The organism is Pseudoalteromonas sp. BSi20652 (assembly GCF_000239855.1).
Classification (GTDB): domain Bacteria; phylum Pseudomonadota; class Gammaproteobacteria; order Enterobacterales; family Alteromonadaceae; genus Pseudoalteromonas.
Genome location: NZ_BADT01000005.1, coordinates 1 through 52,386, shown reverse-complemented (window position 1 = coordinate 52,386; position 52,386 = coordinate 1). Strand labels below are relative to the sequence as shown.

General features: G+C 40.7%; 43 protein-coding genes, 1 tRNA gene and 2 pseudogenes. 15 read left to right on the top strand and 31 right to left on the bottom strand.

The window, feature by feature from the left end:
• Window positions 1–62: 62 nt before the first annotated feature.
• From fusA to P20652_RS17160, 12 genes are all read right to left on the bottom strand, one after another.
• A complete protein-coding gene (gene fusA, locus P20652_RS16285) occupies window positions 63–2,177 on the bottom strand; it encodes an elongation factor G (protein WP_008165519.1) in 2,115 nt (704 codons plus the stop codon).
• A gap of 27 nt (window positions 2,178–2,204) precedes the next feature.
• Entirely contained in the window at window positions 2,205–2,675 is a 471-nt protein-coding gene (gene rpsG, locus P20652_RS16290; protein WP_010555004.1) for a 30S ribosomal protein S7, read from the bottom strand.
• Window positions 2,676–2,772: 97 nt separating this feature from the next.
• Entirely contained in the window at window positions 2,773–3,147 is a 375-nt protein-coding gene (gene rpsL / locus P20652_RS16295) for a 30S ribosomal protein S12 (RefSeq protein ID WP_008165517.1), read from the bottom strand.
• Between the two features lie 194 nt (window positions 3,148–3,341).
• The gene (gene rpoC, locus P20652_RS16300; protein WP_008165516.1) at window positions 3,342–7,517 is read right to left on the bottom strand and encodes a DNA-directed RNA polymerase subunit beta'; all 4,176 of its coding nucleotides are present in this window, start codon (window positions 7,515–7,517) and stop codon (window positions 3,342–3,344) included.
• A gap of 104 nt (window positions 7,518–7,621) precedes the next feature.
• Window positions 7,622–11,647: a DNA-directed RNA polymerase subunit beta gene (gene rpoB, locus P20652_RS16305; protein WP_008165514.1), complete on the bottom strand. Its 4,026-nt coding sequence runs from the start codon at window positions 11,645–11,647 to the stop codon at window positions 7,622–7,624.
• Between the two features lie 272 nt (window positions 11,648–11,919).
• Entirely contained in the window at window positions 11,920–12,282 is a 363-nt protein-coding gene (gene rplL, locus P20652_RS16310; protein ID WP_008165511.1) for a 50S ribosomal protein L7/L12, read from the bottom strand.
• Between the two features lie 76 nt (window positions 12,283–12,358).
• The gene (gene rplJ / locus P20652_RS16315; RefSeq protein ID WP_008165509.1) at window positions 12,359–12,853 is read right to left on the bottom strand and encodes a 50S ribosomal protein L10; all 495 of its coding nucleotides are present in this window, start codon (window positions 12,851–12,853) and stop codon (window positions 12,359–12,361) included.
• 322 nt (window positions 12,854–13,175) lie between these two features.
• Window positions 13,176–13,880 carry a 50S ribosomal protein L1 gene (gene rplA, locus P20652_RS16320; protein ID WP_008165507.1) on the bottom strand — a complete coding sequence of 235 codons (705 nt, stop codon included), beginning with the start codon at window positions 13,878–13,880 and terminating at the stop codon, window positions 13,176–13,178.
• Window positions 13,881–13,883: 3 nt separating this feature from the next.
• Window positions 13,884–14,312, bottom strand: a complete 429-nt coding sequence (gene rplK / locus P20652_RS16325) for a 50S ribosomal protein L11 (RefSeq protein ID WP_002958879.1) — start codon at window positions 14,310–14,312, stop codon at window positions 13,884–13,886.
• Between the two features lie 213 nt (window positions 14,313–14,525).
• Window positions 14,526–15,089: a transcription termination/antitermination protein NusG gene (nusG, locus tag P20652_RS16330; RefSeq protein ID WP_008165504.1), complete on the bottom strand. Its 564-nt coding sequence runs from the start codon at window positions 15,087–15,089 to the stop codon at window positions 14,526–14,528.
• 4 nt (window positions 15,090–15,093) lie between these two features.
• Window positions 15,094–15,471: a preprotein translocase subunit SecE gene (gene secE / locus P20652_RS16335; RefSeq protein WP_008165502.1), complete on the bottom strand. Its 378-nt coding sequence runs from the start codon at window positions 15,469–15,471 to the stop codon at window positions 15,094–15,096.
• A gap of 132 nt (window positions 15,472–15,603) precedes the next feature.
• Window positions 15,604–15,680: transfer RNA gene (locus tag P20652_RS17160), tRNA-Trp, on the bottom strand.
• A gap of 164 nt (window positions 15,681–15,844) precedes the next feature.
• On the opposite strand from P20652_RS17160, the gene P20652_RS16340 reads away from it, so the two are divergent.
• Together P20652_RS16340 and P20652_RS16345 are read left to right on the top strand one after the other, a co-directional pair.
• Entirely contained in the window at window positions 15,845–19,825 is a 3,981-nt protein-coding gene (locus tag P20652_RS16340; RefSeq protein WP_008165501.1) for a two-component regulator propeller domain-containing protein, read from the top strand.
• Between the two features lie 136 nt (window positions 19,826–19,961).
• Window positions 19,962–21,092 carry a CsgG/HfaB family protein gene (locus P20652_RS16345; RefSeq protein WP_008165498.1) on the top strand — a complete coding sequence of 377 codons (1,131 nt, stop codon included), beginning with the start codon at window positions 19,962–19,964 and terminating at the stop codon, window positions 21,090–21,092.
• A 48-nt stretch (window positions 21,093–21,140) separates the two neighbouring features.
• On the opposite strand, the gene P20652_RS16350 is transcribed toward P20652_RS16345, so the two are convergent.
• Both P20652_RS16350 and deoC read right to left on the bottom strand, forming a co-directional pair.
• Window positions 21,141–21,989 carry an SPFH domain-containing protein gene (locus tag P20652_RS16350; protein WP_007580116.1) on the bottom strand — a complete coding sequence of 283 codons (849 nt, stop codon included), beginning with the start codon at window positions 21,987–21,989 and terminating at the stop codon, window positions 21,141–21,143.
• 10 nt (window positions 21,990–21,999) lie between these two features.
• Window positions 22,000–22,746, bottom strand: coding sequence for a deoxyribose-phosphate aldolase (gene deoC / locus P20652_RS16355; protein WP_008165495.1), 747 nt, complete (start codon window positions 22,744–22,746; stop codon window positions 22,000–22,002).
• Between the two features lie 447 nt (window positions 22,747–23,193).
• Between deoC and cysG the strand changes: the two genes are divergently transcribed.
• Together cysG and cysQ are read left to right on the top strand one after the other, a co-directional pair.
• Entirely contained in the window at window positions 23,194–24,621 is a 1,428-nt protein-coding gene (cysG, locus tag P20652_RS16360; protein ID WP_008165494.1) for a siroheme synthase CysG, read from the top strand.
• 188 nt (window positions 24,622–24,809) lie between these two features.
• Window positions 24,810–25,580: a 3'(2'),5'-bisphosphate nucleotidase CysQ gene (cysQ, locus tag P20652_RS16365; RefSeq protein WP_008165492.1), complete on the top strand. Its 771-nt coding sequence runs from the start codon at window positions 24,810–24,812 to the stop codon at window positions 25,578–25,580.
• A 113-nt stretch (window positions 25,581–25,693) separates the two neighbouring features.
• On the opposite strand, the gene P20652_RS16370 is transcribed toward cysQ, so the two are convergent.
• From P20652_RS16370 to P20652_RS17155, 5 genes are all read right to left on the bottom strand, one after another.
• Window positions 25,694–25,990, bottom strand: a complete 297-nt coding sequence (locus P20652_RS16370) for a hypothetical protein (protein WP_008165490.1) — start codon at window positions 25,988–25,990, stop codon at window positions 25,694–25,696.
• A 158-nt stretch (window positions 25,991–26,148) separates the two neighbouring features.
• A complete protein-coding gene (locus P20652_RS16375; RefSeq protein ID WP_008165488.1) occupies window positions 26,149–26,511 on the bottom strand; it encodes a hypothetical protein in 363 nt (120 codons plus the stop codon).
• A gap of 119 nt (window positions 26,512–26,630) precedes the next feature.
• Window positions 26,631–27,428 (bottom strand): alpha/beta fold hydrolase, encoded by a 798-nt coding sequence (locus P20652_RS16380; protein WP_033016898.1) that lies wholly within the window; start codon window positions 27,426–27,428, stop codon window positions 26,631–26,633.
• A 169-nt stretch (window positions 27,429–27,597) separates the two neighbouring features.
• Window positions 27,598–27,960, bottom strand: coding sequence for a hypothetical protein (locus P20652_RS16385; RefSeq protein WP_008165485.1), 363 nt, complete (start codon window positions 27,958–27,960; stop codon window positions 27,598–27,600).
• 308 nt (window positions 27,961–28,268) lie between these two features.
• Window positions 28,269–28,526 carry a hypothetical protein gene (locus tag P20652_RS17155; RefSeq protein WP_033016896.1) on the bottom strand — a complete coding sequence of 86 codons (258 nt, stop codon included), beginning with the start codon at window positions 28,524–28,526 and terminating at the stop codon, window positions 28,269–28,271.
• A 714-nt stretch (window positions 28,527–29,240) separates the two neighbouring features.
• On the opposite strand from P20652_RS17155, the pseudogene P20652_RS21405 reads away from it, so the two are divergent.
• Window positions 29,241–29,401, top strand: a pseudogene (locus tag P20652_RS21405) (HAAAP family serine/threonine permease); the annotation flags it as partial.
• Window positions 29,402–29,561: 160 nt separating this feature from the next.
• The gene (locus tag P20652_RS16390) at window positions 29,562–30,905 is read left to right on the top strand and encodes a M24 family metallopeptidase (RefSeq protein ID WP_008165481.1); all 1,344 of its coding nucleotides are present in this window, start codon (window positions 29,562–29,564) and stop codon (window positions 30,903–30,905) included.
• A 73-nt stretch (window positions 30,906–30,978) separates the two neighbouring features.
• On the opposite strand, the gene speD is transcribed toward P20652_RS16390, so the two are convergent.
• The 8 genes from speD to P20652_RS16430 form a co-directional block, all read right to left on the bottom strand.
• Window positions 30,979–31,791 (bottom strand): adenosylmethionine decarboxylase, encoded by an 813-nt coding sequence (gene speD / locus P20652_RS16395; protein WP_007376266.1) that lies wholly within the window; start codon window positions 31,789–31,791, stop codon window positions 30,979–30,981.
• An 88-nt stretch (window positions 31,792–31,879) separates the two neighbouring features.
• The gene (locus tag P20652_RS16400) at window positions 31,880–32,293 is read right to left on the bottom strand and encodes an OsmC family protein (protein WP_008165480.1); all 414 of its coding nucleotides are present in this window, start codon (window positions 32,291–32,293) and stop codon (window positions 31,880–31,882) included.
• An 89-nt stretch (window positions 32,294–32,382) separates the two neighbouring features.
• Window positions 32,383–32,730 carry a DUF3802 family protein gene (locus P20652_RS16405; RefSeq protein WP_008165479.1) on the bottom strand — a complete coding sequence of 116 codons (348 nt, stop codon included), beginning with the start codon at window positions 32,728–32,730 and terminating at the stop codon, window positions 32,383–32,385.
• A gap of 327 nt (window positions 32,731–33,057) precedes the next feature.
• Window positions 33,058–34,527, bottom strand: a complete 1,470-nt coding sequence (gene astD, locus P20652_RS16410) for a succinylglutamate-semialdehyde dehydrogenase (RefSeq protein WP_008165478.1) — start codon at window positions 34,525–34,527, stop codon at window positions 33,058–33,060.
• Window positions 34,528–34,542: 15 nt separating this feature from the next.
• On the bottom strand, window positions 34,543–35,559 hold the full coding sequence (gene astA / locus P20652_RS16415; RefSeq protein ID WP_008165476.1) for an arginine N-succinyltransferase: 1,017 nt from the start codon (window positions 35,557–35,559) through the stop codon (window positions 34,543–34,545).
• A gap of 85 nt (window positions 35,560–35,644) precedes the next feature.
• Window positions 35,645–36,850, bottom strand: coding sequence for an aspartate aminotransferase family protein (locus P20652_RS16420; protein WP_008165474.1), 1,206 nt, complete (start codon window positions 36,848–36,850; stop codon window positions 35,645–35,647).
• Between the two features lie 379 nt (window positions 36,851–37,229).
• On the bottom strand, window positions 37,230–38,390 hold the full coding sequence (locus P20652_RS16425) for an HDOD domain-containing protein (RefSeq protein ID WP_008165472.1): 1,161 nt from the start codon (window positions 38,388–38,390) through the stop codon (window positions 37,230–37,232).
• Between the two features lie 47 nt (window positions 38,391–38,437).
• Window positions 38,438–39,019: an aminodeoxychorismate/anthranilate synthase component II gene (locus P20652_RS16430; protein WP_033016893.1), complete on the bottom strand. Its 582-nt coding sequence runs from the start codon at window positions 39,017–39,019 to the stop codon at window positions 38,438–38,440.
• A 429-nt stretch (window positions 39,020–39,448) separates the two neighbouring features.
• Here P20652_RS16430 and P20652_RS16435 point away from each other — a divergent pair, with 429 nt between their 5' ends.
• A complete protein-coding gene (locus P20652_RS16435) occupies window positions 39,449–39,697 on the top strand; it encodes a YdcH family protein (RefSeq protein WP_008165467.1) in 249 nt (82 codons plus the stop codon).
• A 216-nt stretch (window positions 39,698–39,913) separates the two neighbouring features.
• Here P20652_RS16435 and P20652_RS20640 read toward each other — a convergent pair whose 3' ends face one another.
• Window positions 39,914–40,261, bottom strand: coding sequence for a hypothetical protein (locus P20652_RS20640; RefSeq protein WP_008165466.1), 348 nt, complete (start codon window positions 40,259–40,261; stop codon window positions 39,914–39,916).
• The gene (locus P20652_RS20635; RefSeq protein ID WP_008165464.1) at window positions 40,261–40,392 is read right to left on the bottom strand and encodes a hypothetical protein; all 132 of its coding nucleotides are present in this window, start codon (window positions 40,390–40,392) and stop codon (window positions 40,261–40,263) included. The genes P20652_RS20640 and P20652_RS20635 overlap by 1 nt, the downstream gene beginning before the upstream one ends.
• A gap of 266 nt (window positions 40,393–40,658) precedes the next feature.
• Between P20652_RS20635 and galE the strand changes: the two genes are divergently transcribed.
• The 7 genes and pseudogenes from galE (at window position 40,659) to glpD (ending at window position 49,672) form a co-directional block, all read left to right on the top strand.
• The gene (galE, locus tag P20652_RS16440; RefSeq protein WP_008165462.1) at window positions 40,659–41,672 is read left to right on the top strand and encodes a UDP-glucose 4-epimerase GalE; all 1,014 of its coding nucleotides are present in this window, start codon (window positions 40,659–40,661) and stop codon (window positions 41,670–41,672) included.
• A gap of 1 nt (window position 41,673) precedes the next feature.
• Window positions 41,674–42,738, top strand: a complete 1,065-nt coding sequence (locus P20652_RS16445) for a UDP-glucose--hexose-1-phosphate uridylyltransferase (RefSeq protein WP_008165459.1) — start codon at window positions 41,674–41,676, stop codon at window positions 42,736–42,738.
• The gene (galK, locus tag P20652_RS16450) at window positions 42,728–43,876 is read left to right on the top strand and encodes a galactokinase (RefSeq protein WP_008165457.1); all 1,149 of its coding nucleotides are present in this window, start codon (window positions 42,728–42,730) and stop codon (window positions 43,874–43,876) included. Before P20652_RS16445 ends, galK begins: the two co-directional genes overlap by 11 nt.
• A 19-nt stretch (window positions 43,877–43,895) precedes the next feature.
• A pseudogene (locus P20652_RS21400) lies at window positions 43,896–44,684 on the top strand (Gfo/Idh/MocA family protein); the annotation flags it as partial.
• A 243-nt stretch (window positions 44,685–44,927) separates the two neighbouring features.
• Window positions 44,928–46,256, top strand: a complete 1,329-nt coding sequence (locus P20652_RS21395; protein WP_033016899.1) for a dienelactone hydrolase family protein — start codon at window positions 44,928–44,930, stop codon at window positions 46,254–46,256.
• A 194-nt stretch (window positions 46,257–46,450) separates the two neighbouring features.
• Complete coding sequence (gene glpK / locus P20652_RS16455) at window positions 46,451–47,950, top strand: glycerol kinase GlpK (protein WP_033016891.1); 1,500 nt, start codon at window positions 46,451–46,453, stop codon at window positions 47,948–47,950.
• A 213-nt stretch (window positions 47,951–48,163) separates the two neighbouring features.
• Window positions 48,164–49,672, top strand: a complete 1,509-nt coding sequence (glpD, locus tag P20652_RS16460; RefSeq protein ID WP_008165451.1) for a glycerol-3-phosphate dehydrogenase — start codon at window positions 48,164–48,166, stop codon at window positions 49,670–49,672.
• A gap of 85 nt (window positions 49,673–49,757) precedes the next feature.
• Here the strand turns inward: glpD and P20652_RS16465 are convergent, their stop codons facing one another.
• Together P20652_RS16465 and P20652_RS16470 are read right to left on the bottom strand one after the other, a co-directional pair.
• Window positions 49,758–50,696, bottom strand: a complete 939-nt coding sequence (locus P20652_RS16465; protein WP_008165449.1) for a 2-dehydro-3-deoxygalactonokinase — start codon at window positions 50,694–50,696, stop codon at window positions 49,758–49,760.
• Between the two features lie 3 nt (window positions 50,697–50,699).
• Complete coding sequence (locus P20652_RS16470; RefSeq protein ID WP_008165447.1) at window positions 50,700–51,458, bottom strand: SDR family NAD(P)-dependent oxidoreductase; 759 nt, start codon at window positions 51,456–51,458, stop codon at window positions 50,700–50,702.
• Between the two features lie 198 nt (window positions 51,459–51,656).
• On the opposite strand from P20652_RS16470, the gene P20652_RS16475 reads away from it, so the two are divergent.
• Window positions 51,657–52,358, top strand: a complete 702-nt coding sequence (locus P20652_RS16475) for a FadR/GntR family transcriptional regulator (RefSeq protein ID WP_008165445.1) — start codon at window positions 51,657–51,659, stop codon at window positions 52,356–52,358.
• Window positions 52,359–52,386: the final 28 nt, after the last annotated feature.

The following is a 52,386-nucleotide window of genomic DNA, read 5'->3' as shown; positions in this document are numbered from 1 at the left end:
CTTAAAAAATTCCTAATAAAGAAATTAAAGCCTGACTCACTATTGAGCCAGACAAGCTAAAATTATATAACAGCGCGAGCTGAAATTATTGTATCTGCGACATTTTTAGAGGCTTCAGCGTACTTCACAAACTCCATAGAGTATGAGGCACGGCCCTGTGTTGCAGATCGTAAAGCAGTTGCATAACCAAACATTTCAGAAAGAGGAACTTGCGCATTAATTTGCTTAAGTCCACCTAATGCATCTTCCATGCCTTCGATTATGCCGCGACGACGGTTTAGGTCGCCAACTACATCACCCATATTTGAATCAGGAGTGAGTACTTCAACCTTCATTACTGGCTCTAGTAGTACAGGGTTAGCTTTAAGCGCCCCATCTCTCATTGCCAGTGAACCTGCTATTTTAAATGCCATTTCATTCGAATCTACATCATGGAATGAACCATCATATAAAGTCGCTTTAACGCCAAGTAATGGGTAGCCTGCCAGTACACCTTGAGACATTTGCTCTTGGATACCTTTGTCTACCGCAGGGACGAACTCTTTAGGAACAGAACCACCTACGGTTTCGTTAACGAACTCGTAAATTGGTGACTCATCATCCGTAATATCCATCGGTTCAAGTTTAATCCAAACGTGACCATATTGACCACGACCACCTGACTGACGTATAAACTTCCCTTCAACCTTAACAGTTGAACGAATAGCTTCTCGGTATGAGACCTGCGGCTTACCAACGTTACATTCAACACTGAATTCACGTTTCATACGGTCGACGATGATATCTAGGTGAAGTTCACCCATGCCAGAAATTATAACCTGGCCTGATTCTTCGTCAGTTTGTACGCGAAAAGAAGGGTCTTCAGCAGCTAGTTTACCCAGCGCAATACCCATCTTATCTTGGTCAGCTATAGTGCGAGGCTCAACCGCAATAGAGATTACTGGTTCTGGGAATTCCATACGCTCAAGCGTAATAATAGAATTCGGATCACACAGTGTTTCACCTGTTGTTACGTCTTTAAGACCAATAGCTGCCGCGATGTCGCCTGCGAAAACTTCTTTGATCTCTTCACGAGAGTTTGAATGCATCTGTACGATACGGCCAAGTCGCTCACGCTTACTTTTTACTGGATTATATACCGTGTCACCCTGTTTAACAGTACCAGAGTAAACACGGAAAAAAGTCAAGGTCCCAACAAACGGGTCTGTTGCAATCTTAAAAGCGAGTGCAGCAAACGGCGCTTTATCATTAGCTGGACGTTCTTCCTCAGTACCATTTTCTAAGATACCTTGGATTTGTTTCACTTGTTCTGGTGACGGCATATATTCAACAACGCCATCAAGCACAGCTTGAACGCCTTTGTTTTTAAATGCGCTACCACAAGTAACTGGAACAATCTCATTAGCTAATGTTCGTTGACGTAAAGCATTTTTAATTTCTGCTTCACTTAACTCTTCACCTTCTAAGTATTTATCCATTAGTTCTTCTGAGGCTTCAGCAGCGCTTTCAACTAAATGAGAGCGCCATTCTTCAGCTAATTCCAGAAGATCTGCCGGTATTGCCTCATATGAAAAAGTCATACCCTGGTCCGCTTCGTTCCAGTTAATCATTTTCATTTTTATAAGGTCAATAACACCTTTAAAGTCGTCCTCAGCGCCTACAGGCAACTGAATTGGAACAGGCGTTGCTCCAAGACGAGATTTCACCTGGCTAACCACAGCTAAGAAGTCAGCGCCAGTGCGATCCATTTTATTTACGAAGATCATTCTCGGAACTTCGTATTTGTTCGCTTGACGCCAAACTGTCTCAGTTTGCGGCTGTACACCAGATGAAGCACAAAGAACAACTACCGCACCATCGAGTACGCGTAAAGAGCGCTCTACTTCGATAGTGAAATCTACGTGTCCTGGAGTATCAATAATATTGATACGATGGGCGTCAAATTGAGCGTCCATCCCTTTCCAAAAACACGTTGTTGCAGCAGAAGTGATTGTGATACCACGCTCTTGTTCCTGCTCCATCCAATCCATAGTTGCAGCGCCATCATGTACTTCACCGATCTTATGAGAAAGACCCGTGTAGAACAGAACACGTTCTGTTGTGGTGGTTTTGCCTGCATCTACGTGAGCGACAATACCTATATTACGATAGCGCTCAAGTGGAGTTGTACGTGCCATATGATCCTCTTAAAGGTTAAAGACAGATTACCAACGGTAATGAGCGAATGCTTTATTCGCTTCAGCCATACGGTGAACGTCTTCACGTTTCTTAACCGCAGTGCCTTTATTATCAGAAGCGTCAACGATTTCTTGAGCTAAACGTAAGCCCATAGATTTTTCGCCACGCTTACGTGCAGCGTCTACTAACCAACGCATACCTAATGCGTTACGACGAACTGGACGTACTTCAACTGGTACTTGATAAGTTGAACCACCAACACGGCGAGATTTAACTTCTACCTGTGGGCGGATGTTATCAAGTGCAGTTTCAAAGATTTCTAGGTGCGACTTGCCTGATTTCTCAGCAGCCACGTCTAGCGCACCATAAACAATTTTTTCAGCAGTAGATTTCTTGCCGTCTAACATCACGATGTTAACGAATTTAGCAAGAAGTTCCGATCCGAACTTAGGATCTGGAAGAATTTTACGTTGACCGATTACGCGTCTTCTAGGCATTTTGTATCTCCGGTTTATTCAGGTTTGCTCTTTCGAGTCAATCACCCAAAACAATAATTATATATATTTAGTGCTTGGCCTTACTAACGGAATACAATTAGCCTTTAGGGCGTTTTGTACCGTATTTAGAACGAGCTTGACGACGATCGCTAACGCCTGCACAGTCAAGTGCACCACGAACAGTGTGAAAACGCACACCTGGTAAATCTTTAACACGACCACCACGGATTAGGATTACACTATGCTCTTGAAGGTTATGACCTTCACCGCCAATGTATGAAGTTACTTCGAAACCGTTAGTTAAACGTACACGTGCTACTTTACGTAACGCCGAGTTTGGTTTCTTAGGTGTAGTTGTATATACGCGAGTACATACACCGCGCTTTTGCGGACACGCTTTTAGTGCAGCTGAGTTACTTTTCGTAACCTTGCTACGGCGTGGCTTACGCACTAGCTGGTTAATAGTTGCCATTTAAATAGCTCCTGAAATTAAAATTACTACTGAAAAAAATAAAAAATCCGCCCTTTATTTACGAGCCTGCATTAAGCACACAAGTAAATGGGTGGCGGAATTTTAATGAGCAAAGTTTAACCTGTCAACCTAAACTAACCGCAAGACAGCATATAACTGCCTTACGATTACTTAATCTATTGATTAAGAACAGTTTATTGATTTCCAGACAAATCAGCATTTAGAGCGTCTGTAAGTGCTTGAGTTGCCTCTTCTGCACTTACTGTTTGCTCTTCTACTACTACTTTGCTTTGTTTACGGCGAGCCATACGTTCTTGATGATACGCAAAACCGGTACCGGCTGGGATCAAACGACCCACAATTACGTTTTCTTTAAGACCGCGAAGTTCATCGCTCTTACCATTCACTGCCGCATCTGTAAGAACACGTGTTGTCTCTTGGAAAGACGCTGCAGAGATGAAAGATTCTGTTGCTAGTGATGCTTTTGTGATACCCATTAACTGGATTTCAAACTTAGCTGGTATCTTACCTTGTTTTTCAAGGTCACGGTTTGCGATATTAACGCGCGCCACTTCGATTTGTTCACCGGCTAAGAAGTCAGTATCACCACCGTGCATAATGGTACATTTACGTAACATTTGACGGATAATTGTTTCAATGTGCTTGTCATTGATCTTAACGCCTTGCAAACGGTAAACCTCTTGCACTTCGTTAACGATATAGTTAGCAACATGAGTCACACCACGTAGGCGCAAGATGTCATGCGGTGATTCAGGACCATCGGCGATAACTTCACCTTTAGACACTTGCTCACCTTCAAACACGTTAAGTTGACGCCATTTAGGAATCATCTCTTCGTAATGATCACCTTCAGCTGGAGTAATAACTAAACGTTTCTTACCTTTAGTCTCTTTACCGAAGCTAATTGTACCAGTTACTTCAGCTAATATAGCTGGTTCTTTTGGCTTACGAGCTTCAAATAAGTCGGCTACGCGTGGTAGACCACCCGTGATATCACGAGTTTTCGAACCTTCTTGCGGAATACGTGCTAACACGTCACCTGGGTTTGCTGTAACGCCGTCAATAACTTCAATCGTCGTGAATGAAGGAAGACGTGTTTCTTGCAGACCGCGCTCTTCACTTTCGATGATAAGCTTTGGTTCTTTCGTATTTACTTTAGCAAGATCTTTTACAACTACACGGGTTAAACCAGTTAGCTCATCAGTCTGTGCTTCAGTATTTGAATCATCGATATCGCTGAACGATACTTTTGATTTATGCTCAAGAACGATTGGGTGACTATGCGGGTCCCAAGTAGCAACGATATCGTTACCTAGAACTTCAGCATTGTCTTGCACTGTTAATACCGCACCATAAGGTACTTTATAACGCTCTTTCTCACGACCATGACTATCAATGATAGTAATTTCCGTAGAACGAGAGGTAATAACAATCTTACCGTCTGTGTTTAATACGTACTTAGAGTTATGAAGTTTTAATGTACCATTAGTTTTAACTTGTACATTATTTTCTGCAGACGCTCTAGATGCCGCACCACCGATGTGGAAGGTACGCATTGTTAACTGTGTACCCGGCTCACCAATTGACTGTGCCGCGATAACACCCACTGATTCACCAGCGTTGATGATATGACCACGTGCTAGGTCACGACCGTAACAGTTAGCACAAACACCAAAGTCATTATCACATGTGATAACAGAACGTACGCGAACTTCATCTACTGAATGCTCTTCTAAAAGGTCACACAGTTTTTCGTCTAGCATGATATTACGTTCAACAAGCACTGTATTAGTACCTGGAATCACAATATCTTCAGCAACAACACGACCTAGAACACGTTCACGAAGTGCTTCTACAACATCACCACCTTCAATAAGCGGTTTCATTGTTAAGCCATCTTCTGTGCCACAGTCATCTTCATTGATTACCAAATCTTGTGCAACGTCTACTAGACGACGCGTTAGGTAACCCGAGTTTGCTGTTTTAAGTGCTGTATCGGCAAGACCTTTACGCGCACCATGCGTTGAGATGAAGTACTGAAGTACGTTTAGACCTTCACGGAAGTTAGCTGTGATTGGCGTCTCGATGATTGAACCATCTGGACGTGCCATTAGGCCACGCATACCCGCCAACTGACGAATCTGTGCAGCACTACCACGAGCACCTGAGTCGGCCATCATAAACACTGAGTTAAATGACGGTTGCTCTACTTCTTCACCTTGTGCATTAATAACTGTGTCTTTCGACAAGTTAGACATCATCTCACGTGATAAGTTTTCGTTTACACGTGACCAGATATCGATAACTTTGTTGTACTTTTCACCAGCCGTTACAAGACCCGATTGGAATTGTTGGTTGATTTCAGTAACTTCAGCTTCAGCTGATTCAATTATCTGTGCTTTAACCGGTGGGATAACTAAGTCATCAATACCGATAGAAACACCTGACTTCATTGCATAATGGAAACCGGTGTACATAACTTGGTCAGCAAACACAACTGTATCTTTAAGACCTAGACGACGGTAACACTCATTCAATAAGCCAGAAATCTGCTTTTTACCTAGCGGCTGGTTGATTGATGCAAACGGCATGCCTTTAGGTAAAATAAGAGACAAAATCGCACGACCAACAGTTGTATCGATAACAGTAATAGTATCTTCTACTACGCCGTCTTCGTTTTTAACTGATTGGCTAATACGTACTTTCACAATTGCGTGAAGGTCTGCATTGCCACTGCGGTATGCTTTTTCTGCTTCTTTTGGATCTTTAAATATCGCGCCTTCGCCTTTAGCGTTAATGCGGTCACGAGTCATGTAATAAAGACCCAATACAACATCCTGTGAAGGAACGATGATTGGCTCACCATTCGCAGGAGATAGAATGTTGTTTGTTGACATCATTAATGCACGAGCTTCAAGCTGCGCTTCGATTGTTAACGGTACGTGTACCGCCATTTGGTCACCATCGAAATCGGCGTTGTAGGCCGCACATACTAATGGATGCAAATGAATCGCTTTACCTTCGATAAGCACAGGCTCAAACGCTTGGATACACAAACGGTGAAGTGTTGGTGCACGGTTAAGTAATACTGGATGTTCACGAATTACTTCGTCAAGTACATCCCATACTTCCGGAACTTCACGTTCAACCATTTTCTTAGCAGCTTTGATTGTCGTAGCCATGCCGCGACGCTCTAGTTTGCCATAGATAAATGGTTTGAATAGCTCAAGTGCCATCTTCTTAGGAAGACCACATTGGTGAAGCTTAAGTGTAGGACCAACTGTGATTACAGAACGGCCTGAATAATCTACACGCTTACCAAGTAAGTTCTGACGGAAACGACCTTGCTTACCCTTGATCATATCAGCAAGAGATTTAAGAGGGCGTTTGTTAGAACCTGTAATTGCACGACCACGACGACCGTTATCAAGTAACGCATCTACCGCTTCTTGTAACATACGTTTTTCGTTACGAACAATAATGTCTGGTGCCGCTAAATCTAGTAGACGCTTAAGACGGTTATTACGGTTAATAACACGACGGTAAAGGTCATTTAGATCAGATGTCGCAAAACGACCACCGTCTAGTGGTACTAATGGGCGTAGATCAGGTGGCAATACTGGAAGTACTGTCATGATCATCCACTCAGGGTTATTACCTGATTGATGGAACGATTCCATTAATTTAAGACGTTTAGTGATTTTTTTACGCTTAGTTTCAGAGTTAATAGTTGGTAACTCTTCACGCATCTCAGCAATTAATTGAGCAAGATCGAGTTCACGAAGCAAGTCTAAAACTGCTTCAGCACCCATCTTAGCTTCAAACTCATCACCGTGCTCTTCTAATGCATCAAGGTATTCTTCTTCACCAAGTAATTGACCACGCTCAAGCGTTGTCATACCTGGCTCAGTTACTACGAATGACTCGAAGTAAAGAACACGTTCAATATCACGAAGCGTCATATCTAGCATTAAGCCGATACGTGACGGTAATGATTTTAAAAACCATATGTGTGCAACTGGGCTCGCAAGGTCAATATGACCCATACGATCGCGTCGCACTTTAGTGAGTGTAACTTCAACGCCACACTTTTCACAGATCACACCACGGTGTTTAAGGCGTTTATATTTACCACATAAACACTCATAATCTTTCACTGGGCCGAAAATACGGGCACAGAATAAGCCATCGCGCTCAGGCTTGAAAGTACGGTAGTTAATAGTCTCAGGTTTCTTTACTTCACCGTATGACCATGAACGAACCATGTCTGGTGAAGCAAGACCAATGCGAATTGCATCGAATTCTTCGGTCTTATTTTGTTGCTTCAGAAACTTAAGTAAGTCTTTCACCTTAGCTCTCCTGTCGGAGTTAATCTTGAGGACGGGTAATCTCGTCCCTACATTCTATTCAGCCGTAACAGATGCTGCAGCGTTAACTGCAGCATCTAATTGGCTTAATTTTCTTCCAACTCGATGTTGATACCCAGTGAACGGATTTCTTTCAACAATACGTTGAACGATTCTGGCATACCTGGTTCCATCTTGTGGTTACCATCAACGATGTTTTTATACATCTTAGTACGACCATTCACGTCATCCGATTTCACTGTTAGCATTTCTTGTAGAGTGTAAGCAGCACCGTAAGCTTCAAGTGCCCATACTTCCATCTCACCAAAACGCTGGCCACCGAACTGTGCTTTACCACCCAGCGGCTGCTGAGTAACAAGGCTATAAGAACCAGTTGAACGTGCGTGCATCTTATCGTCAACCAAGTGGTTAAGTTTAAGCATATACATGTAACCAACAGTTACTTGACGTTCAAACTGATCGCCAGTACGGCCATCATAAAGTGTAACCTGACCACTGCGTGGGTAGCCCGCAAGCTCTAGCATATCTTTGATTTCGCTTTCTTTCGCGCCATCAAATGCAGGAGTAGCAATTGGTAAACCACCTTTTAAGTTTTCAGCTAGACGACGAATTTCGTCATCAGTAAAGCTAGCAATATCTACAACTTGGCGAGATTCACCAATTTCGTAAGCTTGCTTGATGAAATCACGCAGCTCATGAAGCTCGCGTTGCTCTTTCATCATTTCTTCAATACGTTCACCGATACCACGTGCAGCTAGACCCATATGTGTTTCAAGGATCTGACCGATGTTCATACGCGATGGTACACCTAGTGGGTTCAATACGATATCTACCGTACGACCTTTGTCGTCATAAGGCATATCTTCTACTGGTACGATAGTCGAGATAACACCTTTGTTACCGTGACGACCCGCCATTTTATCACCCGGTTGGATTCGACGTTTAACAGCTAGGTATACTTTAACAATCTTAAGTACGCCTGGTGCTAAGTCATCACCTTGGGTAATTTTACGACGTTTGTTTTCAAACTTTTTATCGTATTCAGCTTTAAGTTCATCATACTGTGCAGCTAGTTGCTCAAGTTCAGCTTGCTTGTCTTCTTGCGCAAGGCTTTGAGTAAGTAACTTTTCAGCATTCAATGACGCTAATTTTTCTTCATCGAAGTCAGCTGCAATAAGTAACTTGCGAGCGCGGTCTAATAAACCAGCTTCTAGAATACGGAACTCTTCGTTGAAGTCTTTCTTCGCTTCGCGAAGCTGCATATCTTCAACTTCTAACGCACGTTTGTCTTTTTCAACACCATCACGGGTGAAAACTTGTACGTCAATTACAGTACCAGTTACAGAGTTTGGTACACGTAAAGAGCTGTCTTTAACGTCAGACGCTTTTTCGCCGAAGATAGCTCGTAGAAGCTTCTCTTCAGGTGTAAGCTGTGTCTCACCTTTAGGAGTCACTTTACCTACTAGGATATCGCCGCTCTTAACTTCAGCGCCAATATAAACAACACCTGACTCATCAAGCTTGCCTAGCGCAGATTCACCCACATTCGGGATATCTGCAGTGATCTCTTCTGGACCTAATTTAGTATCACGGGCAACACACTGTAGTTCTTGAATATGGATAGTCGTTAGACGATCTTCTTCAACTACGCGCTCTGATAGTAAGATTGAATCTTCGAAGTTGTAACCGTTCCACGGCATAAATGCCACGCGAAGGTTTTGACCAAGGGCTAAGTCACCTAAGTCAGTCGAAGGACCATCTGCTAACACGTCACCACGAGTAACCGGTTCGCCAACCATACACGTTGGTTTTTGGTTAATACATGTATTTTGGTTTGAACGTGTGTATTTGGTTAAGTTGTAGATGTCGATGCCCGCTTCACCAGGAATGCGTTCTTCTTCATGTACATTTACAACGATGCGACTTGCGTCAGCATACATTACTTCACCACCACGTTTAGCAACGATAGTTACACCAGAATCTTTCGCTAGTGTTAACTCAATACCAGTACCTACTAACGGCTTATCCGCTTTCAATGTTGGTACTGCTTGACGTTGCATGTTTGAACCCATCAATGCACGGTTAGCATCATCATGTTCTAGGAACGGGATAAGTGCTGCCGCTACAGAGATCACCTGTTGTGGTGATACATCCATATACTGCTGGTCCATGCGACCCATAAAGGTAGATTCACCTTTGTGACGACATGGGATAAGTTCATCAACAAACTCATTGGTTTCAGTTAAGTTTGAGTTCGCCTGTGCGATAACAAACTGACCTTCTTCAATGGCTGATAAATAATCAACTTCATCAGTTACAACACCGTCTACCACTTTGCGGTAAGGTGTTTCTAAGAAACCGTAGTCATTTGTACGTGCGTACGTAGACAACGAGTTAATTAGACCGATATTTGGACCCTCAGGAGTCTCGATTGGACATACGCGACCATAGTGAGTTACGTGAACGTCACGTACTTCAAAGCCTGCGCGTTCACGAGTTAGACCGCCCGGACCTAATGCAGAGATACGACGTTTATGCGTAACTTCTGATAGTGGGTTATTTTGGTCCATAAACTGTGATAACTGAGACGAGCCGAAGAACTCTTTAACCGCTGCCGAAATAGGCTTAGCGTTAATAAGATCTTGTGGCATTATCGCATCAAGGTCACCTAAGCTTAAACGCTCACGTACAGCACGTTCAACACGTACTAGACCAACACGGAATTGGTTCTCAGCCATTTCGCCAACACTACGTATACGACGGTTGCCTAAGTGATCGATATCATCAACATCGCCTTGACCGTTACGAATAGCAATTAATACTTTCATAACAGACACGATGTCTTCTTTGCTTAATGTGCCTGGACCTGTGTCTGTATCGTAACCAACACGGCTATTGAACTTCATACGACCTACAGTAGATAAGTCATAACGTTCTTCAGAGAAGAACAAGTTCTGGAATAAGGCTTCAGCCGCGTCTTTCGTCGGTGGCTCGCCTGGGCGCATCATGCGATAAATTTCTACTAGTGCTTCTAAACGGCTGCTTGAAGAGTCAATGTTTAATGTATTTGACATGTAAGCACCGCTGTCCACTTCATTGATATATAACGTATCAATTTTAGTGTAACCGGCTTTAACTAACTCAGCCATTAGCTCAAGAGTTAATTCATCATTCGCACTGGCAATAACTTCACCCGTTGACTCATCAACGTAGTTTTTAGCTATAACACGGCCAATAATGTACTCATGAGGAACTTCTAGGCGATTAGTGCCTTTCTTTTCAATACTCTTGATGTGACGAGCCGTAACACGACGGCCTTTTTCAACAAATACTTCACCGTCTTCGCTCTTGATATCAAAAGCGGCAGTTTCACCACGTAAACGTGAAGGTACAAGTTCCATAAGAACTTTACCGTCAGCTACTTCAAACGTCGTGTTATCGAAGAAGATTTCTAGGATTTCTTCACTAGAGTACTCAAGTGCACGTAAAATGATAGAAGCCGGTAATTTACGACGACGGTCAATACGTACATATAAGTTGTCTTTTGCATCAAATTCGAAGTCTAACCATGAACCACGGTAAGGAATAACGCGTGCGTTATATAATACTTTACCTGATGAATGAGTTTTACCGCGGTCGTTATCAAAGAATACACCAGGGCTACGGTGTAGCTGAGAAACGATAACACGCTCTGTACCATTGATAACAAAGGTACCGGTATCGGTCATGAGCGGAATTTCGCCCATGTAAACTTCTTGCTCTTTAATGTCTTTAACTGTGCCTGGAGCTTCTTTGTCCATAACAACAAGACGCAGTTTCACGCGAAGTGGAGCAGAATAAGTCACACCGCGTATTTGACATTCTTTTACATCGAAAACTGGCTCACCAATACGGTAACTTACGTATTGAAGCTCAGAATTTCCCGAGTAGCTTTTAATAGGGAACACAGAACGGAAGGCAGCTTCCAAACCATGATCGCCATCAGCGTCCGGCACTAAGAATTTTTTAAACGATTCTAACTGTGTAGACAGTAAAAAAGGTATATCCAAAACTTGTGGACGTTTACCAAAATCCTTACGGATACGTTTCTTTTCAGAATAAGAGTAAGCCATGGGGTTCCTCAGCTTGCTGATCTTTGACCCGACCTGTTCTTGTAAGAACAGACTTAACTGGCAGCTATGCCAAGATTTTTACAACATTTAACTGTTGTTCTAATTAGATCCCACTTTAACACTAGCAAACTATAAAGCGTTGAAAGTAAAGATAAAATCAGATTTTATTTGAACTAAAAGAGTGCATCACTCTATAGCGCAAAAAGGCCGGTGATTAAATAATCACCAGCCCTTGCCTGATTTCTCAGGCAGCGAACTTAGCAAAAGCTAAATTACTTAACCTCAACTTCAGCACCAGCTTCAGTAAGATCTTTTGCAAGTGCTTCAGCTTCTTCTTTAGATACACCTTCTTTAACAGGTGTAGGAGCAGCTTCAACAAGAGCTTTCGCTTCTTTAAGGCCAAGGCCAGTTGCGCTACGAACAGCTTTGATTGCAGAAACCTTGTTAGCGCCAGCGCCAGTAAGGATTACGTCAAATTCTGTTTTCTCTTCAACAGCTTCAGCAGCTGGACCAGCTACCATAGCAGCTGCAGCAGTTACGCCGAATTTTTCTTCCATTGCTTCAATAAGAGCAACAACGTCCATTACTGACATTTCAGCAATTGCGTCAAGGATTTGGTCTTTAGATACAGACATTACAAATTTCCTAATAATTAACGGACATTAAGTCCAAATAAATTTTACACCGAAAGTGAGATTAAACAGCTTAAAATTAAGCAGCTTGCTCTTCTTTCTGTAGACGTACTGCTTCAATTGTTTTACACAATTTGCCCGCAGACGCTTCTTTCATAGCACTCATTAAGCGTGCAACAGCTTCATCGTATGTAGGTAATGTAGCAAGCATTGCTGCATTAACAACATTTCCTTCAAAAGCGGCCGTTTTTATCTCGAATTTCTCATTCTTTTTCGCGAAATCTGAAAAGATACGCGCAGCAGCACCTGGATGCTCTGATGAGAAAGCGATTAAGCTTGGACCAACAAATGAATCAGAAAGACACTCAAAATCTGTTCCTTCAAGAGCACGTTTTGCTAAAGTATTACGGACAACTTTCATCCAAATACCGTTTGCACGAGCTTCTTTACGAAGGGCAGTGATTGCGCCAACTGTTACACCACGAGAATCTGCAACAACTGCAGATAGAGCACCATTGGCTGCTTCGTTGACTTCAGCAACTATTGCTTTTTTGCCTTGAAGATTTAAAGCCATGGGTGTTACTCCTGGTTTAATGGGGGTACCGATTATCGGTTTCCCCGGTTCTACTCTTCCCTACCAAACAAGGTAGAGATGCTTTTTACGGCGAGAGCCAGAAGGATTAGGAAAAATCTATCTGGGGTCTACACCGTCTACGTAGGTGAATATTAAGGCCGAAGCCACCTACGGTCTTGGACGGAAGCCCAATTTATCGTAAACCCAAAGGCTTAACGAAATTATGGACTTCAACCCGAATTCTTTACTTTGCAAATTAATAAATTAATCAACAAAATGGCGCGAAATTATAGTACAAATTTCACACCATGTAAACACTAATTTAAGCTACAGTTGTGCTTAAAGTGCTTTGGTCAACAGAAACACCTGCGCCCATTGTTGTAGAGATAGTTACTTTCTTCAAGTAAACACCTTTAGCTTGAGAAGGTTTAGCCTTCTTAAGCGCAACAATTAGAGCTTCAAGGTTTTGTTGTAATTGCTCTGCAGTGAAATCAACCTTACCAATAGTAGTATGGATGATGCCATTTTTGTCATTACGGTAACGTACTTGACCTGCTTTAGCATTTTTAACTGCTTCTGCAACGTTAGGCGTTACAGTACCAGTTTTAGGGTTTGGCATTAGACCACGTGGGCCTAAGATTTGACCTAGTTGACCAACAACACGCATAGCGTCTGGTGATGCAACAACAACGTCAAAGTTCATCTCGCCTTTTTTAACTAGTTCAGCAAGATCTTCCATGCCTACTAATTCAGCACCGGCTTCTTTTGCAGCTTCTGCATTAGCGCCTTGTGTAAATACAGCAACACGAACGTCACGACCAGTACCGTTAGGTAGTACAGTAGCACCACGAACGTTTTGATCAGATTTACGAGCATCGATACCAAGGTTAACAGCAACGTCAACACTTTCTACGAATTTAGCTGTCGCTAACTCTTTTAAAAGAGCAACTGCTTCATTGATCTCGTAATCTTTTGTTACTTCCACTTTTTCGCGGATAGTACGCATACGTTTAGTTAATTTAGCCATTTCTTAGTCCTCTACGTTCAAGCCCATCGCACGCGCAGAACCTGCGATAGTGCGAACCGCTGCGTCCATATCGGCAGCTGTAAGGTCAGTTCGTTTTGTCTCAACAATTTCTTCAAGTTGAGCACGAGTTACTGTGCCTACTTTATCAGTGTTAGGACGGCCTGAGCCTGACTTGATACCAGCAGCTTTCTTAAGTAAGTAAGCAGCAGGTGGCGTTTTCATGTCGAACGTAAATGAACGGTCACCGTAAACAGAGATCACTACAGGAACTGGAGCGCCTTTTTCGATAGACTCTGTACGTGCGTTAAACGCTTTACAGAATTCCATGATGTTTACACCGTGTTGACCTAGTGCAGGACCTACTGGAGGACTAGGATTAGCCATACCAGCGGCAACTTGTAGCTTGATTAGAGCTTCAACTTTTTTAGCCATTATAAATACCTCATTATGTGGGTCTCAGCCTTGTGCGCGCGAGGACGCGTACTCTAACGGCTTCCCAGTTTAAAAATTGGTTTCGTACTTTTTGTACAGTAAAAATAAATTTTACCTTAATACAAAAAGGCCGCTGATTATAAGTTAATCAGCGGCCTTTTTCAAGCTTCATGCCAAAATTTAAATAAAAATTAGCGAAGCTTTTTTAATCAATTACTTATCTTGCTCAACTTGACCGAATTCAAGTTCAACTGGCGTAGAACGACCAAAAATAAGTACAGATACTTTTACGCGGCTCTTTTCGTAGTCAACTTCTTCAACTACACCACTGAAATCTGCAAATGGTCCATCTGTAACGCGTACAACTTCACCTGGTTCAAATAATGTAGCAGGTTTAGGTGCTTCAGCATTTTCTTGCAGGCGATTAAGAATGCGCTCAGCTTCTTTAGGGCTAATTGGAGCTGGACGATCAGACGTTCCACCAATAAAGCCCATTACGCGCTCAGTGCTGTTCACTAAGTGCCAGCTTGCGTCATTCATATCCATTTGTACTAGTACGTAACCTGGGAAAAATTTACGTTCAGATTTACGCTTTTGACCAGCACGCATCTCAACAACTTCTTCAGTTGGTACTAATATCTCACCAAAGCTCGCTTCAAGACCTTCGATTTTAATGTGTTCAGTTAACGTTTGTGCTACACGCTTTTCGTAACCAGAAAAGGCCTGTACTACATACCAACGTAACTTAATTTCTTTGTTCTCGTTCTCATCCGACATGGGATCAGATCTCCAATCCAGTTAAAAAGCCTACAGCGCGGAATAAAATGCCATCTAATCCCCAAAGGATAAGTGCCATAATCACTGTTGCAACCATTACAATTAATGTCGTGTGGATAGTTTCTTGGCGCGTTGGCCAAATAACTTTGCGTACTTCAATTCGAGCTTCTTTAGCGAAAGCAAGAAAGTTACGTCCCTTAAATGTTTGCGAGGCAATTGCTAATCCGGCCGCTATTGCAACAACAACGCCGATAGCACGTAGTAGTACAGATTGATCTGCATACATATGGTTACCAACAACTGCGCCTGCAAGTAGCGCGATTGCTACTAACCACTTTACTGACTCCATCGCACTTGATGGTGTTTCTACATTCGTGCTCATAATATTATTACCTTAACTACAGACACAACAACCCTACACTACGGTAAGGTTAATCCATTAAAATCTAAACTTAAAAACAGACTTAATCTAAACCGGTTTTTAATCTCAGACTACTAAAATTCTGAGTAAAACTGGCAGGGGCGGAGAGACTCGAACTCCCAACCATCGGTTTTGGAGACCGCTGTTCTACCAATTGGAACTACGCCCCTGCAAAGTGGATGCCTATTATACTTACGCAAGCCATTAACACAAGCCTAAAAGATACCCACATTGGAAAATCTCGGCATTGCATTAAAAAATCAATCTTAACATTGATTAAAAAGCAGTTTATGATTGTCCAAATTATAGGGACTCACAATGAGATGGGAAGTCTGTGAAAGCAATAAAAACAGTCATCAAATATAAAATTATTAGCTTTTTATTATTATTTCATATCAGTTCTTCTGCCCTGCCATTGTACTTAGATACCTATACAAATGAACAAGGCTTATCACAAAATTCAATTACCTGCAGTGCAACTGATGACAAAGGATTTCATTGGTTTGCTACACAAGGGGGTTTAAACCGGTTTGATGGCTACGAGTTTAAACGTTATAAATTCAACCCTTCACAACCAAGCATTTCAGGTGACTGGATCACAGATTGCTTAAACACTGTAGATAATCAAATGTGGTTTGCTACGACAACTAGTGGACTCAACTTATTAAATACTGAAACAGGAAATTTCCGTATTTTTAACCAATATTCCTTCCCTGCTATAACAAACAAAAGTATTGAGTCAATTGCTTCTAACTTCCCTCATATCATTTGGATTGGTCACGATAAAGGCCAACTTACTCGTTTAGATACATACGCAGGTACTACCGAATTATTTTCTTATCAGGGCACGAATCACTTAAATGTTGTTTTTAAAGATATGCTTTTTGATGATCAAAAAAATCTTTGGCTAGCCAGCAGCATCGGGCTTATTAAATTCAATACACAAACAAATCAGTTCAAACATATACCTAATAGTCCAAAGCAACTCTGGCAATTAAAAAAAGCACCTAGCGGGCAATTTATTATTGGCAGTAAATCAGGGCTGAGTTTGTTTAACTCAATTACATTAGAGTTTCATCACTTTGAACAACTCAAAAACGTGTGGATAACCGATATACTTTTTGATGACGAAAAGAACTTATGGTTAAGTACCTATGGCAATGGACTTTATTACCAAGCTAATAAAGCCTTATTTACTACAGATTTCCAACAACTTACTCACTCTTCAGATTTAAAACATGGCTTAGCTAACGACCACCTATTGTCACTTTACCAAGACCCTCAAGGCATTATTTGGATTGGTACAGACGGCTATGGGTTACATCGCTATGATAAAAGGCAAACTCAGTTTGGTCACCAAAAGCATCAAAGTAATAACCCGGATTCTATTTCGAATGACTTTGTAAGAGCAATACTCAAAGACAGTAACAACTTACTTTGGGTGGGTACGCGCGACGGGCTTAGCAAAAAAACTAACAGTGGCTTCAAGCATTATAAAGTAGATGAAAATAATAATGCAGGTTTAACTAATAACAATATATTTAGTCTTTATGAAGATGCTAATAAGCGCATATGGATAGGCACATATGGAGGTGGTTTACTGCTTTATAACCCAGTTAATGATGATTTTTCGGCTTTTACTGTGCAAAGCCACAAACTCAGTAGTGATCGTGTTTACGCAATTACAGGTGATAATACGGGCAATTTATGGCTCGGTAGCAATGAAGGATTAACGCGATTTAATCCCGATACTTTACAGGCTACAAATTTTAAATACACCGCAGATAAAAATAGCATTTCAAATAATACTGTTTTTAGTATTACTTATGACAGCGACAACAACGCTATATGGGCTGGAACCCGCGCAGGGTTAAATAAACTTTCTTTACACGATGAAACATTTACTCATTACCAAAGCGATCTTAAAAAGCCTAACAGTTTAACGCATGACATGGTTACATCCTTGCATTTACAAGATAAAAACACTTTATGGGTAGGTACTTTTGGCGGGCTAAACAAATTAAATATAAAAACTAACAAAGTTATAAACATTACAGAGTTTGATGGTTTGCTTAATGATAATATTTTTGCAATTAAACAAGATAGCAGCGGTTACTTGTGGCTAAGTACCAACCAAGGCCTAACCCGTTACGCCCCTCAAACCCAGCAAATGCAGCATTTTTTACCCGAAAACGGCATACAGCATAATTCATTTATTTTAGGTGCAGCTTTTCAAGCAGGTGACGGCGAGCTATTTTTTGGTGGTATTAATGGCTTTAACCAGTTTAATCCATTAAAACTAACCCTATCAACTCACGCTCCCGAGCCCGTCATTACAGATTTACTTATTTATAACCAACCTGTAATAACGCAAAAATATATAAAAAATAATACTCAAGCACCTAAACTTATAAGCTACACAAACAAACTCTTTTTTAAAGAACAAGATGGTGTTATCGGTTTTAAGTTCTCGGCCTTAAATAGTGCAGAGCCACCCTCGCAATACCAGTATGCCTATAAATTAGCAGGTTTAGATAAACAATTTTTGTACGCAAACAAAAACCAGAGGCAAGTTAGCTATTCTCAACTTCCGGCTGGAAGCTATCACTTTATCGTCAAAGTTAAAGGTCCACACAGCCAATGGAGTGATGATAAAGCAATGGTCGCGTTTACGGTTACCCCTCCTTGGTGGAAAAACAATGTTGCCTATGTCACTTACATTATTATCGTATTATTTATAATGTGGTCAATTGTAACAGCAAGGTATAGAGCTAACGTTGCAGAGCAAGCAAACTTAAAAGAAAAAGAGCTTAGCAACTTAAAAACCCAACTATTAGATAATGTTAGCCATGAACTTAAAACGCCATTGAGTTTAATATTAGCGCCACTTGAGAGTTTACAAAAAAGCCATAAGGATTCAGACACCCAACAAAAACTAGCGATGATTCAACGTAATAGCTATAAGCTATTGGATCAAATAAACCAACTTTTACAGCTCAGCCAGCGCCCAAGTACTGCAGTGAAATACGTAACACCCTATGCTATAAAGCCGGTAGTTAAACAATTAATTGAGGATTTTACCCCTTTATTTGAGCAAAAAAATATTACATTTAAATTTGAAGATTTAACGCAAAAAACTATTCACATTAAATTAGAGCTAAATCATACAATTTCTATTATCAGTAACTTATTAAGTAACGCCCAAAAATACACCCCAAACAGTGGCAAAGTGTTACTTCAGCTGTTAACTCAAAAACAAACATTAATCATCACAGTCTCAGATACTGGTGTTGGCATAGATAAAGAGCACCTTGAGACCGTTTTTCAACGATTTACACGCATAGATACGGGTAATCAAAATGGTAGTGGTATTGGCTTAGCGCTAGTAAAACAATTAACCGAACAATACGGTGGAACAATCTCACTCAAAAGTGAACTTAACAAAGGAAGTTGTTTTACGGTTTCACTCCCAATAACTCAAATAGACGAAACCTCTAACCTTACTGCTCTTGCTGTATCTAAAAGCAATGATTTATGTGCAGTAAAAAGCAATAAAATTCTTATTATTGAAGATAACGATGAAATGCGTGACTTACTTACCTCAATTTTTATTGATGACTATGAGTGTATTAGCGCTATTAATGGTGAGCTAGGTCTGGCTTTATGTAAAAGTGAAATGCCCAACCTAGTAATAAGTGATGTAATGATGCCCGTCATGGATGGCTATCAGTTTATTAAAGCCCTGCGCAGCGACACGGCTATTAGCCATATTCCGGTGTTATTACTTTCAGCAAAGGCAGATACGCATAGTAAATTAAAGGGCCTAGACTTACTGGCTGATGACTATTTGAGTAAACCTTTTGAGCCGCAGCTGTTACTCAGCCGCGTTCAAGGGTTATTAACGATTAGAGAAGTACTTAATCAACATTTAAAACAACAACTACCTGCTTTATCACAAACAACCCAGCTCGACCCACAAATGGCGCAAAGTAAAGATTATGTATTTACCGAGCGTGTAAAAACGACAGTAAAAGAGCATTACCAAGACGAAGCATTTAGCGTAGAAGAATTTGCAGCAGCGCTCTACCTTAGCCCTCGCGCTTTACAATTAAAAATGAAAGCCTTGTACAACCTAACACCAAGCGATTACATTCGAAATATTCGCTTAGAGTTTGCACTAGAGCTTTTAAAAAATAGTGACCTTGCAATTGGTTTAATAGCTCAGCAAGTTGGTTTTAATTCACAAAGCTACTTTGCCCGATGCTTTAAAGCAAAATATAATATGTCCCCAAAACAGTTTCGTGAACAATCCTGATAAATTTCGCCTGTGTGACTAAACATTTCGCACCAGTACTATCATTAACTTACTGATTTAACTAAATTAACATGAATTTAAACATTAAAGGAAATGCACTTCTTTTCCCTTAAGCATATTAGTTAAGGACAGTCATATGTTAAAAGCACCACAAAAACTATTATTAACTGCACTATTAACGACCACTCTGAGCGCTTGTCAAAGTACCTCTACCAATGTTACATCGGGTCAAAACTCACCAGATATAAATGCAGCTGCACAAGAGCAATATAATGGTCCTAAAGCCAGAATTGCTGTTGCACGCTTTACCGACAAGTCAAACAACTCAAAATGGTGGCGTAAAGAAATAGGCGACGGTATGGCTGATCAATTAACTACCGCTCTAGTATCAACAAATCGCTTTATTGTTTTAGAGCGCCAAGCTCTTGATGCTGTTTTATCAGAACAAGACCTAGCAGCCTCAGGTCGCGTTAGTGCATCATCGGGTGCCGCTTATGGTGAGATTGAAGGTGCTGAAATAGTCGTTATTGCAGCGGTAACTGAATTTGATGACGATAGCTCTGGTGCAAGTGTTGGCAGTGGCGGCTTTATAGGTGATGTATTTAGCTCTGTATCCGCTGGCTTTTCAGGCTCTCACATGGCAATTGATCTACGCCTTATAGATACACGCACATCACGTATTTTAGCTGCAACAAGTGTTGAAGGGGGCAGTAAAGATTTTGACTTTACAGGAGCCGCCACCAACTTTGGTGGCGCTCTTGTTGGCGGTAATATTAGTGGATGGTCTGATACCCCTAAAGAAAAAGCCCTTCGTGAAGTAATTATTAAAGCAGTTGAGTTTTTAGAAACTAAAATTCCAGATACTTACTATCGCTATAACAGTAACAACACTTTAGCATCTGGTTACACTGCGCCGCCACCGGCTGCTGTACAAGCAAAAGTAGTAAAAAAACCCGCTGTAACAGTTGATGTACCCACTCATAGAATGCCACATTATGAAAAAATGGATTTAGCAATGTCGCGCCTAAACTTAGTGTGTTTAGGTTATCTGAGAAACCAACCTAACTACGAAGAATTTGAAACGCAAGACGTGGAATACGACCGAAAAACAGTCATCGCGCTTCGAGAATATCAACAAGAAAGTAAACTCGAAGTAACAGGGCTTGCTGATGCTGCCACTAAGAAATCTTTAGATGATTCTGAGTGTATAGCTAAAAGCAATAAATCCGGCCTTGATAGCCTAGGTAGTATGTTTAAAGCATTTTAATAACAGTAACTTGGGTAGCAATAAGTTAACCTACCCAAGTTCATAACCTTAATTAGCCCCTTTAACGAGTGGCACGCCATTATTACCCACAGGAATATAAACAGTTGTATGATTAGGTGACTCAGCCATTTTTATTTGTGCATTAATAGCTTCATGTTGAATGTAATTAGCTGTTAGTGTTGCGTTAATAATCTTCTGAGCTTGAGCAATCCCTTTGGCTTCTTCCACCCTAATTTCAGCGTCTTTTTTGGCAATCTCTTTTTGTGTTTCTTTTTCCGATAATAACTGCTGAGCCGCTAATTTTTTCTCAACTGCATTAGCAACAATATCGGGGTAATTAATGTTGCCTACGACAACATTTGCAAGTTTAAACGGCGTTGTCGATAAATAACTTTGCAGGCGCAGAGTCACTTCTTTCGCAATTTTCTCACGATTTGTTTTAAGCTCGCCACTATCGTATTTTTGTACTGTATCGCGCACATACGTTCTAAAAGTTTCACGTACAAACCGTTTATACCAATTTTCGGCGCCGTACTGCTCTACCACAGTTTTAACAGAGCCACTCTCAATAGCAATAACAGCATGAAAATCAAATTTAATATTTAAATCATCATTCGCTAAGATTCTAAATGTTTCGGTATATGTATTAGGTCGCATATCGATGTTTACCACCTCATTTCGCAGTAACGACATACCGTAATTAGATGGGCCTTTCATTGTTCCTTGATAACCACCTTCACCAAATACACGCGGCTTTTCGAATACGTAGCCTTCTTCACCTGCAGGTGTGCTTGGGTTAGTACATGCAGTTAATCCAAAACCAACGACTCCTACAACCAATGCACCTTTAAATAGGTTATTAAACAATGTTTGTGTGCCGGAGTTTCTTGCTCTCATCATCTTTCCTTTAATTACTTTTTAATATTGTATAAACGTCACTTAACAAGCTTGAAGCGCCAAACCTAAACGTATTTGATCGCAAATAATCATCACCCATTAGCGCGCGTGCAAGCGCCAAATAATCACTGGCATCAGCCACTGTTTTAACACCACCGGCAGCTTTAAAGCCAACATGCTTACCAGTACTTTTAATTGCACTGAGTATAATTTTTGTTGATTCAAGGGTCGCATTAATAGCCACCTTACCTGTACTGGTTTTTACAAAATCAGCACCGCCTTCAATTGCCAATTGAGTAGCCTGTGTTATGAGTGCGTCAGTTTTTAGCTCACCGCTTTCTATTATTACTTTTAGTTGCGCGCGCGACCCACATGCTTTTTTACTTTCACTTACATAGTTAAGTACCGTTTGAGCATCGCCCGCTATTAGCTTTTTATAAGGGATAACAAGGTCAATCTCATCAGCGCCGCGCTCTATGGCAATGAGCGTTTCGTTAATTACATCACTCAGTGGTGCATCCCCTGACGGGAAGTTAGTAACCGTGGCAACTTTTACGTGGTTAAGCTCACGCGCTGCGAGTGCTATTTTTGCATCATCAACAAAGTCGCTATAAACACATACAGCGGCAGGCGTGCCCAGCGTGGGATTTATACTATCAACAAGCGCTTGAATATCTTTAGTGGTATCGCTGGTGTTTAAGCTTGTTAAATCCATCAGTGCGACTGCTAATGCGGCATCTTTTTGGTGTTGTGTCATTAGAGCTCCGTTACTTATGTAATACCAATTTTATTAAAAACATAATCATTTTAGCGTATTAAATAACTCACTAACTACGTTAAAAATTATTTATATAGAACAACTATGTATCATAATTTTAGCCTTGTTATTGAGCTATTTTCTCGTCGCTATAATAGATCACTAATTTAATGCAATTGGTATAAGTACAAAATAGAATATGTCTCCATATTAACAAATTAAACCAAACTCGCTATAGCTCATAACCAAACACTATAAGCTTACTATTCACTTGCAATTATGTGTAAAGCCTTATTAAATAAGCCTTAGGTCTAAAAATAGCAGCAGTTATAACCTTTGGTTATATTAACTTGGTTTTAATTATTTTTTACTTATTGATAGCCGCTATATTCTGCTTGCTAGCTTAACGTGTTTTTTTATTTGAATTTGTTTAGGGGTGTTATAAACGTGCAGTATTTACCTATCTTTACCAAACTCGACAACAAACCAGTATTGGTTGTTGGCGGTGGAGAGGTCGCATTACGCAAATGTCGCGCGTTTTTAAAAGCGAGAGCGAGCGTTACATTAGTCGCACCTTGGTTTTGTGACGAATTAAAAGAACACGCACACAATAATGAAGTAACACTTATTGATGCTTACTTTGATGAATCGCACCTCGATGGTAAAATGCTGGTTATTGCGGCAACCGATCGCGATGAAGTAAACAACAATGTGTTTGAACTTGCCAACGCGCGTAATGTGTTTGTAAACGTGGTTGATGACCAACCTAAATGTACGTTTATATTCCCCTCCATTGTTGACCGCGACCCTATTACGATTGCTATATCCAGTGCAGGCACCGCACCGGTATTGGCACGCCGCTTACGTGAAAAGCTCGAAACCCTAATCCCACAACATATAGGCCCACTGGCTACGCTAGTAGGCGCGTTTAGAAACAAAGTGAAAAAACGCTTTAAACATTTTTCAGACCGCCGCCAATTTTGGGAAGGCGTTTTTGACTCATCGGTTGTAAGTAAAGTACAAACAGGCGACACACAGGGCGCACAGCAGCAACTAGATCAAATGTTAGATGCTAAAGCAGAACCTGAAGGCGAAGTATATGTAGTAGGTGCGGGCCCTGGCGATCCAGAACTTTTAACACTTAAAGCACTGCAACTTATGCAACAAGCCGATGTCGTCGTTTATGACTTTTTAGTGTCTGACGAAATAATGGAACTTGTACGCCGCGATGCTGACCTAATTTGTGTAGGCAAACGTTTGGGTGATCATAGTGTTGTTCAAGACGATACCAACCAAATGCTGGTCGACCTTGCTAAACAGGGTAAAAAAGTATGCCGCATTAAAGGCGGTGATCCGTTTATTTATGGTCGTGGTGGTGAAGAAGTACAAGTATTAGCAGCTAATAATATAAATTATCAAATTGTACCAGGTATTACCGCTGCTGCTGGCTGTAGCGCGTATGCTGGTATTCCGCTTACGCATCGCGACCACGCACAAGCTATTCAATTTGTAACCGGCCACTGTAAAAAAGACGGTCAAGAACTTGATTGGCAATCACTGGCTAAGGCAAACCAAACGCTTGCTATTTACATGGGCGTAATTAAATCGCCGCACATACAGAGCGAGCTTTTAAAACATGGTCGCAAAGCCGACACACCTGTTGCCATTATTGAAAACGGTACACGTAAAAATCAGCGTGTAGTAACAGGTCAACTAGGAGAGCTTGCCGATTTAATTGAGCGCAACAGTATTATATCACCTGCGTTACTCATTATTGGTGAAGTAGCCGCCCTGCACTCGCAACTAGCGTGGTTTGGGCAAAACGAACAAACAAGCAGCTTTGCACAGCCGCTAACAGATGTATCAAATACCTAATCGGTACCTAATAAAAAATACGCTAAAACACTTTTAATCTGAGCTTTGAATAATAAACCAATTAAGCAAAGTTCAGATTAATCAAACAGCTAAATAGTGATTCCACTCATCAAAAGAAAAACCAGCTAGACCAATCGCTTACTCAACTGATAACGTATATAAATCAAAGCATAATATAGGTTAACCCCATGAACCAAACCGAATTGCTAGAAGAAACCCTCATCCTTGCCCGCAAAGCAGGCCAAGCCATTATGGGTATTTACGAAAAAGATTTTAACGTTGAATACAAAGCCGATGAAAGCCCAGTAACCGACGCCGATTTAGCAGCTCACAAACTGATTGTGGCAGGGCTTCAACAGCTCACACCCGATATCCCAATTCTCAGTGAAGAAAACGCCGACATAAGCTGGGATGTCCGCCAAACGTGGAAAAGCTACTGGTTAGTTGACCCAATCGACGGCACTAAAGAATTTATTAAAAAGAACGGTGAATTTACCGTAAACATCGCCCTAATTAAAAATGGTATTCCTATTTTAGCCGTAGTTGATGCACCCGCACTTGGTGTATCGTATTTAGCTGCCGAAGCCATTGGCGCATTTAGAGATAAAGGCGATGAGCGAATAGAGCTAAAAGTTACCACTAAACCTAACAAAGGATTGATTCGTGTTGTTGGCAGCCGTTCGCCCCCATCACCCGATTTAGCCGAATTTGTAAAACGCTTTGACGAGGTTGAAATGGTGTCTAAAGGCAGCTCACTAAAACTGTGCTTAGTGGCTGAGGGCAGCGCCGACATTTATCCGCGCTTGGGCCCAACTTGCGAATGGGATACCGGAGCAGGCCACGCCATCGCCGAAATAGCCGGTGCTAAAGTGACTAAACTTGATGGCAGCCCGCTTATTTATAACACCAAAGATGAGTATTTAAATCCGTATTTTATTGTAAGTGCGTTAGAAGAGTAAGGGCAGTTTTAAGTGGTTAGCTATCGGTTGTTAAAAAGACAAGTGATAGCTTTAACTATGAAAGTTGCTCAGTGAGAATAAAGGCAAATACTTAGGAATGCTTAAGTTATTTGTTATGTATAAATCAACTTAATAAGCGTACTAAAGCACAGCAAAGTTATAAACAAACCAAGCGATAAAATAACCTTCTCTTTTAAAGTTTGCTCAGGCTTTTGGGCAAATACAAAAACAGTTCGGTAAAGCGTACTAGGCACTATTAAAACCAAGCCAATAAACGCAGGGAACATACCCAATATAAAGCTATATGCAAAACCTGAGTTTTCCATTTGGCCGAATATAGCGCTAAACCCAAACCAAATAATAGCAACTGCAAAAAACGCAACGCCTACTGAAATCGATAAAAGTGCCATTTATTAAATTCCTTTTGTTTTATCTTGAAAGAAAAACAATTAATTTGCTATACATCAACTCATCAATTTAACGACTCTGAAACAGCTGCCTCAGCATCTATATTAGCTCTGTGCACCTTCAAGTCAATATTACTAGAATAGAGGCTTTCCCCTATTTTTCACTGTATTTTAGGCTTTCGGCCGTGAAAATCTAAGTAAAGTTTTTTAAGTTTATCAGGGACGAGTGGCCAACCTATTTCAATTCCGATGTGAGTAGCTTTCCAAAATAATTGTTCAACGTAATAGGCGTCTATGTACTTAAGTTCAGTAGGACTTGCAGAGTCTAATTTTAGATTCATGTATGGCAAATGCTTTATAGCGTTGGTGACTTTATTTTCGTTAAATGCAAAAGTTGTTAGGTTTGCAAACTCTTCCATGCGAAAAGTAAGCTCCCAACTTTCGTGCTTATCCATTAGCGGGATAACATCCGGAAAATTTGATCGTATCTCATCAATAAATAATATTATTTCTTGCCTTGCCATAGTTTTCCTTACAGCACTGAGTCATACAAATGCCATTTTAACAAAATAAAACCTGGCTTTATTTTGTGATTTTTTAAATGGAAATGAGAAAAGATCTGACTCTATTCTTTTTCTTACCCTTAGCGATTTTGCTGGGCGATAAACGCAAGCGAGTGCTGATTGAATAAGTCAGGGCGTTCCACATTACAAACATGGCCACAATGGTGAATAGTTTGCAGTACGCTATTTTTATGGCGCTTAACCATTTCTTTAACAGGGCCAAGGAACATATGATCTTCTTTGCCCATAATGTACAGAATGGGAATATCGATGTCTTTTTCTTTGAAATACTGCATTAAAGGGTTTACGTCCATGGCTAATTTAAACCATTTTATAAACTCTTTTTGGCACAAGCGCTTTGCTTCGCGAACAAATAAAAGTCGAGACTCTTTATGGCGCTTTTTAGGCATCATAATAAAAGCAAATAAGCGATACAGCCACATATAAGGCAAGAAGTGTTTAAAGGTATTGCCTAAGTAAACCAATGTATTACTGCGCGTATTAAAACGAGTAACCGCTCCACCTAGCACCATGCTAGAAACATATTGCGGCGCAATTTCAGCAATATTGCGAATAAGTATTGTGCCCAATGAAATACCAACAAAGTGCGCACTGGTGATTTTGTTATGATCTAACACGTCAATAATGTCTTTAGAGACATTATTAAACGAATAATTATTATCAACAAAATTTTGTACTAAGTTATTTGATTTACCGTGACCACGAAGATCTAGTAGCAATACATTATATTCTTTTTTATAGGCTTTAAGCTGACGAAACCAAATTGCCGAACTCCCCCCTGCGCCATGGACAAATACAACCCATGTTCGACTGGTTTCGTGCGCAAAAATAGTATGAAAAAGAATGTCTGTGCTCATTGCTGTTAGCGGCCTATTTACTTCATTTGGCATATTTAATTTTTAGAAGTATAACGGAGTTTAATAAAAATCGCTTATGAAGTTCAGAACAATCACTCCTACTTAACAACTTTTGGAGGCAAATTTTGATTTTTAAATAAAAACAAATAAGAACGCCCTACTCTTACTCTCAACGTATTTGAGGCGCTTGGCCATGAAAATTTAAGTACAGCTTTTTAAGTTTGTCAGGAACAAGTGGCCAACCCATTTCAATTCCGATGGGAGTCGCTTCCCAAAACAAGTGCTCAACGTAATAGGTATCTATGTAATGAAGTTCGGCAGGAGTTGCAGAGTCTAGTTTTAGACTCATGTATGACAAGTACTTTAGAGCGTCAGCCTCTTTATTTTTGTTGAATGCAGACGTTGTTAAATTTGCGAACTCTTCCATGCGAAAAGTGAGTGCCCAATCTTCGTGTTTATCCATTAACGGTATTACATCTGGAAACTTTGATTGTATATCATTAATAAATCGTCTTATTTCTTGATCTGCCATATATTCCCTTGTTGCACATAGTCATACAAATGCCGTTGTAACATCATAGGTAAGACATTGTTTTTTTGCTTTCTTGATTTTTTATTTCTTAAATAAAAGTCAAAAAGAAAGACCTGATCCTACTCTTTTCTAAAGATAAATATTTTAATCCGTATTTTGTGGTGAATTCGATTGAAGAGTAAGTGCAGTGTTGAGAGGTTAGCTATTAGTTGTCAGCAAAAACAAGTGATAGCTTTTAATATTAAAGTTGCTCAATACGCATATAGGTAAATGCCGCAGCCATGCTTAGGTTATTTTTTAGGTGCCATTTAATTTATACCCAGCAGTAGAATGATTATAGCCCCGACAAATAGCACAAAATAAATTTTAACATGCCAGTTTTTTGAATAGTTTTCTTTATATTCTCTAATCATTTTATCAACATCGATACGCGTGAACTCATACCCACACCTGTAACAAGCTACAATCCCTTTTTTAATATGAGCTTTGCACTTAACACATTTATAAATATAAGAGAGTCGATCTTCGCTGAGATATGGATATCCGCTATTTTTATTTTTCTTCATGTTGGCACCTAGCTAATTGCATATGGAGATTTTAGGGACTTTTTCTAAAGGAATAAAACTCCCATTATAATGCACTTTTTAGGTGATTTTTCACTCAGACAGTCCTGAAACAAGAAAAAACAAAAATACTGATACACAACTTACAACAAGCGCCGTTGTTAAGCCGATGACCTCATCTACATTAAAATACTTGTTTATCAATACCTAAACGATGAAAAGCACACTTACGATGCCACCTAAAATCACTGGTTCAATTAAGTTTGCAAGTGACTTTTTAGCGGTAAAAAAACGCCATAAATGTTAACCAAATAATCCTAGGAATGATAATCGTCGACCAGTTTATTTTTGTTAGCTTTGAAGAACCTCTTTTAACAAAGTGGTATGGCGTGAAACCAAAAGCAGCCGGAATTAAAAAAAGCGGGTACCACAACATCGAAGCAGCAAATATTTTTTAAAAATATATCTAAGCACCTAACAACTTTATCAAAGAACACTCCCCTGTTTTTTATATAACAATACTCTCATTTTATGAACATTTATCAATAGCAAACCATGTGAGTGATTGCCAATTATATTTCAGTGGCTTTGTTTACTTTTACACCGCTATTTTAGTGTAGCTAATTACCGCTCCAAGGCGCTAAAAACATGAAATAGTGGACTAAAAACGCCCCCCTTCGGCGCGGTTATTGTTATAAGTAATCAACAGCCACACACATGACAACACCTTTAGATGCAACGCTTTCAAATACATCAACAACAGGTGCACACACCACTTCTAAATGGAACCTGCACGATACACAGTAGACTTTAAGCCTGTTTGTAAGGCCTTTGGTGCGGGTATTTTATTTTTACCTATTAATATTGGCATTGGCGGTATTTGCGCTTATTTACAGCATCATTAAGTAACAGCACTATATACAAAAAAACGGCTAATTTGTTAGTTGGGCTTTTTTGTGTGCTGTTTGTCTCAAATTGTTTTTTTATAGTCGCTCTTCAGGCATGTTATAAATTAACTAGCCTAAAAATAAAACAATTATGCACTTTACTAAACAACTCCTACTTTGCGTAAGTTTACTTACTACGCTTGTTTTAAGCCCCTTTGTTAAAGCCGATGGCGTGCCTGCTATTTTATCGATGAAAGAACGCGCTGCGTTTATAGATAACATAACCGAGCTTAGGGTAAACACATTAATGCCCAGCCTAATGAAGCAACACAACATTGATATGTGGTTGCTTATTAGCCGCGAATACAACGAAGACCCCATATTAAAAACAATGCTGCCAGCAACTTGGCTATCAGCAAGGCGTACCACCATTTTACTCTTTGCCTTAAATGAGCAAGGCAATGTTGATGCCTACGCTATTGCACCGTATAAAATAGGCAATGTATTTACAAAAGGGTGGGACAAAAAGGCACAGCCAAACCAATGGCAAGCATTAAATGACATTATTGAACGCTACAAGCCAAGTAACATTGCACTCAATACGTCTACCGATTGGGCTCATGCTGACGGCTTAGTACTGGGCGATTACAATACCTTAATGGCCAACTTACCCAGCGCTTATAAAAATAAAATAATATCGGCAGAGCCGCTTGCTGTTGCGTGGTTAGAGCAACGCATTCCCCAAGAAGTTAAAATGTATAAGCATATTGTGGCTATTGCCCATCATATTATTGCAGAGGGGTTTTCGGATAAAACAATTACGGTTGGTAAAACAACCAGCGACGATTTAGTGTGGTGGTTTAGAGAGCGCGTAAAAGAGCTAAAACTGCAAACATGGTTTCACCCAAGTATTGCAATACAACGCGCCGACAACCAATCGTTCGACCACGAAGACAGCTTTACCAATGGCTACGCCGATAATGTTATTCAAGCGGGTGATTTACTGCATGTCGATTTTGGCATTACGTACTTACGCTTAAATACCGATACCCAACAACATGCTTATGTTTTAAAACCTGGCGAAACAAACGCCCCTGCTTACCTAGTTGATGCGCTTGAAAAGGGTAATAAGCTGCAAGACATTTTTACCGCTGAATTTAGCGAAGGCAGAACCGGTAATCAGGTATTAAAAACCGCCCGCGAAAAAGCTATTGCCCAAGGTTTAAAGCCCACTATTTATACGCATCCTCTTGGCTATCATGGCCACGCTGCTGGTACTACATTAGGTATGTGGGATTCTCAGCAAGGTGTACCGGGAGATGGTGACTATCCGCTGCATTTAAATACGGCTTACTCAATTGAGCTTAACAATGCTGTGTTTATTAAACAGTGGGATAAAGAAATAAGAATAATGCTAGAGGAAGATGCTATTTTTGATAAAGCCGGCGTGCAGTATTTAAATGGCCGACAAACCGAGTTATTACTTGTTAAGTAAAATTAAGGTAAGTTAAATAACACAAACAAAAATGGCGCTCACTGAGCGCCATTTTAAATTTAATTCGTTGCTATTATTCTGTATCTGGCAGGTTACGGCCATAGAATATTTCTTGCATTTCACGGGTCAGCTTTGAGCGAATTTCGTCTTCTTCGCCCTCAGATAAATCTGCCGTAGAAAGGCCGAATAAATATGTGTTTAGATCGGTTTCTTTTAACATCATTTTGGTATGGAACAGGTTTTCTTGATACACGTTCACGTCCATCATTTGGTACGCTTCTTTAGTATCTTCTGTCATGAAGTTTTGAATCGAGCTAATAGCATGATCAATGTAATGCTTAACACCGTTTATGTCGCGGGTAAAACCACGTACGCGGTAGTCAATTGTTACCACGTCTGACTCAAGGCTATGAATTAAGAAGTTTAACGCTTTAAGTGGCGAAATAATGCCACAAGTAGACACTTCAATATCTGCACGGAATGTACAAATACCATCATCAGGGTGAGCTTCTGGGTATGTGTGTACACAAATGTGGCTTTTATCTAGGTGCGCAACCACTGAATCAGGTAATGGGCCTGGTGCTTCGTCAGCATCGTAATTTTGCTGCTCTTCTACTGGTTCTTCTGAAACCAAAATAGTCACACTTGCGCCTTGCGGTTCATAATCTTGGCGCGCTACATTTAAAATGTTAGCACCAATAATATCAACAACTTCACCTAAAATGTCGGTTAGTCTATCTGCACTGTACTGCTCATCGATATATTCAATATATTCTTTACGTTGTTGCTCAGTCTTTGCGTAGCAAATATCGTAAATACTAAAGCTTAAACTTTTGGTTAAATTATTAAAGCCATGTAGTTTAAGTTTATCGAAGGGTTTGTTCATAATAAACCAACCTATAAATTAGTGGGTTCTGCACCTGCAGAATGAAAAGTTTGCGGATTTTATACGAATTTCCCTCGTGGAAAAAGCGTTATTTTGCCTGATCTTGCACAACTTCGTGGCTATGCGTAATTTCTACTGTTTTATCAAGCATTAATGCAACTGAGCAATACTTTTCAGCAGAGAGTGAAACGGCGCGTGCAAGGTGCTTTTCAGACACATTATTGCCTGTAACAACAAAGTGTAAGTTGATTTTAGTGAATACGCGGGGGGTGGTTTCGGCGCGCTCTGCAGTTAGTTGCACTTGTACGTCTGAAAAGTCTTGTTTGGCTTTTTTTAAAATACTAACCACATCAACTGATGAGCAACAGCCAACTGACATTAAAACCATTTCCATTGGGCTTGGTGCTGCACTATCGCTGCCGCCATCAAACACAACATTGTGGTTAGAATTAGAACGGCCAATAAACGTATCGCCTTCAACCCATTTTACATTTGCTTGCATTGTTATATCTCAAAAAAATATTTTCTTGATTGTAAGCAACTTAGCTGCAGTTGCAAATTAAAATATACTAATGCAGCTATATAAAAATGTTAAGAGTACTGCGTAACAGCGCTATCAAATAAGTTTTTAACTAAACCTGCAAATTCGTCTATAAACGCGTGTTGTTCAACCGTAACCGGCTGTGAGGTGATGCTGCTGAGAACTTCTTCTAAATCGTAAACTATGCCATCAACTTCGCGCACAATTAAGCTGCGCTGCTCTGTATTAAGGTTTGTGTGTTGCTCACAAATAAGCATCACATTGTGTGCAATAACGTCTTCAATTAATTCCATTACGGTTGGGGCACCTGGTTTTATTTCGCCAGGCTTCTCAAATAGGGCTAAATTTTGAGTTAGATACATGATTAAATCATCATACCCTTGCCTATCTAAAACCATGATATTTACCACCTAATAAGATTACTTACGCTGATTTAAGCAGAAAGCGCTGTTGATTGCTAGCTTTGCTTAGGGCGTGTTGAATTTTGTGGATTGAAATTTGTTCAATCTAGGGGCAATTAAACCACAGCGCGAGGTTTATAACCTAGCGGGCTCGATAACTGCTCCTGCGTTATCGCCTATTTATGGGGAATAACCACACTTCATAGGCTCTGCCTTGCCTAAAAACCAAATAGTCTACTGCAAATTCATGCACCAAAGTTCAATACGCCCTAATTACAAAAAAAGCAGCCGAAGCTGCTTTTATACCAATTAAGTATTATTAACTTAATCTATTTTTAAGCCTGGACTTAATGTTGCTGGCATCGCTACTTTTTCAAGCTCTACTGAAGCAACTGGGTATGCACAGTAATCGGCTGCGTAATACGCGCTTGCTCTGTGATTGCCCGATGCGCCAATACCACCAAACGGTGCTGCGCTTGATGCGCCAGTAATTGGGCGGTTCCAGTTAACAATACCTGCACGAATACGACGTAAAAAATGGTCGTAATCTGCTGCACTATCACTTAATAAACCAGCCGATAAACCAAAGGTTGTATCGTTTGCTTTATCAATAGCTTGATCAAAGTCATCAAAGCGGAATACTTTTAAAAGTGGTCCAAAATGCTCTTCATCCGGGAAGTCACTAATATTTGTACACTCAATAATACCGGGTGTTACAAAGCCGGTATTGGCTGTGTGCTCAAGCTCTACTAATACTTGAGCGCCAAGCTCAACAAGCTCGTTTTGCGCTTTAACCATGCCTGCTGCTGCCGCTGATGAGATCATAGAGCCCATAAATGGCTGGTCTGCATCATCGTAGTTGCCTACTTTAATCGCTTTAGTAGCTGTGATTAAACGCTCAAGTATCACATCGCCTTTGCTACCTGTTGGTAAAAATAGTTTACGTGCACACGTACAACGTTGGCCGCTTGAGATAAACGCTGATTGAATAATATCGTGAACAACCGCTTTCGTGTCTTCAACGTCAGTAATAATAAGTGGATTATTACCCCCCATTTCTAGCGCTAAAATTTTACCCGGTTGACCCGCAAACTGTTCATGTAAAATATGACCAGTGCGCGAAGAACCCGTAAAGAACAAGCCATCAATCCCTTTATGAGCAGCAAGGGCTTTACCCGTTTCTACTTCACCTTGAACTAGGTTGATTACACCTGCTGGTAAGCCTGCTTTTTCCCACAGTTTAAGCGTAAGCTCAGCAACCTTAGGAGTAAGCTCAGACGGTTTAAACACAACCGTGTTACCGGCTAAAAGCGCTGGCACAATGTGGCCATTAGGTAAGTGACCCGGAAAGTTATACGGACCAAATACGGCTACAACACCATGTGGCTTATGGCGAATCATCGCACGCCCAAGTGGCATTGCGTTTTCTACATCGCCAGTGCGCTCTAAAAATGCTTTTTCAGAAATGGCAATTTTACCAACCATAGCACCCGCTTCTGTGCGCGTTTCCCACAGTGGCTTACCTGTTTCTTGTGCAATAGTAATAGCGAGCTCTTCGCTGTTTTCTTTTAATTGCGCTGCAAATGCTTTAATTATTTCTAAACGCTCAGTAAAGCTTTTATCAGCCCATGCATAAAACGCTTCGCGCGCTGCATTTACTGCGGTGTCTACTTGCGCCGCAGTTGCTGATGATGCCTGCCAAATAACCTCGTTATTTGCAGGATTTACTGAATTAAATTCTGTGCCTTGGCCTTGTGACCATTGACCATTAATAAATTGTGCAGGATGAGTCATATACTTTCTCCTAAATTAAATCGTGGTTGCACTAACAATATCGCCAGTTTGCAAATGCAGTGCATCTGCTATTTCTTGCGATAAAATAAGGCTTTTTGCGCGCTCGTCGAATGTCATTGGTGCAATGGTTGCTCTAAAATCTTCAAGCTTTTCGTTAGCTAGCAACACCATGGTATCGCCAGTCATTTCGCCAATTTCAACGTTAAAGTGATTTGCATTACGAATCGTCGCAATGTTATCTACTTTTGCTTCAACCGTTGGTCCGCCGTCAAAAATGTCTACGTAGCCATTAAACGTAAAGCCTTCGCTTTTTAATAACTCGATTGCTGGGCGTGTGTTGTCGTGTACTTTACCTATTACGGCTTGCGCATCTTTACTTAGCAAATTTACATAAATTGGGTATTTAGGCATTAGTTCAGCAATGAAAACCTTTTGGCCAATACCTGTTAGGTAATCGGCTGTCGGAAAATCCATTGAGAAAAAGTGCTCTTCAAGCCACTGCCAAAAAGGGCTGCTGCCGTTTTCGTCAGACACACCGCGCATTTCTGCAATTACTGTTTGCGCAAAACGCTCTTTATGCTGTTTTATAAACATAAAACGCGCTTTTGAAAGTAGCTTACCGTTGCAATTTTTACGATAGCCATCTTTTAAAAACAATGTGCAAAGCTCTGTAGCACCTGTGTAGTCGTTACATAGCGTTAAAATATCAACCGCTTTGTATACGTTTAGTGTACGCGAAGAGTGAATCACTTTACTTAAGTGATAATGATAAAACGCATCATCAAGCCCTACCGCAGCTTCAATTGCAGATGTTCCTACAACGTCACCGGTTTCGCTATCTTCAAGAACAAACAGGTAGCCTTCGTCACCAGGTTGTGACGTTTGCTTAGCAAATGAACTTACAGAATGGTCTATTTTCTTTTGCAATAGTTCTTCGTTTAAAGGCAAAGATGTAAAACCATGGCCCGATTCGTGGGCAATTTTCAGTAATGCTGAGTAATCATTTTGCTGGATTGGGCGAAGGATCATCATGAGTCCGCTTGCTCCCTTATCAATAACGGTAAATAGGAATTGCAGGGCAAGCGGTGCTTGCCCTTAATTGGTTGGCTTAAGTCGCTTATGCGTTTACTACGCTTGCTACTGCTTTTTCAAAGCGTGCCATACCTTCGCGAATATCCGCTTCAGGAATTACTAAAGATGGAGTGAAACGTATTACATCTGCACCCGCAATTAATGACATAAGACCTTGCTCAGTACCAGCTACTAAAAAATCTTTTGCACGACCTTTGTATTGCTCGTTAACTACAGCGCCAATTAATAAACCTTTACCGCGAATTTCGCTAAATACGTTGTATTTTTCGTTTACCGCTGCAAGTAGCTCGTTAAATAGGGCTGCTTTTTCTTTTACGCCAGCAAGAACTTCAGGGGTATTTACGGTGTCGAATGCAGCTTCTCCAACAGCACACGCTAGCGGGTTTCCGCCGTAAGTAGAACCATGAGTACCTACTTTAAGATGCTGTGCAATTTCAGTTGTTGTGATCATAGCGCCAATTGGGAAACCACCGCCTAATGCTTTTGCTGAAGTTAATATATCAGGTACTACATTTAAACCTTGGTATGCGTATAAGTCGCCTGTACGGCCAACACCTGTTTGAACTTCATCAAAAATAAGTAGTGCGTTGTGTTTAGTACATAAATCGCGAACTTGTTGAGCAAACTCGTCAGTTGGCGAAACAATACCGCCTTCACCTTGTAGAGGTTCCATCATTACAGCACATGTTTTGTCGCTGATAAGCGCTTCAAAAGCAGCTAGGTCGTTGTAATCACAATGTACAATGTCGCCAGGCTTAGGACCAAAACCATCTGAATATGCCGCTTGGCCGCCAACAGTTACAGTAAAAAATGTACGACCGTGAAAGCCTTTGTTGAACGCGATTATTTGTGATTTTTCTGCGCCAAATTTATCAAGTGCAAAACGACGCGCTAATTTAAGCGCTGCTTCGTTTGCTTCTGCGCCAGAGTTGGCAAAGTAAACTTTATCAGCAAATGTAGCATCAACCATTTTTTTAGCTAGGCGAAGTGCCGGCTCATTGGTCATTACATTTGATAGATGCCAAATTTTTTCGCCTTGCTCTTTTAATGCGCTTACTAATGCGGGGTGGCAATGGCCAAGACAGTTAACTGCAATACCACCAGCAAAGTCGATAAACTCTCGACCTTCTTGATCCCATACGCGAGAACCTTCGCCTCGAACAGGAATTACGCTTGAAGGTGCGTAGTTAGGAACCATTACGTGATCAAATAATTCGCGATTGACTGTCATTTTATTTCCTCTTAATTGTGAGCAACACAAAACATTAAAATAGGTGTTTGGTTAATATTTGTAACCAACGTTATAGGCAAGATCAGGACCCTGATAATTGCGCAAAATTGCTTTGTGGTTCAATTTTCAGACGTACATTATTTCAGAATTACTGATATCTGTCTCGTTAAAAACTTTCATGTATCCCTTTAAAATAAAGGGCTAAAGATATTATTTCATAGATAGTGAATAACTATTTGCATAACCAATTTTGCTCAGTTTTAAGTAATTCACCGCATGGGCACTGAGACGTACACGCTTTAAGCGTTAAAGATGCAATATAACAATAGAGTGAAAATGAATGATTAGTCGCTAAAAAATTAACAAAAATTTCAATATTTTAGTCAATTTGGATAGCTAAATTGGTAAAATTACTCATTTGGAGGGTTTTTAGCTCCGTTTTAGTAAACTTAAAATGCGAAAACCAGGTTGCTAATTCGTCAGGCTCAATAAGCTGGTGCTCTTTTAGATTTAAATATTGAGAGTAACATCGTGCTTTTAATATAACCTGCGTTAAAGGTAGTGGCGTATCACCTTCATCAACTCCATTTGCTAACTGTTGCATCACACCTTTAAAAGGTAAATATTTAAATGCCATTTTGTCTATTACTTTGGCACTTACTACTATCGATTTATTGCTAAGCAGCGTAGTTAAAAAAAGTGGATCTGGCTGAAGTTCTAATAAGGCTGTATGTAAATCTTTTTGATTTTCTTCGCGGGCAATCTGTACTTTGCGTTGCCATACTTGTTCAAAGGTTTTTAAATACAAACGCACTAATGCAATTCGACCTACATCTAAAAGCATACCGAGTGTAAACGCATGAACGTCGTTTACATTATTTATTTGCGCAATTTTTTGTGCCGCAATGGCATTTGCCATCGCACTGTCCCGTAACCTGCGCTTTAACAATGAGAATGGTTCAGTGCTATGCGGCATCCAATGGCGTACCGCAAAAGTAGGGATTACTAACTGTAAATTATCTAAACCAATATAACGTAGCGCTAATGCAGGACTGTCTACCTTTACGGAGGTGTTTTTACTACGCTGATTACGATAATAAGGCAGGTTAACCAGCGTTACTAACTCTCTACCCAACCAGCTTAAATCATTAACCAGTGGCTCTAAACGCCCTACAGTAGCAGATTTAACCGCTAAAATATCAATGATAGTAGCCACACTGTCTTCAATTCCGATGGTACTTTTGATAACACTATCTATGTCATTGAGTTGTTTAAATATTGCTGTTTCTATGATCTTGTGGAGTTGCTCACTCGCTTGAGCCCGGTATTTGTGATGAGCCGTACTGCTTTGCTGACGTACATTTTGCGCTGCAACCTCTACCTCTAATAAGGTGCGTTGCTTCATTGGCTCACCATATTGAATATCTAAGGTATGGATAAACCCAATTTGCTGGTGCGCAAAACTATGACCCAACAATAGATCATGCGCTCGTTGATCAAGAATTTTTGCTGTACGCTGCTGTAATTTCAGTTCGGTCATGGCGTCCATTAAATTAATAAATATTTAATATAATTAGTGCTCTTAGATTAGAAGCGAGTTAAAAAGTTATCAAGCAATTCTAAACCATGTTCGGTTAAAATAGCTTCAGGATGAAACTGCACACCCTCTATTGCTAATTCTTTATGCAGTAACCCCATAATTTCGTCAAACTCACCCTGCTCAGTTTGAGTCCATGCGGTTACTTCTAGCGCTTTCGGTAGTGTTTGCGCTTTAACTACTAACGAGTGATAGCGACACACTGTTAACGGATTAGCCAAGCCTTTAAACATGCCTTTATTAGTATGGACTATCTGTGATGTTTTACCGTGCATTACTTTTTTAGCACGAATTACATCACCGCCCAAGGCTTGAGCGATAGTTTGATGCCCTAAGCAAATCCCTAAAATAGGGTACTGTCCTTTTAGCTGCTCAACAACACTTAACGATATACCCGCTTCGTTAGGCGAGCAAGGGCCTGGAGAGATAACTATATGCTCTGGATTAAGCTGTTTAATTTGTGCAATGCTTAGCTCATCATTACGTTTAACTAACACGTCTTGATCTAATCGCTGAAAATACTGCACTAAGTTATAAGTAAACGAATCGTAGTTATCGATCATTAAAAGCATGAAATAAAGCACTCAAAGTAGTTATTTATCGCGGGGCATTTCCGCACGACGCATTCTAACTCAAGCACGAATAAGTGTCAGTGATTTGTAAAGTATATAAAGCAAATTAAAATACAAGCGGTTGAATTATGATTATGTCAGCCCCAATACATTAAATGAGAAGGTGATAATTCACTCATACCAATTCGCTTAAATAAATAGTCTATTTTGAAATAAGAAAACCGAGTCGATAACAAGGCAAAAGTTTCGTTATTTAGTTGTTTTCGCAATTGCTTATGCATTGCTCTGCATCTATGAAGTCGTATATCAGAAGTTTTTAACGCTGTGGGCACCTGGTTCAATCCTTCAAATTGATTACGTATTATTGTGTATTGGTATTAATCGACTCACTTACTTGTGAGCTCATTTATATCCTACTAAGGAGCAAATATGTTAGGCGAAAAACACTCATTAACTAATGACTTCCCTGAACATTTAAATTCCATTACAAAGCTAAGTGAAAGCGACACAGAGTTTGCTAAGCAAGCTGATAAGTACGATAAGCTAGATAAAGAAATAAGATCATTGGAGCTCAAAGATGCGCCAATTGGCGATGAGCAAATGCATCAACTAAAACATGACCGCTCAGAACTAAAAGATTGGCTATACAACTGTTTACTACAAGCAGAACAAAGCTAAAATACATTTGTAAGTAAGAGCTCACTGTTAGCAGTGGACACTTACTTACATTAAACGACCTATACTTCACCGACGTCAAACTAGTTTAAGCTTTGCTAAAACAACCTCCAGCTTATCAACACGTTGTTGGATTTTAGGGCGTGTTAAACTTTGTGCGGCGGAGAAAAATACTGCGCATCGTTATCAAAATACAAACCTGTAGTATCATTAAATTCATCACTCAGTACAGCCCGACAAAATATTAGCACCTAATTTTAAATCACCACCATCTAACCCGTACGCATCCTTAACCATTTTGCTACCCAACAACAACTTTGGATTAATAGATACAACTAACGGATCCGCCTCTTTTAACTTAAGCCCAAAATAACGTGACCACATAGTAAGACCCAACTTACTTTGCGCATAAGCTGCGCTATCTGATAGCGCTTTATTACCAATAAATGCGTTAGGCTGTGAATGCTCAGCACTTATTTTATCCGCCAAATTATATACCTGTGCTATTTCACTTAAATTACTTATATAGCGTTGACTACTTGCTTGAGAATAGTGCTCATTTAGCATTACTTGTACATTATTAAGCTTTTGCTGGTACGCCCATGAAGTAACACAGTGTGACCTTGGGTTCGTAGCATTTTTGTCGTTTCTAAACTAATGCCGTCTGTTGCACCTGTGATTAAAATAGTTTTTTTCATTTATATGTTTTATGTGTGCTGCGCTACAGTAGTAAAAAATAGATTTACAGTATTAAAGTCAATTATATCGCTATCGTATTCCCCTTATATAACGCTAATAATTTGGCACGCAGTTGAATCACTTTATAGAGTTAATTAATAATACTACGAGCCAGTGAGTGAATACTTTTTACTCTTTTATTTGAATTTCGCTTAGATTATTACTATTGTTTTTACACCCCCTTAATAGTAGTATTTATCATATAAATAATCTTTCGAGACAAAACATGAAGGTTTTAGTTACTGGCGGTATGGGCTACATAGGCAGCCACACATGTATTGCATTACATGAAGCAGGCATTGAGCCTGTTATTTACGATAACTTATCTAATGCGAGCCCTCGTGTACTTGATCAGCTCGAAAAGATTACTGGCACTCGGTTTGAGTTTATTTTAGGTGACATTCAAGACGAGCAACAATTTAAGCTCGCCCTAAAACAGACTAAAGCCGAAGCTGTTTTTCACTTTGCGGCTTTAAAAGCGGTTGGCGAGTCAACTGAGCAACCACTGCGTTATTATCAAAATAATGTGTCGGGCACATTCAGTATGCTACAAAGCATGCAAGAGGCAGGCGTTAACCACATTATATTTAGCTCATCAGCTACTGTGTATGGCGAGCCCGAGTACTTACCTATTGACGAAAAGCACCCTATACGCGCAACTAACCCATATGGTTGGACAAAGGTCATGGTTGAACAAGCCATGCAGGATGTATGTAATGCCAACCGTCAATTTATGGGTATTGCACTGCGTTACTTTAACCCAGTAGGTGCACACCCAAGTGGTTTATTAGGTGAAAGCCCCAATGGTATACCGAATAACTTAATGCCCTTTATTGCCCAAACTGCGGTAGGCAAACGCGACGTGGTTAATATTTTTGGTGACGACTACGACACCGAAGATGGCACAGGCGTGCGCGACTACATACACGTTTTAGATTTAGCAAAAGGTCATGTTGCGGCATTTATGCAGCATAAAAAAGATACCGCCTTCCATGCTTATAACCTAGGTACGGGGCAAGGTTATTCTGTGCTTGATATGATCAACGCATTTAGCGCATCAGCCAATAAAGATATTCCTTATCAAATTGCGCCGCGCCGATCAGGTGATATTGCCTGTAATTACGCCGATGCCACAAAAGCGCAAAACACACTTAACTGGCACGCAAAACTAACACTTAGCGATATGACAAATGACACATGGCGCTGGCAAACTAATTACCCAAGTGGGTTGGAGAGTTAATATGGCTTTATTAGAAAGTACTCACAGACGTAAAAACCCGCTAACGGGTCGTTGGGTATTAGTATCCCCTCATCGTAATAACCGCCCATGGTTAGGCGCAACAGAAGCCGTTAACGAAAACGTATTACCAAAACACGATGAAAACTGCCCACTTTGCCCAAGCAATACCCGTGCAAATGGCGACAGTAACCCTGATTACAAATACACACACGTATTTAGAAATGACTTTGGCGCATTAACACCTAATGCCAGCGGGCAATTACAAGGCTTAGAGTCAGACAGTGATTTATTTATTGCCGACGAAGCCAGTGGCGAATGCCGCGTAATTTGTTTTTCTCCAGAGCATAATAAAACACTACCAGAACTTAGCCAAAACGCATTGCACGAAGTAGTAAAAACCTGGAAAAAAAATTACACAGAGCTTGCACAGCAGTACGAATGCGTACAAGTTTTTGAAAATAAAGGCGAGATAATGGGTTGTTCGCAACCTCATCCTCACGGCCAAGTATGGGCTCACTCGCATTTATCAACCGAAATGGAAGCCGAAGATACCCAGCAGCTCGCCTATTATAAAAAGCATGGCACAGCTATGCTTGCCGATTACGCGAAAAAAGAGCAAGCAGATCAAACACGTGTTGTATTTGAAAACGAACATTGGCTAGTTATTGTGCCATTTTGGGCAGCGTGGCCGTTTGAAACAATGATCGTGACTAAAGATAACATTCAAAACTTTAGCCAGCTAAATGATGCGCAAACCGATTCACTCGCTCAGGCACTTAAAGTATTAACCACTAAGTACGACAACGTATTTAATTGCAACTTCCCCTACTCAATGGGTTGGCACAATGCACCCGCTAATAGAGGCTCTAATGAGCAGCATTGGCGCTTACATGCACATTTTTATCCGCCGCTACTTCGTTCTGCTACTGTTAAAAAACACATGGTAGGCTACGAAATGCTAGGCGAAAGCCAACGCGATTTAAGCGCAGAAACCGCTGCTTCTATTTTACAAGCAGCAAGTAACACACATTATAAAGATACAGCAGGACACGCAGATGAAGCTTAACGAATTCCAACAACAATTTTTGTCATTGTATGGCGCGCCTGCTCAAGGTATTGCTGCGGCACCGGGGCGTGTAAACCTCATTGGCGAATTTACCGACTACAACGACGGCTTTGTTTTACCGTGTTCGTTAGAGTTTCGCACCCAAGTAATGTTTAAAGAGCGCGACGACAATATTATCACTGTGCATTCTTTAAATTACCCTGGCGAGCAAGACAGCTTCAGTATTGATGAGGTAATCAGCGAAGGTCTATCGCAATGGGGTAACTACATTCGTGCTGTGGCTTTTGTGCTTAAACGAGCAGGCTATACATTACGTGGTGCTGACCTACTTATTGATAGTAACTTACCGCAAGGCAGTGGCTTGTCGTCATCGGCCGCACTAGAAGTTGCTGTAGGCGGTATGTTTAACCATATTGCACAGTTGGGTTTAAAAGAAGAGCAAATTGCGCTATTTGGCCAAGAAGCCGAAAACGACTTTATGCATTGCCAATGCGGCATTATGGATCAGCTTATTTCAGCTAAAGGCGAGAGTGGTCATGCACTATTAATTGACTGTGAAAACTTAGCAACCAAATCAGTTAAAGTTCCTGATGATTTAAATATTGTTATTGTTAACTCTAACTACCCGCGTAAGTTGGTTGATAGCGAATACAACCAGCGCCGTATTGACTGCGAACAAGCTGCTGTAAAAATGGGTGTAGAAACACTTCGCCAAGCCACCATGACTGGCCTGCAAGCAGTAAAGTCGACATTAAGCGAAAATGAATATAAACGTGCACACCACGTAATTAGCGAAAACGACCGTGTAATTGCAGCAACTACTGCATTGCAAACCAATGATATGGAGCAACTTCGCGAATTAATGGCTGCATCACACCAGTCACTTAAACACGACTTTGAAGTAACCGTACCTGCAACCGATGGCTTAGTTGAAATTTGTAAAGAAGCGATGGGCGATCGCGGCGCAGTACGTATGACAGGGGGTGGTTTTGGTGGCGCAATTGTATGTTTGTGTCGCGATGCTGAAGTACCTCTTATTAAAGCTGCGGTAGAAAAGCATTACTTTGAGCGCTTTAGCTTAAATGCAGATATTTACGTATGTTCAGCGGGTTCAGGATTACACATTACGTCTTTTTAAATAAACTTAAGGAATAAGTATGGCAAAGGTTAATTGGGGAATTGTTGGGTGTGGCAATATAGCTCACACCTTTGCTAAAAGCATTGTGCATTGCAGTAATGCACAGCTTATTGGCGCTGCATCAACGAGTGTGCAGCGCGCTAAAGAATTTGCCACACCGTACAATATTCAAGGCTATGAAAGCTATCAAGCACTTATTCAATGCCCAAATATAGACGCCATATATATTGCCAATACCCACGATCAACACTTTAAAACTATCGCCCAATGCTTAACACACAATAAACACGTGCTAAGCGAAAAACCGATTACCGTTAATGCTAAGCAATTGCAAAACCTCACTGAGCTTGCCAAGCAACAAAACTGCTTTTTAATGGAAGGTGTTTGGATGCGGTTTTTACCAGCCATAGTAAAGTTACAACAACTCCTAAGTGAAGGTGTTATTGGTCATGTGCACAGTGTTAATGCCAACTTTAGTTTACCTGGCAGCTTTGCCGACACTCATCGATTAATGAACCCTGCAACAGCGGGTGGCGCCCTGCTCGATTTAGGTATTTATCCTATTTCGATTGCTGATGTAGTCTTTAATAAAACCCCTGAACACATCAAATCCTTTGTACATAAAAGCACAACCGGCGTTGATGAGCGAAGCACTGCTATAGTTGATTACGGTAACGGGCAATTTGCATCTCTTGCCAGCGCACTACAGCAAAATGGCCCAACAGAAGCATGTATTAATGGTGAGCTTGGCTATATTCGAATCCCTCAGTTTGTAGGTGCACAAACGTTAGAGCTACACATAAACGGCCAAGACCCGCAATACTTTGAATACAACTTTAACGATGATGAAAGCTTTAAGTTTGAAATTACACATGTCACGCAGTGTATATTACAAAAACAAACACAAAGCAGCGCATTACCACTGAGTACTAGCTTACGGGTTATGAACATAATGGATACGCTAAGAGCCCAATGGCAGCTGAAATACAGCAGTAACGTAGAATCAGCAGAGCTCAAAATTAAAAATAAAAATACACAACAAGGATACACAATGACAACGACACACAAATTAAAAGGGCTTTCAAAAGCCATATTGTTAGCTACGTGCAGTCTATCTGCGAGTGTAGCGGTTGCTGCATCTAATGAGCCTGAGCAGCTATATCCGCCAATCACTAGCGAAGTATTGCCAGAGCTTGCAGCTAAAGGAAGTTACAACGTAGGCGTGAAAACACTTGATTTAGTTAACCCTGCGCAATTTGACCCCGCTACACAAGGTCAAAAAGATCGCCCTTTAAAAGTAGAAGTGTGGTATCCGGCTGCAAATACAGCAAAAGCGCCACTTAGCAGCTACACAGATGAAACTCGCTCAGGTAAAGAGTTTACTCTGCAAGCCGATGCAATGCGTGATGTCGCCATTAATAATAAAGAACACTACCCTGTGATAGTGCTTTCGCACGGTTATACCGGTTACCGTACAATTATGTACTACCTTGGCGAGCATTTAGCGTCGCACGGTTACATTGTGGTAGCTATTGATCATACTGACTCAACCAATGCCGATGTTGATTTTAAAAATGCGCCGTTCTCTGGCTTTTTTAGCACGCTTATAAATCGCTCACGCGATCAGCAGTTTGTTATTAATTACTTTAATGAGCAAAACAACTTTGCAAGCAAGCAAGTAGATAAGAAAAGCGCAGGCGTAATTGGTTACTCAATGGGTGGCTATGGCGCTGTAAATACGATAGGTGGTTGTTACGCTTTTAATGAGCAAACAACGGCTATGTTTACGGGTATGAAAGACCCTGTTCAAATTGAAAAAGTACAGCAATTACTAAACAGCTGCGCTGGTGGGCAATACCAAAACCCAAAAATAGACCCGCGTATAAAAGCGATGGTGGCCTTTGCACCATGGGGCGGACAGCACGCTATATTTGATGCCAAAGCAATGCAAAATATTAGAGTGCCATCACTTTATGTAGCCGGTGACTTAGATGACATTTCGGGTTTTGAAGGCATTAAAAACCTTTATAACCAGACAGGCAGCCAAGATAAGTACATGCTTACTTACAAAAATGCGCGCCATAATATTGCACCTCATCCAGCTCCTGCTATTGCACAAAGCAGCAGTGAATTAGATATTGGTCATTACTACGAGCCATCATGGTCTATGCGCACAATTAACGAAACCAACAAGCATTTTGTACTTGCGATGATGGACTGTCATGTAAAAGGCATAACCACTCAATGTGAATACTTAGATTTACCACAAAACGGCGACCAAGCTGTTGTTGACGCTAAACCACTACCACAGTGGCGCGGGTTTGATAATCGCTTTTCTACCGGTATGGATTGGCAGCAAGCTAAACCACACGCTAAATAACTTACTCAACACGGCTATTTTTTTATAGCCGTGTTCGCACTTAAAATCACCTCAAAGTAAAACGTGTTTTATTAAAGAGTTAACAGTTAAAAAACACGCTTACTTTTTAATCAGGAATTTTAAGAAAAAATCATTGCCATTAGCCTCAGTTAAAGGCAATCTAGCTATATGTAAGATAAATAATATTAATAACTATGTCCAAATACATACTCTCAATTGATCAAGGAACCACAAGCTCTCGGGCCATCTTGTTTACAAAAGATGCAGACGTTTTTGGTACAGCACAACAAGAATTCCCGCAGCATTTTCCACAAAATGGCTGGGTTGAACACGATCCTAACGATATTTGGCAAACAGTACTTAGCACCAGCCGCGAAGTACTCGTTGAAAATGATGTAAAGCCTGAAGAAATTATTGCTATTGGTATCACCAACCAGCGCGAAACCACTTTAGTGTGGAACAAAAAAACAGGCAAAACTATTTATAACGCGATTGTTTGGCAAGACCGCCGCACGAGTGACTATTGCGAAAGCCTAACAACTGATGAGCTTTGCCAAACGATAAGCGAAAAAACAGGCTTATTGCTCGATCCTTATTTTTCGGCCACTAAAATTCGTTGGATTTTAGATAATGTCGAGGGCGCACGCGAACAAGCGCTTGCTGGCGAACTCGCCTTCGGTACAGTTGACACTTACCTACTTTGGCAGCTAACTAACGGCAAAGAACACCGCACCGATGCAACCAATGCATCGCGCACTATGTTATTTAATATTCACACCCAGCAATGGGATCAAGAGCTTCTAGAGTTATTCGATATTCCAAAATCTATGCTGCCAGAAGTAATGGATTCAGCTGATGAGTTTGGCTCAACCAGTGCTGACATTTTTGGCGCGCCAATTCGCGTATGTGGTATTGCAGGCGATCAACAAGCTGCGCTTGTTGGCCACGCATGTTTTGAGCAAGGCATGGCTAAAAGTACATATGGTACTGGCTGTTTTTTAATGCTCAATACTGGCGAAAAAGCACTGACCTCAGAAAACCGCTTATTGACCACTGTTGCTTATAGATTAAACGGCAAGCCAACTTACGCCATTGAGGGCAGTATTTTTATGGCTGGTGCAACCATGCAGTGGATTGTTGAAGGCTTAAAGCTACTTAGTCATGCAGGCGAAAGTGAGTCGATGGTTAAAGATGTACCGCTCGATCATGGTGTATTTTTAGTGCCTTCGTTTACGGGTTTAGGCGCGCCTTATTGGGACCCTAATGCACGTGGCGCTATTTTAGGCCTAACACGCGATTCGGGGATTAGCACCATAGTTGCTGCAGCGCTGCAATCGGTTGGTTACCAAACCAAAGATTTACAAAAAGCGATGGAGCGTGATGGTCTTCGCCCAAGTGTGCTTCGTGTAGATGGCGGCATGGTAAAAAACAATTGGGTAATGACCTTTTTATCAAACATTTTAGGTGCAACCGTAGAGCGCCCAACTGTGACCGAAACGACCTCTTTAGGCGTAGCATATTTAGCAGGCTTACAAACTGGTGTGTACGAGTCAACTGAGCAGTTATCAAAAATGTGGACGTGCGACCGTCGTTTTGAACCAACCATGAGCGCCGATGAACGTAACGATCTCTATGCAAAATGGCAGCATTGTGTTGCCCAAGTATGTTTAACAAATAAAAACTGCTCGCAGTAATTAAGACGTGGCTAGGCAATTGCTTTAGTCACTTTACCTTTTTAACCTCGCTAAATAGTCGGTTAAAAAAATACGTGCTTTACTGCCCTAAATTACAAATAGATCAGCGCAAAAATTTAACGAATAAAAAACTGGGTTTTCTATTGTCAAATGAAAACAGCAGCTTTATGATGCTATATGTATTATTTATATTACAAATAAAAAGGGTGCTCGGTGGAATTAGCAGATAACGAATATGACTTACTAGTCATCGGTGGCGGTGTAAATGGCACAGGCATAGCAGCAGATGCTGCAGGTAGAGGACTTAAAGTACTTTTGTGCGAACAGTCTGACTTAGCTTGTGCAACCTCTTCAAACAGCTCTAAGCTTATACACGGCGGTTTGCGATACCTCGAGCATTACGAATTTAGATTAGTAAAAGAGGCACTAGCTGAGCGTGAAGTGCTTTTAAAAAATGCCCCTCACATTATGTGGCCGCTGACATTTAGATTGCCACATCAAAAGCATTTACGCCCAGCTTGGATGATTCGTATTGGCTTGTTTATGTACGACAACTTAGCTAAGCGCGTTACTTTGCCTAGTTCAAAAAGCATTAAATTTGGCGAACATAGCGTACTAGAACCCTCTATTACTAAGGGTTTTGAGTATGCAGACGGATGGGTTGATGACTCTCGTTTAGTCATTTTAAATGCATTAGCTGCGCAACAAAAAGGCGCTGTAATTGCTACAAAAACTAAGTGTGTAAAAGCGCATCGTGAGCAAGGTAAATGGCAAGTAACGCTTGAGCAACAAGGTACTCAATCTCGCTATGCTATTTCAGCTAAAGGCATTGTAAATGCGGCGGGTCCTTGGGTTGCTAAATTATTTGATGAAGCACTTAAAGAAAAATCGCCACAAAATATTCGCCTTGTAAAAGGCAGCCACATAGTAGTCCCGCGCATTCACGATGAGCCACACGCTTATATTTTACAAAACAAAGATCAGCGTATTGTGTTTGTTATTCCGTTTGAAGATGACTTCTCACTTATTGGCACAACTGATGTAGAACACAAAGGTGCCGCACAGGATGTAAAAATTAGCGAAGAAGAAATCGATTACCTTATCGATATTACTAATAGCTACTTTAAAACGCCGATTAAACGCCAAGACATTGTGCATACCTTTTCGGGCGTACGTCCCTTGCTTGATGACGAATCAGTTAATGCACAAGCGGTTACTCGTGACTATAAACTAGAGCTTTCTAATGAAGGTAAGAACACGCCTTTACTGAGTGTGTTTGGTGGTAAGATTACTACTTATCGTAAACTTGCAGAAGCTGCGGTTAATATGCTTGAAGATTTTTATCCACAAATGGGTGAAGCATGGACCAAGCACAGCGCTTTACCCGGTGGTGATTTTAGCTCTGTAAAAGCACTCAAAACACAACTGCAAACACACTATAATTGGTTACCACAAATACTATTAAATCGCTTTGTGCGTACTTATGGTACACGTACTACCCACGTTTTAGGCAACGCAAAGCAATTAAGCGATTTAGGACAAGATTTTGGTCATCACTTATTTGCAGCAGAAGTTGATTTTTTATTAAATGAAGAATGGGCTGAAAACGCATATAACATATTATGGCGCCGCACCAAGTTAGGACTGCGATTAAATGAAGAGCAAACCGCAACGCTTACTAATTATATTGAACAACGCAAAGCGACTAAAAGCGCTAAATAATAGTTAAAGCAATTGATTTTAAAGGTTTTTAATTACTTCCCGTAAAGCCCCTTTATAGCCTGACCGTTATAAAGGGGCTTTAATTTTACTGGCTATATAAAAAATTAAAGCCGCTCAACGTAGCTTCTTTAATATCAAACTCAACACAGTTCACGCCTATTTGACTTAGTGCGGTAGAAAAACACTTATTAAGCTGCTTAGTGCCAATTACAATTACCTGAGTATCACCCAATAATTGCCATTCGCTAGCGTGACGAGCTGCGCGCACATCACTACCAATTAATACACCTGATAAATAGGCTTTAGCTTGCACTGGTGTTAACTCCTTTGAAAGCTGACGGGTACGCACGCTAAAAATACCATGTGCTAAATTACCACTGTCACTGCCAAGTGTTAACTTACAGCCTTGCTCAAATGCTATCCAATCAAAACAACCATCTTCGCAGTCGCTGGGGATGAGCACACTTTGATGGCACAGTAAATCATATAGCTCGCCGGTCATGGCTGTTTTAAAGCAAATGATTTCGCCGTTGTTTATAAGCACCCATTTTGTGTGTGTACCTGGTAAACATAATAATATTTTACCTTGTTGATACTCTGGGTTTTGTTTTAAAAACCCCAAAATTTGCAACTCTTCGCCGCGCATTACATCAAACAAGCCATTTTGTAGCGTACACTTTGTGCCAGGTAACGCTTTAATTGTATGCCCAGCACAATCAAAGCTAACTGCTGCATTAAGTAACCCTTCGGGATTAATTGGGCATTCTAAATAAGGTGTTTCGTGCCAGCCAATACTTGAGGTAATTTGCCCGGCAATATATATAGGTAAACTTCCATATTCTTGCTGCCATACCGTAATAGTGTCGACTAGGGTTTGCTCAAAATTTTGACTCGCCTTAACAACACCAGGGCCATCACGTTGTGCTAATAGTTTAAGTGTTGATTGCGCTTGTACTTCACACAAATAAGCACGTAAATGGCTCGTGCCCCAGTCAACAGCAATAAAAAGAGATGAAGTAGCCAAGCTTTAAAGCCTCCCACCGTCGATTTTAATACTCTGCCCGGTGATCATACTGCTTTCATCGGCGGCTAAAAAGAGTGCCAAATTAGCAACATCTTCAGGGGTAACTAACTTTTTAAGCGCCATGGCTTCCATCCACTTAACTTGCTCTTCTTCGGTAAACCAGCTTGCTAGTTGACGGTCGGTAGCAACCCACCCAGGTAAAATAGCGTTAACGCGAATACCAAACTCGCCGTAATCGCGAGCCAATGCCTTAGTCATACCAATTAGCCCTGCTTTTGCGGTTACATAGCCTGCCATTTGTGGCTGGCCCATAATGGCGTTAATAGAGCTAAAGTTAATGATACTGCCGGCTCCATCGCCTTTCATAAAAGACATAGCAACTTGAGAGGCAAAAAATGCAGGGTTTAAGTTTATTTGTAAGCACTGATCCCAGTCTTGCACTGTAACGTCTTCGCTCGCTTGGCGGCGGTCGTTCGCTACATTATTAACTAATACATTAATGGCACCAAAAGCGGCGCATGCATCCACAAGTGATTGCTGAAGTGCATGAGAGTCAGTTACATCGACTTGCCTATACCATAGTTTTGCATTGGGTAAATCACGAATAAGCGATTGCGCTGCCTTATCATCAATATCTATAAATGCTACTTTTGCATTTTGGTTTACAAAGGACTTAACCATTGCTCTGCCAATGCCTGATGCACCACCTGTAATAAAAATCACTTTGCCAGAAATACTATGATATTGAGCTAGGGTGTCCAAATTAAACTCTCCATACGGCGCATTTTCAATTTTATTTAAACTCTTTATAAACTTACATTTACAGTATAAAGAGCCAAACTAAGTTGTTATTGCTGTGTTAAAATATTTAGCTAATTAAAAGTTTATATCATATCCTTACGTACATTAATATGATATATGATATATAACCAAGCAATAATGAACTCGGAAATTTGCACAATGAAAAGCCAACCTCGCCAAAATTTAACACATCAACTAACTCACGATTTAGGTTTTGCTATTGTGCGTGGCGTGTACCCAGTAAGTGAAGGTTTACCATCAGAAGCTGACCTATGTATTAAATACGATGTGAGCCGCAGCGCCACTCGCGAAGCTGTAAAAATGCTCTCTGCTAAAGGGTTAATTTCGTCACGCCCTAAGCAAGGTATTCGCGTACTCCCAGAAAGCAGCTGGAACATGTTTGATACCGACGTACTGCGTTGGATTTTAAGCAGTAAACCATCACTTTCATTATTAAAAGAATTTACTCAAGTCCGTGTTGCACTCGAGCCACAAGCGGCCGCACTTGCTGCAATGACCGCAACTAAAGAGCAATTGGCAGAGATTGATAACGCGCTTACACGTATGGCTGACGCTGATGAAGGGCTAGACGATCCACTTGAAGCAGATATTGCTTTTCATACCAGCATATTAGTGGCAAGTAACAATCGTTTTTTTGTGCAGTTAACTGAATTTATAAGCACCGCATTGCGCGTAAGCATTCGCTATACCAACCACATTAAAGGTGTTCCAGGTGCTGATGTAGCAAAACATGCTGATATTTTAGATACCATAAAATCGCGCAATCCTGAGCGCGCTAAAAAAGCGGTAGAAACTATTTTAGAAGAAGCACTTGAGCTTATTGAATCAAAACTGGTTTAACACTCAGCTTATAATGCATTCTTTGAAC

Bases quoted from the DNA above. Each gene is read 5' to 3' on its own strand.
- fusA (WP_008165519.1), bottom strand. From the start codon at position 2,177: ATGGCACGTACAACTCCACTTGAGCGCTATCGTAATATAGGTATTGTC.
- rpsG (WP_010555004.1), bottom strand. From the start codon at position 2,675: ATGCCTAGAAGACGCGTAATCGGTCAACGTAAAATTCTTCCAGATCCT.
- rpsL (WP_008165517.1), bottom strand. From the start codon at position 3,147: ATGGCAACTATTAACCAGCTAGTGCGTAAGCCACGCCGTAGCAAGGTT.
- rpoB (WP_008165514.1), bottom strand. From the start codon at position 11,647: ATGGCTTACTCTTATTCTGAAAAGAAACGTATCCGTAAGGATTTTGGT.
- rplL (WP_008165511.1), bottom strand. From the start codon at position 12,282: ATGTCTGTATCTAAAGACCAAATCCTTGACGCAATTGCTGAAATGTCA.
- rplJ (WP_008165509.1), bottom strand. From the start codon at position 12,853: ATGGCTTTAAATCTTCAAGGCAAAAAAGCAATAGTTGCTGAAGTCAAC.
- rplA (WP_008165507.1), bottom strand. From the start codon at position 13,880: ATGGCTAAATTAACTAAACGTATGCGTACTATCCGCGAAAAAGTGGAA.
- rplK (WP_002958879.1), bottom strand. From the start codon at position 14,312: ATGGCTAAAAAAGTTGAAGCTCTAATCAAGCTACAAGTTGCCGCTGGT.
- nusG (WP_008165504.1), bottom strand. From the start codon at position 15,089: ATGTCGGATGAGAACGAGAACAAAGAAATTAAGTTACGTTGGTATGTA.
- secE (WP_008165502.1), bottom strand. From the start codon at position 15,471: ATGAGCACGAATGTAGAAACACCATCAAGTGCGATGGAGTCAGTAAAG.
- P20652_RS16345 (WP_008165498.1), top strand. From the start codon at position 19,962: ATGTTAAAAGCACCACAAAAACTATTATTAACTGCACTATTAACGACC.
- P20652_RS16350 (WP_007580116.1), bottom strand. From the start codon at position 21,989: ATGAGAGCAAGAAACTCCGGCACACAAACATTGTTTAATAACCTATTT.
- deoC (WP_008165495.1), bottom strand. From the start codon at position 22,746: ATGACACAACACCAAAAAGATGCCGCATTAGCAGTCGCACTGATGGAT.
- cysQ (WP_008165492.1), top strand. From the start codon at position 24,810: ATGAACCAAACCGAATTGCTAGAAGAAACCCTCATCCTTGCCCGCAAA.
- P20652_RS16370 (WP_008165490.1), bottom strand. From the start codon at position 25,990: ATGGCACTTTTATCGATTTCAGTAGGCGTTGCGTTTTTTGCAGTTGCT.
- P20652_RS16375 (WP_008165488.1), bottom strand. From the start codon at position 26,511: ATGGCAAGGCAAGAAATAATATTATTTATTGATGAGATACGATCAAAT.
- P20652_RS16380 (WP_033016898.1), bottom strand. From the start codon at position 27,428: ATGAGCACAGACATTCTTTTTCATACTATTTTTGCGCACGAAACCAGT.
- P20652_RS16385 (WP_008165485.1), bottom strand. From the start codon at position 27,960: ATGGCAGATCAAGAAATAAGACGATTTATTAATGATATACAATCAAAG.
- P20652_RS17155 (WP_033016896.1), bottom strand. From the start codon at position 28,526: ATGAAGAAAAATAAAAATAGCGGATATCCATATCTCAGCGAAGATCGA.
- P20652_RS16390 (WP_008165481.1), top strand. From the start codon at position 29,562: ATGCACTTTACTAAACAACTCCTACTTTGCGTAAGTTTACTTACTACG.
- speD (WP_007376266.1), bottom strand. From the start codon at position 31,791: ATGAACAAACCCTTCGATAAACTTAAACTACATGGCTTTAATAATTTA.
- P20652_RS16400 (WP_008165480.1), bottom strand. From the start codon at position 32,293: ATGCAAGCAAATGTAAAATGGGTTGAAGGCGATACGTTTATTGGCCGT.
- P20652_RS16405 (WP_008165479.1), bottom strand. From the start codon at position 32,730: ATGGTTTTAGATAGGCAAGGGTATGATGATTTAATCATGTATCTAACT.
- astD (WP_008165478.1), bottom strand. From the start codon at position 34,527: ATGACTCATCCTGCACAATTTATTAATGGTCAATGGTCACAAGGCCAA.
- astA (WP_008165476.1), bottom strand. From the start codon at position 35,559: ATGATGATCCTTCGCCCAATCCAGCAAAATGATTACTCAGCATTACTG.
- P20652_RS16420 (WP_008165474.1), bottom strand. From the start codon at position 36,850: ATGACAGTCAATCGCGAATTATTTGATCACGTAATGGTTCCTAACTAC.
- P20652_RS16425 (WP_008165472.1), bottom strand. From the start codon at position 38,390: ATGACCGAACTGAAATTACAGCAGCGTACAGCAAAAATTCTTGATCAA.
- P20652_RS16430 (WP_033016893.1), bottom strand. From the start codon at position 39,019: ATGCTTTTAATGATCGATAACTACGATTCGTTTACTTATAACTTAGTG.
- P20652_RS16435 (WP_008165467.1), top strand. From the start codon at position 39,449: ATGTTAGGCGAAAAACACTCATTAACTAATGACTTCCCTGAACATTTA.
- P20652_RS20640 (WP_008165466.1), bottom strand. From the start codon at position 40,261: ATGCTAAATGAGCACTATTCTCAAGCAAGTAGTCAACGCTATATAAGT.
- P20652_RS20635 (WP_008165464.1), bottom strand. From the start codon at position 40,392: ATGAAAAAAACTATTTTAATCACAGGTGCAACAGACGGCATTAGTTTA.
- galE (WP_008165462.1), top strand. From the start codon at position 40,659: ATGAAGGTTTTAGTTACTGGCGGTATGGGCTACATAGGCAGCCACACA.
- P20652_RS16445 (WP_008165459.1), top strand. From the start codon at position 41,674: ATGGCTTTATTAGAAAGTACTCACAGACGTAAAAACCCGCTAACGGGT.
- galK (WP_008165457.1), top strand. From the start codon at position 42,728: ATGAAGCTTAACGAATTCCAACAACAATTTTTGTCATTGTATGGCGCG.
- P20652_RS21395 (WP_033016899.1), top strand. From the start codon at position 44,928: ATGACAACGACACACAAATTAAAAGGGCTTTCAAAAGCCATATTGTTA.
- glpK (WP_033016891.1), top strand. From the start codon at position 46,451: ATGTCCAAATACATACTCTCAATTGATCAAGGAACCACAAGCTCTCGG.
- P20652_RS16475 (WP_008165445.1), top strand. From the start codon at position 51,657: ATGAAAAGCCAACCTCGCCAAAATTTAACACATCAACTAACTCACGAT.